Here is a 46,707-nt window from a genome sequence, read left to right as displayed (position 1 = left end):
CACGGACCGTTGCCTTTCTCGAAGCGGGAATGCCGGGCGACAAGAAGTCCGTGCCGGGTCAGCGTGGTTTTGATGCCTCGCCGAAGGCGAATGCGAGGGCCTTTGTTGGGCGTTACAACGGCAAGGGAATGATTGTTTTTGTCGATGGCCATGTGGAATCTTACGCAGCTTCCGATCTGATCACAACTTCGGGAGATATTAAGGTTCCCCAGAACTCCGTGGTCTGGACGAACGACCCGGACGATAATCCGAATTGATTACTCCTCTGTCGGGCTCTGCTCGGGTCAGGCGAGAATGTCGGTGACGACCTTGGCTGGTTCGACACCGGTGAGACGTTGGTCAAGGCCTTGGAACTTGTAGCTGAGGCGCTCGTGACTCAGTCCGAGTTGGTGGAGGAGGGTTGCGTGGAGGTCACGGATATGCACCGGATTCTCGATGATGTTGTAGCCCATCTCGTCTGTTTCTCCATAGACTTGCCCGCCTTTGATGCCACCGCCGGCCATCCACATCGAGAAGCAGCGGGGATGGTGATCGCGACCGTAGTTTGACTCAGTGAGGGCGCCTTGGCTGTAGACTGTGCGGCCGAATTCACCTCCGAAGATGACAAGTGTGTCTTCGAGCATCCCGCGCTGCTTGAGATCCTGAATGAGCGCATAGCACCCTTGATCGACGTCCTTGCACTGGGAGGTGAGGTCTCGCGGAAGGTTGTTGTGCTGGTCCCAGCCGCGGTGGAAAATTTGAACGAAACGAGTGCCACGCTCAAGGAGTCGGCGGGCCATCACGGCGGAATTGGCAAAGGTGCCACGGTCCTTGCTGTCTTTGCCATAGAGTTCATGGATGTGCTCGGGTTCGTCCGACATATCGGCGAGTTCGGGCACGGAGGCCTGCATGCGGAATGCCATCTCATACTGCTGCATCCGGGTTTGGATCTCCGGGTCTCCGATGTTCTCGTAAGACTTGCGGTTAAGAGCGTTGAGCCCATCGAGCATGGAGCGGCGGAGTTCGCGTGAGACGCCAGCGGTGTCCTTCAGATAGAGGACCGGATCCCCTTTCGATCTAAAGGGAACGCCGGCGTATTTACCGGGGAGGAATCCGGCACCCCAGAGTCGCGCGGAGATCGCTTGAACATTTGCATAGGGAGAGGTGTGGGTGGCATGAAGGACGACGAAGGAAGGCAGATCTTCATTCATCGATCCGAGACCGTAGGACATCCAGGAACCCATCGAGGCTTTTCCCGATTGCATGGATCCGGTGTAGATGAGCTGGTTGGCGGGTTCGTGATTGATCGCTTCGGTGTGCATCGATTTCACAATGCAGAGGTCATCGACCATCTTGGCGGTGTGGGGCAGGAGTTCCGAGACCCAGGCACCGGATTGACCGTATTGGCTGAATTTGAATATTGAGGGGGCGAGTGGAAACTGCGCTTGCCCAGAGGTCATTCCGGTGAGGCGTTCGCCCTGCTTGGCGAGGTAGTCCTTGAGATCCTCCTTGTAGCGTTTTTGGAGTTCAGGTTTGTAGTCGAAGGTGTCAAGTTGCGAAGGTGCCCCGATGAGGGAGATGTAAATGGCACGCTTGGCCTTGGGTGCGAAGTGACTCACTGACTCGGGCAATGAACCTTCCGCTCCCAATCCGGATTTACCCAGTAGCGAGGAGAGGGCAGCAACACCGAGTCCAGTGCCGTTCTTGCGGAAGAACTGGCGGCGATTGACGGTGGCGTTGTAGTCGGGGATGGAAATCATGGCACTTACTTGGTCAGGGTTTCATCGAGGTTGAGGAGCTGGCTGGTGACCAAGGTCCATGCGGCCAATTCGGCAGGGTCGACCTCGGCGTCAGCTTTGGTTTCACCAGTGGCGATCATGGATTTGGCGGAAGCCGGATCTGCCGTGAAGGAAGATAGGGCCTCGTCAAGGGTCGCCTTGACGAAGACGATTTCGTCATCCTCGAGTGAGCGTCCAATCAAACGATTCGAGATGAAATCAATCCGGGAATCAGTCTCATCGACTTCTTTGATGGCGAGTTCGGCGAGGTGGCGGCAGGCTTCCACGAACTGTGGATCGTTGAGAGTGACGAATGCCTGAAGCGGGGTGTTGGTGCGTTCGCGAGCGACGCAGAATACTTCGCGGGTTGGTGCGTTGAGGATCTCCATGGCAGGGTGGGGGGCCGTGCGTTTCCAGAAGGTGTAGATCGAGCGGCGGTAGAGATCCTCGCCGCTTCCCTGAACGTAGTTCCGCGTATTCGACTGAGGCATCGCCACGGCCTCCCAGACGCCCTCCGGCTGATAGGGTTTGGCAGGCGGTCCGCCGAATTTAGTGGATAGAAGATCAGAGGAGGCGAGGGCGAGGTCGCGAATCTGTTCGGCATCGAGACGGTAGCGCGGTCCGCGGGAGATCAATCGATTCTTTGGATCCGCCTCGAGCTTCTCGGGAGAAATTTTCGCCGACTGTTGATAGGCGGCGGAGGTGACGATGGTCCGCACCATGTGACGGTGATCCCATCCGGAGTCCATGAATTCCGAAGCAAGCCAGTCGAGCAGCTGCGGATGGCTTGGCCGGGCACCCATGATGCCGAAGTCACCGGTTGTCTCGACGATGCCGGTGCCAAAGAACTGATACCAGAGGCGGTTCATGGTGACCCGTGCGGTGAGTGGATTGTCCAGCGAGACCAGCCACCGGGCGAGTCCAAGGCGGTTGCGCGGCGCATCGTCCGGCATGGGGGGGAGGGCTGAAGGGGTGTTGGCGATGACTTCCTCGCCCTTGTCGGAGTAGACGCCGCGGTTGAGAATATGGGCAATGGCGGGGCTGTCCTTCTTCTCCTGCATCACCAGGCTGGCTGATCCGCGTTTGCGCATTGTTTGCTGCTCGCCCTTGAGTTTGTCGAGGCGGGTCTGGATTTCCCGCGAAGGTGTATCGATACTAGAAATATAGTATTCGAAGGCTGTCTTGAGTTGGTTTTTGTTACGCTTGTCGGCCGGGGTGTTGAGGATTCCCTGAACCCGACCTTTTTCGGCGACGGCCTTGATTTCCTTCGGGCTGAGCACCCTGCGGTAGAATCGGAAGTCATGAAGGGCGACTTCGCCACCACTGAGTCTTGATCCGCTATTGTGGCGGGAACCCAGTGTCAGGGGGACCTTGGTCTCGATACTGCCTCCGACTGAGTTGGGATCGAGTTTGGTGGCTGCCCTTTCGCCGTCGATGAACAGCGTGCTGGCCTGATGTCCCGATTTGGAGCCGTTGAAGGTGAACATCACGTGGTGCCAGGTTCCGGGCTTGAGTGGCTTTCTGGCGACGAGTTTGTTGGCTGCCTTGTCCCAGCTATCGATGACGTGGGTGATTGGCGCTCCATCCTGAAGATAGATGTCCCAGCCGCGGAAACTGGCCCCCGGGTCCATGCGGGCGATCACCGCACCGGTTGGCTTGCCTTCGATGCGGATGTAGCCACCGTAGGTGACTTCATCGGAACGTGAGAACGAGGCGATATTGCCAAGTTCGACCGGGTGAGTGCTCACCACGGGTGCCATGCCGGCGGGGGCGGCGATGCGTGGCAGATCGCTCGGCCACTGCTGGGGTTCCCCATCGACCAAACCACGGATGGCGCCATCGTCTTCGTTGAGCGGAAGATGAACCGAGAGCGTTGAATCGATTTCAGGTTTCGTTTCAAGTGTAGCTGAAGCGAGCCAGCTTTTGAACTCGGGATCGGCTGCTTTTCTCCGAGCAGCGAGCTCCATTTCAAGGCCTTTGATTTCAGCCTCGAGAGAGGTCCAGCGGGCGCGGTCTTCGCGATGGGGAACGAAGACATTCGGAGGATGTTCTGCATTGTTGCCATCGAGCGCCGACATCGGCGTATTGCGGAAGAAGGCGTTGAACGAATAGGTGTCCTTCTGGCTGATCGGGTCGAACTTGTGATCATGGCAGGCGGCGCAGCCAACGGTCAGGCCAAGCCAAACGGCGGCGGTGGTATCAGTACGATCCTGGGCGTAGATGGCAAGATACTCTTCGGCGATCGCCCCGCCTTCCCCGGTGGTTGGAAGACAACGGTTGAATCCGGTCGCCACAATCTGATCGAGCGTGGCATCCGGCAGCATGTCGCCGGCGATTTGTTCGATGGTGAATTGATCCCAAGGCATGTTGGCTTTGAAGGCGTTGATCACCCAGTCGCGGTAAGGCCAGATCGCGCGGTAGTTGTCGATATGGATGCCGTGGGTGTCGGCGTAGCGGGCGGCATCCAGCCAATAGCGGGCAAAGTGTTCGGCGCTGGCGCTGGTGGCGAGCAGGCGGTCGACTTCGTCTTCGAGTTTGTCCCACGAGAAGGAGGCAATGTCTTCAGGGCTTGGGGGCAGTCCGGTGAGGTCGAGATGAAGTCGACGGTAGAAGCGGGCGAGTTCCTCCCGGGGATTGGGTTCCAAGTCGGCGGCGATGATCTTGGCATGAATGAAGGGATCGATGGGACTAGCCGCCCAGTTCTTTCCGGAATCAGGAAGCTGAGGTCTTACGACCGGGATCAGTGACCAGTGGTCTTGATACTCGGCACCCTGTGAGATCCATGCCTCCAACAGCGCTATCTGTTCCGGCTTAAGTTCCTTGTGCGACTCTGGCGGAGGCATGATCATGTGCGGATCGCTTGAGTTGATCAGTTTGACGAGCAGGGATGCTCCGGGATCGCCCTTGATGATCGCAGGTTTTCCATTCGCGCGTGGAGCGAGGGCGTCCTCCGCGATGTCGAGACGGTAGGGTTCGTCCTCGGGCAGTCGCGTATTCTCGTCGGGTCCGTGGCAGTGGTAGCAGTACTCCGAGAGGATGGGTTGGATGTGTTCGTTGAAGGTGATCTCTTCAGGGACGGATACGGGAACAAGGGTGTCTTCAGTTTCCAATGGGAGTTCAGCGGCGACGGGGGATTCGCCCGGAGTCTGGGCAGACTCAGGCTTCCGGCACTGAGTCAGACAAAGAGCCGCAAGAAGAAGTGGAAAAACGAGGTGAAGGTGCATGCTTGTGAAATCGTCCGGGAAACCTTGGGAGAGAACGTGTAACGATTGAGCAACGTTTCAGAAAACATCGATTTTGCACATAATTTGGGGCTCTTGTTGAGCAAGTTCCTCACTTTCAACGACTTGCAAGCCTACCGCTGGTTTGGCGCGATCGAAAGTGAATTTGCTTTTAAAGTAAATCTCCGCTTCCGATGGTGAGGAAGTGGATGAACGACTCAATAGCGGTCGGCAGTGGGAACGCGCGGCCTGCCCCTACTTGCCGATGGTTGATCGAGTTCTGAGCTACGAGTGGACTCGGGTTCATCGGGCAAACCGAGGCGCGGCCTTTTATCTGGCGACACTTGAGTATGCGCAGTCCCTGTGGCTTGTCGGGAAGCCGGCGCAGGCGATTCTCCAGCTCAATCTGGCTTGGGCGGTGGATCTGCAGGAGGAGGAAGGGATCCTTGTGCAATGGCCGCTACCCTATCGAGCGCTGCGATGGATCTTGGAACATCGGATGGAAGCGGGCTTTCTCGGGAATCCGGTGAGGCACTTTCAGCATCTCGCGACTCGGGTTGGGGGAGAGCGATTCGAGCTGCGCTCGTGGCGGGCGTGGGCATGTTTCCATGTTTCAAGTCTCGTTCTGCCGCCGAGCGAGTTTCCTCAGGATCTCCTTCAAATCGAGAAAGAAGACCTGCTGATCCCCGCTATAGACGAGGTCCTCAAGTCCCTTGATCGCTGGGGCATTGCTGACGAGGCAAGCTTGTTTGAAGGGGTGATGAGTGAGGCAATATGGTGAAAAGACTTTTTGTCTGACGGTTGACTGCGGTGATCATCCGTTCCGAATGGCTGTGCACATTCTCTTGATCTCTTGCTGGAGTTGATCGGATGGGAGTAGAGCAGGCGCGACCAATGAACGCATTCAAGTCGCTGATCTCCGGCAAGACCCTCTCTATCATTCTGGCTTTCGTCGGTTTTCTGATTCCCTTTTTCATCCAGATCGATGGACTATCAGAGGCCGGACATCGACTTCTCGGCATCTTCCTCTTCGCTGTGATTCTCTGGGTCAGCGAAGGGATTCCTCTCTTTGCGACATCGGCCTGCGTGATCCTGCTGCTGATTCTCTTTCTGAGTGATGTATCGGCTCAACTCGGTTGGGCATGGGGCTTGGCTGAGGGATTCACTGGAGCGAGTCCTCCTTCCTATGCCGACTATTTCAACACCCTTGCCAGCAACGTGCTGATTCTTTTCCTCGGGGGATTCTTTCTGGCATTCGGTGCGGCGAAGTACGGAGTCGATAAGAACCTTGCCGCGATCATGTTGAAGCCTTTCGGGAGCAAGCCATCACGGGTGCTGCTTGGGCTGATGCTCATTACCGGAGTGCTTTCCATGTGGATGAGCAATACTGCGACCACGGCGACCATCATGGCGGTGGTGATTCCGATCATCCATCGCCTGGAGGTCTCGGACAAATTCCGTATCGGACTTGCCCTTGGCATTCCGTTTGCCGCGAATATTGGTGGCATCGGAACGCCGATCGGAACGCCTCCGAATGCGATCGTTCTCGGAGCCTTGGGAAAGATCAATCCCGAGACCGGGGCTCCCATCGGGCAATGCTCTTTCCTTCAGTGGATGCTCTTTGCCGTTCCCATTGCGATGATCCTGCTGGTCCTCGCCTGGCTGCTGATCCTTCTGATGTTTCCGGCTTCCAAGAAATCGATCGAGATCGACATGAACGTCAAATGGGTGAAGTCATCCAAAGCGACGATCTACTATGCGACAGCGATTTTCACGATCCTGATGTGGATGACCGGATCCCTTCACGGCATCAACTCCTACGTCGTCGGCATGTTCCCGGTGGCCATCCTGCTGGCAACGGGGGTCGTGGGAGCCAAGGAATTCCGTTCACTGGATTGGGATGTGCTGTGGCTGGTGGCAGGGGGCATTGCTCTTGGGAAAGGGGTGTCCTCAACGGGCTTCGATTCGTGGATTGTCGGCTTGATTGACTGGAATGCGCTGAGTGCAGGGATCCTTGGCATTGCCATCTGTGCCACGGCCTTGTTGATGAGTACTTTCATCTCGAACAGTGCCGCGACCAACCTGCTGGCTCCGATTGCCGTCGCCGTGGCCGCAGCCACCGGAGGCGATGCCGTCGCCATCCTGATTTTCGTCGCCCTTGGCGCCTCGATGGCCATGGCGCTTCCCATCAGTACGCCGCCGAACGCCATTGCCTACAGTGCCGGGTCCTTCAACACCAAGCAAATGGTGCTTTCCGGCTCGATCATTGCGGTGATCGGCATGGGGCTGACCTATTTGTGCCTGCCGATCCTTTTGAAAATGGCGGGGCTGGGTTAGTCGGAGAGCAACCCTTCAGGATAGGATCCCATGCCCAGTCTCATACTATGTGCCCATCGCGATCCGACGGTTGCCACGCGTCTGCAGGAGGCCTTTGACGAGGCGGTACCGGGTGAGCTTGAGGTCGAAAGTTTCTTGAGCGGTGAGGATCTGGCCAATCGAGCAGGGGCCGTCATGGCCGAGAATGGCGACTTGCCGCTTATTTTCGCCGGCATCGATCTTGATGATCTCGATGGGATCGAGCTCCTGCGCCAGTTGCAGGATGCTCCTCCGCTTCGCAGCAGCCGGAAGGTGTTGTTGGCATTTGCCAATGAAACGGGTGAAGCTGACATGTTGCTTCAGCGCGGAGCTCTGCATGGGCGGCTCGATCCGAACTTCGACGAGGAGTCTCTCAAACGTCTGCTTCGCAACCTGCTGACGGATTTCGTCGTTCATAGCGCCCCTCATCTGATCGACAATCTTCATCCGCTGCTCGATCTCCGTGCGCTGGCCGGCGCCTTTTCCTCTGCTCGCGATAATCTGCAGCATTTGAACAAGCGACTCGGTGAAGTCGAACGTTCGGTCATCGCCGTCGATGGCATGAGTGATGACCGGATCGAAGCGGAGATGATCGACGAGTTCGACCGACTTCTCGATCATCCGGACCGCCGTCGTTACGCGCCGTCTGAGGTCATCGTTGAGGAAGGAGATGAGCCTGGCACGATTTGGATCATTCTCAGTGGCCGGGTGAAACTCTATCGAACGATTGAGGGAGACGATGTCACGTTCCACTCGGAAAGCGCCGGACGTATCGTCGGCCTGATGTCGCTTTCTCTCCAAAGTCCGGTCTTCTTCTCCTGCCGTGCGGTGACCGAAACGACGGCACTGGTACTGAGTCGGGCACAGGTTCAAGACGCGATTCATCGGAGTCCGGGTCTGTCGAATTATCTGATCACGGTCATCCTTCGTTCGATGGCCCGGCGGAACCGCCGCTCCTCGCAGCTTTTGGTGCAGGTGCGCAAGCTCAACCATCGTCTGGCGGATCAACGGGACGAACTCGAGGCGACGCTTGCAGAGCTTCGGGCCACTCAGGAACGCCTGGTCGACACGACGAAAATGGCAACCCTCGGAAATCTTGCCGCGGGCATGGCCCACGAGTTGAACAATCCGATCGGCGCCATCCTCAATGCTGCCGACCATCTCGAACAGGACATCAATGGGCTGGTGGCGACGACCCCTGACCTCAAAGTCGCCGTTGAAGCCATTCCCGCGGCCAAAAAGCTCCCGCCTCGTTCGACGAGGGAGGAGCGCCGACTGCGCAACCAACTCGCCCAAGAGCTCGGCATCGACTCCAATCAGGCGATGCGACTCGTTTCAGCCGGGGTGGAGAGCAAGAAGGACTTCAAGCACTATCAGAAGATCGGAAACAAGGTGTCCGATGAAATGCTCATTCGTCAGCTCGTTCATTCCGGTCAGATCGGCAGTTCGCTGCGCAACATTTCGAATTGTTCGAGTCGCGTGGCGACCTTGGTTCGCAGTCTGAAGGTCTACGCTCGTGCCGACCAACACGAGATGGTGCCGACGGATCTCAATGCGACCCTCGAAGATGTGCTGCTGATCCTTTCGAACCGTCTCAGGGACATCGATTTGGAGAAGCATTTTGCTGAACTACCCGCGATTGAGGCGAATCCATCGCAACTGCAGCAGGTGTGGACTAATCTCATTTCAAATGCTGTCCAGGCGGTGGGGGATCCGGGTCGAATCAAGATCACTTCAAGTTCACCGCGTCCGGGTTGGCAGCGAGTCGAAGTCGAAGACAACGGCGTGGGTGTTCCGGAAGAAGCCAAGCCGCACCTCTTTGAGGCGCGCTTCACAACCCGCAGTGGGCGTGTCGAATTCGGCCTCGGTCTCGGTCTACCCATATCCCGGAACATCATCCGCCAGCATGGAGGTGACATCTTTTTTGAGTCGAAATCCGGACGGACGGTCTTCACCGTTGATCTTCCTGAAAAACCACCAGAACCCGAACCCACCGCATTGCCATGAACCGCATCACCATTCTTTCCCTCGATGACGAACCCGAGGTTCGTCAGGCCATCAGCCGTGATCTTGAACCCTTTGCCGAACTCTTCAGAATCGAGGTCGCCGAAGATGTCGAAGACGCCCGTGAGGTGATCCAGTCGATCGAAGACGACGGGGACCTGCTCGGCGTGATTCTTTGCGACCATCGATTGCCGGGCACGAGCGGTGTCGATTTTCTCGTCCAGCTCGAGTCCGAGCAAAACCACCAAGGCATCCGCAAAGTCCTTGTGACGGGTCAGGCCGACCAACAGGATACGATCCTCGCGATCAATACTGGCGGGCTCGATCACTTCATCGCCAAGCCGTGGGAGACGGAAATGCTTCAGGAGATCGTCCGCAAGGAGCTGACGGAATACCTTTTGGAGCAAGACATCGATCCGCTGCCGTTTCTTTCGCTGCTTACGGATCCGCGGCTGCTTGATCGCATCGGCAAAGGGTCGAGAATTGACTGAAGTTTCCCTGGAGCTGGAGGGTGCCTGTCGGGACGATTTCTTCCCTCTGCTTGAAGTGGTTACTCGCTTTTCCGATCAATCTCCACGCTGCCGTGGGATTGGAGACAGAAAGGAGGGTCGACAGATATGTGAGCCATGGCTTACCGTTGGTAATGCGCAAAACAATCCTCTTGCACCTTATTTTCGGAGCGATGGTTCTTCGCGGCACCGCCACGGAGGAAGACGAGAAGAAAGTGCCGACCTTGGATGGCATTATTTTTGATGAGCAGATTTGGGAGAAGACCTTGGTAGACATCAAGGGACCGGAAGAGAGGGTGGAGGATCAAGCCGAGATCCCCGCAGAACTCAGGAAGAAACTCGAGAGTGAGGGATTCTCCCTGGGCCCGGGTCGGTCCGATGGATTCGAATGGCTTTCATCGAGGAAAGAAGGACTGTGCGCCCGGCCGGGGAGTTTCGAATTCCTCGGCAAGGAGGCGGGTGAAGTGGTGATTCGTGCGGACGACGGAACAATCTCTTCGATTTCGGTTTCCCTCTACAATCGTGGCGATAATGGCAACCTGCCGGTGTCGACCTTCAACACCCGGATTGAGGAATGGAAGCAGGGCTTGGACGACCACCTGAAGGTGGAATCGACGGAGCGGAACTCCAAGGGCGCAGTGGCCGTTGAGGGCTGGATGTGGCGCAAGGGGGATACGGCGGCGCTGCTTGAATCCAGCATCAACCGTTCCGAGAAACGTCCCGAGTTCATCCGTCTGAGATTGGCCTCGATTTCCGCCGCAAAGAACCAATCAACAGGAGTCGCAAAGCGAAGGAGTCTGGCTGACAACGTCGTGAACGACGACAAAGGCAATGTCATGATCGACGGTGTGCCGATGGTGGATCAGGGTGAAAAGGGGTATTGTGTGGTGGCATCGATCGAGCGCGTCGGACGCTACTACGGGCTTGAGATGGACCAGCATGAGATGGCACAGCTTGCCGACACCACCGAGAACGGCACGAACGCCGATGTGATGGAAAAGGCTTTTCAAAAAATCACCGGTCGGATTCATGTGCGGACCTTGAAGCTGATTGAGTACGACAACCGCCAGTTCGAGCGCGATCTGAAGAACTACAACCGCGAAGCAAAGAAGGCTGACAAATGGATTTACGACATCGATCTTGATGCGTTCTACGCCAATCCGGCCTATTTCTGGATGAAGGCGGATCCGGATACCTTTCGTAGCGTGAAGCAACGGCAGAACCGCTACGATCACTTTAATCGCAAGATAAAGGAGTATGTTGATCAGGGGATCCCGCTCTGCTGGACGCTTTTTCTGGGCATGTTCAAGGAGGGCGACCTGCCGCAGAGTTTCGGCGGACACATGCGCCTGATCATTGGTTATAATTTCTCGGATCCCGATGCCCCGATGATCATTTATACTGATTCATGGGGCGAGGGTCACGGCCGCAAGGAGATGCGTGCCGATGCGGCTTACTGCATGACCACCGGGCTCTACGCGATGGTTCCCAACAAATAGTGTCCTAGGGATTTCCGGGAAAGGGGTTCGCGCTGAGTCGTGTCTGGACCTCCAAGGCGGGAACTGCGGACGGGGCTGGTTCGGCGCGTTTGATCACGGCCATGATGACGGCTGTGATCATGACGATGCTGATCATCGCGGCGGAGATTGCTGGCGAGATCGTTCCGACGGGATTCATCAAACGAGTCACGCGGCGGGCGAGTGAGGAACGCTCTGACATCGCGACGGCTGGCAGTGGAGAGGGCTGGGATGAGGCGAGGTCACAGAGAAGTGTGGCGTATGAGCGTGCCTTGACACCATTTCGGATCACCATCGCATCGCAGGCGAACTCCGCCTGAGTGGCATGATGGCGCACCAGCCACCAGACCAGTGGATTGAACCAATGGAGGGCGCAGGCGAGGGCACCGAGCGAACGCCACAAGGGGTCGAAGCGGCGGTGATGGGCGAGTTCGTGAGCCAGGACCATTTCGCGGACCTCGGCTCGCCATGAGTTCCAGTCTTCCGGTACGAATACCACCGGCCGCAACACGCCAGCTGCCACAGGACTGTGAAGGGTGGAAAGCGATCGAATTTCGACCTGACGACGACCGAGAGGAACTTGCTCAATCGGCTCAGATTGGCTTCTCCAGCGTTCCAAGCCAAGAGTGGCGACAAGGACGCGGATCGAGAGGAGAATAGCTCCTGCAAGCCAGATCCATTGGAGAAAGGCAGCACTATCAACAGTGGCATCCGAGGTAGAGCGGGCCGCCGGAAGAAGCGAGAGCTTCGGCAGCAGAGTGAGCAGGGGGTAGGCGAGCAAGAGACTGATCACAACAGCGGTCAACCGGTGCGCCCGCGTCGTATCATGCCGTCCGCCAAGCCACACCAGAAGTGAGGCAATCAGTGTGAAGATCAGGGCGGTAATCGGCATGGCAATGGGGCGAATTACTTTTCGGACTCATCGATCAACTGCCGGATGCGATCGATCTCGTCCTTTTCCAGTTTCTGATCACCGGGATCGAGCAATGAGGCGACCAGATTCTCAGGTCGGCCATCGAAGAAGGTGGTGATCAGTTGTTTCAAGGCGGAGCGCTTGGCTTTGGTTTCAGAAATCGCCGGACGATAAAGATAGCGTCGCGAAAGCTTCCGATGGTTGAGAAGTTTCTTCTCGATCATTGTCGCGAGGAGGGCGCGCACAGCCGAGTAGCTGGGAGGGTCGGGCATCGCCTCAAGGATCTGCTGAGCCGAGGCTTCCCCCAAACGGTAGAGGATGTCCATGACCTGGCGCTCACGGCGGGCAAGGGCGCTGGCGGGCTTTTCACTCATGCCGAGAGATTAGCGAGTGCTGGAAAAGCTGCAATTAAAATGCTGAAAAAACAGCATAAAGGAGTTGACGGGATGCAGGCTTAGTGCTGGATTTCCAGCAGTATGAAGCATGGAGATGAGAAAAACAGGTCTTGGAGTGTCACAGGGATTCTATTGGGTCTGGCCTCGGTGCTTTGGCTGAGTGGATGCGCGGGGCCTGGCGGGACGGGTCCTTTTGATTCAAGTGGAAACTACGTCGAAGCCCGGAGTGATACTCCGATACCACTGAGTGGAGCGTCGGCACCGGTAGAATCGCTTCGTGAACCCAAGCCCGCCGAAGAGCGTCCGGGTTTGGCGACGGGATTTGGCAAGCAAGTGAGGGAAGAGTGGCACAAGCAGTCGTTTGTTAGAGATTCATCGAAGCCGAAGGGAACGGATAGGATCTACTACAATGACCGTGAGGGGGTGAACGCCATGACCGGCTACAAGTCCAAGGTCGAGGGGCTTCAGACGGCTGCGGGAGGTCTGGTGGAGTGGGGGATCAAGGGTGGCTTTGGTTACCTGCCTGCATACAAATCGAGAGAGAAGCGCTTCGTTGTCGGATCTGGAGGTTCAGCGTATTCGCTGGTGTTGAAGAACCGATGCCGCAGTCGCGTGGAGGTGGTGCTGAGTGTTGACGGTCTTGATGTGATCGATGGCAAGTCAGCATCGTTCTCGAAGCGTGGTTATGTCATTGCTCCGGGCGATACCCTTGAGGTGAAAGGCTGGAGAACGGGTTGGGATTCGGTGGCCCAGTTCGAGTTTTCGGATGTGGGAGGATCCTATGCGAACCAGCGCCATGGAAATGCTCGCAACGTCGGGGTCATTGGTCTCGCGGTGTTCGGTGAGAAGGGAGTGGATCCGTGGAAGTGGATGCCGCGCGAGCTTGATACGAGAAGCACTGCGAATCCTTTTGCTCAGGCTCCGTGAGGACTCTCGATCATAGGTTGGAGGGGCGGTCTGTATTGGCGAGCCGCCTTTGCTGCCGTGAGCTAGGCTTTAGAAGCCAATGAAATGCCGGCTCTCTTGGTTCAATTGTACATTGACATCTCCATTTTGTAGATACAAAACGTATCTATGAAAACGGCGAAGATCTTTCAGCATGGAGGAAGTCAGGCGGTCCGCCTTCCGAAGGCCTTTCGCTTCGATGGTACGGAAGTGCTTATTGAAAAGCATGGGGATGAGGTGGTTCTAAAACCCGTGCCGGTTCCGAAGTTCCGCAGCTTCACTGAGATCGCCGCCCACCTTGCGGGAAAGTTTCCGGATGAGGAGGACTTTCCCGCACCACCGCCCCGGCCGAGCGAGCATGAGCGGCCGATCCCAGAACTCTAATCGGCTCGCCCCGTGAAGCCGAAATTTCTTCTGGATTCCAGCGCCTGTATTCCGGTTCTGCGCAACAAGTCGGGCCTTGAGAAGCTACCCGATCCGGCTCTTACGGGCATTCCCGTCATCGTCGCGGCGGAACTCTGGACCGGGGTGAAGAAGAATCTCAAAACTCACCCCCAACATGCCGCGCGACTGGAGGCGTTCCTTCGTCTCTTCCATCTCGCAGACTTCGATCTCGCTGCTGCCCTTCACTACGCCGAGATTCGTGCTGCGCTTGAAGCAAGGGGTAAGTCGATCGGCCCGCTCGATCTTCTTATCGCTGCGCAATCCAGGAGCCTCGATGCCACGCTCGTCACAGCGAATACCGGCGAGTTCAAGCGGGTCAATGGACTCAGGCTTCTTGTTTGGAAGGGCGGCTGAAAGTCGCCTTGGGGTGCGATGGAGCTCCTTTACTGAACCTTGTAGCCTGTTAGATCGGTGGTGAATCGATCGGCGGGAATCGTGGGATTGATCCGGGAATTTGAGAAAATGGTGCGGATGCTGGACTTGTCATCGAGACGGATTTCCATGGCGCGGAGGAGATCGGTCTTTGGGTCGATATCGAGGAAGACCCACTGGACATTGCCGCGCAGCTTGCGTTCGCGGGGGCGGGCGGTGAGCTGATAGATGCCGTTGGTGACCCGGGATTCGATGAGTTCGAAGGTCTTCTTGAAATCTTCGAGATTGCCATTGAGGGCGCCGTCGGCGAGCAGGGTGAAAGGCTTCGCTCGATCGGAGTCGGAAGGAATCTGACGGGCACGCTTTTTGTCGACATCGACGAGGGTCATGGTGGTGCCATCGGAGACGGCGAGTGTTTTGACCGGCTCGCCGAGTTCCCAGCGCATCTTGCCCGGGCGCTGCATGGAAAAGCTGCCGGGGGTGGTGACCGGATTCCTCAGAGCGGGAAGGGTACGCTCTTGAACGAAGTCGGCTTCGAGGGATTGGACGTTACCCTGCTTGGCCAACCAGGCCTCGAGCGGGGCCGTATCGAGCTCGGCGGCAGAGACCGGATTGAGGGCGATGAGCAGGCAGGCGAGGAGGCGCATGGACCAAGTCCGCGTGGAATCGGAGATTTGCCAAGCAGAATGTGAGATTTGAGATTGGGAATCGTGGGAGCCTGGCGGCAGGATTGCGGCATGCGGAAGTGGTGGAAGCAGGCAGTTCTCCTGTTGATGGTGGCAGTGGCCGGATTGGGTCTTGGGCGAATCCGCTTCAATACGAACATTCTCGAGATCCTTCCGGGCGAGATGCCCGAGGTGGTGGGGCTCAAGTCCTACTACGAGGTGTTCTCGCTGGACGAGGAGCTGGTGGTGTTGATCGAGGCGGATGGCGAGTCATCGGAGCCACTGGGTGAGGCGGCCGAGGAATTGGCGGGCTTGTTGAAGGAGGCGGGCGTGGCGAAGGGCGCGCGCTGGAAGCCGAGATGGATGGATCGGCCGGAGGGGATGGCGGAGCTTTTGGCTTGGCTCTGGCTGAACGGAGAATCGAAGGATGCGGTAGCGTTGGTGGATTCGCTCTCCGAAGTGGAGGTGGAGGCGACGATGCTTGAGGCGATGGAGCGGGTGGCGACTTCGTTGGACGGGGGAGAGATGATGATCTCTGCTCATGATCCGCTGGGTTTCCTTTCGCATCCCTCGATGGCAGCCATGTTTGAATCGGCTGAGGAAGGGGGAGAGGGATTTGAAAGTGCTGGTGGGACGGCGCATCTGTTCTTCGTCGATGCACCCGAGCCCCTGCCGGGTTACAAGGAAGCTGAGGCTTGGATCGGGAAAGTCCGGGCGGTGGCCGACCCCTGGGCCGAGGAGAAGGGACTGAAACTCGGCTGGACGGGTGAGCCGGCCTTTCAGGCGGAAATCGGATCGGCGATGGAACGCGACATGACCAAGACCGTCGGGGTGACCTCGACGATGATTGCGCTGATGTTCCTGCTGATGCAGCGTCGGCTTGGTCTGCTGTTGGGAATGGCTGGGGTGATCGGAATGGTTTTCCTGACGGCGCTGGGGCTGGCCGGGTGGTACTACGAGGAGCTTAGTATCATGTCGGCCGGGTTTGCCGCGATCCTGATCGGTCTGGCAGTGGACTATGGGGTGCTGATTTGTCAGGAGGCCAAGCTGGCGGGTCACGATGAAAGAGCAATCCGCCGCGCGACGACCCGTTCGATCGGCTGGGCGGCGGCGACGACGGCGGCGGTGTTTTTCGCACTGAATCTGAGTGGTCTACCCGGGATTGCCCAATTGGGAACGATTGTGGCCTTTGGGGTGATTGCGGGGGCGGTGCTGATGCTGAATTTTTATGTGCCGTGGGTGGCGTGGCGAGGGGCTGGACGGCCTTCGAATTCCCACAAGGCTTCGTGGGTGCCCGGTCGGAATGGAGCGCTTGGCTTGACGGTGGGCTTCGCGCTGCTGGTGGCGGGCGTGCTTGGATTCAAGGGGCTGCCGGGTGTGGAGTTTGACCGGGGCTTGTTGAGGCCACGGGATAGCACGGCGATGGCAGCCTTTGAAGCGATCCAGAAACACTTTCCGGCGTGGCAAACTCCCTCGCTGAAGCTGGTGATTGAGGGTGGCAGTGATGAAGAAGTGGCGGCGCGGGTGATCGAGGCCGGGAAGCGGCTGGAAGTGTTGCAAGCCGAACGGCCGGATCTTGTCCAACGGATCGACTTGCCGTCGGGATGGTGGCCGTCTCCGGAACGGGTGGCGATGAATCGGAATTCGCTCGAAGTGCTGGCGAAGAGCCGCGACCGTATTCTCGCTGTGGCAGAAGAGGTCGGCTTTTCCGAAGAGGGCGTGGCTTTGGGGAAATCGGTGATCGAGGCTCTACCCCGCGTGCTGGCGATGGATCCATCCACGGTGCCCGCCGATGAGGCAGCGGCTGAAGTCCTCCGAGGCTTTGTGTCGAAGAACGAAGAGGGAGGGACCCTGCTCGGAAGTGTGGAACTTTCTCAACCCGAGGATCTTTCTGCGGAAGACTTTGCCAGCCTGAGGAGGTTCAGTTCGGAGGGCATCCATCTCGCAGGCTGGACGCTGCTGAAGCCGGCGGTGTTGCCGCTGGTCAAAAAAGACCTCACCGATGTGTTTCTGCCGATGGCCGGGCTGATGGTGGTGATGCTGTCACTGGTTTTCAGGAATGTTAAAGATGTGTCGCTCGCGTTGGGTGCGATGCTTCTCAGTGGCGGCCTGCTGCTCGCTTCGATGCGTCTGACAGGCATCGAATGGAACTTTCTCAACATCGCCGCGACCCCCTTGTTGTTAGGTACGGGTCTCGATTACACGATTCACATCCTGTTGGCCGTGCGGCGGACGGGCGGAGACCTCAAGGTGGTTTGGAACGGGACCGGCAAGGCGGTGCTGTTTTGTGGAACGTCCACCGCGATCGGCTTCGGATCACTGGCCTTCGCTTCGAATGATGCCCTCGCCAGCCTGGGTAAGGTGGCCGTTTTGGGCATTCTGATTTCGATGGTCGTTTCGATCCTGCTGTTGCCGGGTATTCGGGGCAAAGGCCGATGAGAGGATACAAAAAAACCGGAGCGAGTGGCCTCGCTCCGGTTGGAAAATTTTCTTCGGCCGAGCCTCAGTTCACGGAGCAGGGACGGAGTTGTCCTGGAAGTTGGTTCTCGTGGAGGGAGGAGGATTAACGATTGGAGGGATCGGAGGAATCGTGATGATCGGAATGTCCAGCGGATCGGGAGGGGTGGCCGCCGGTTTGACCTCGAGGCCTTTCGCGTCCTTCGCACTCTTTGCGCTCTTCGCACTTCGACCTTCTCCAGCGCCCGGATCCAGACGGCCCATGACTTCCTGCACGCGGACGATCGAGTCAGGAGCGGTGGCGATGGCACACTGGGCGATCATTCTCATGTTTTCCGGTGAGGCCCGAACCGCAGTTTCGACGATGTAGCCGACGATCGCGTCGTCGCAGCCGGTGCCGATGATGGCGGCTTTGACAATTTCACAGGCGCAGCCGGGGCTGGCGGAAACTTCGCGATCAATGAGGTTGAGCAGTTCGACCGGGTCTACTGAAGCGCGTTCGGCCGTCGCCAGGGTGCGAGCGGCAATTTGGGTGCAGTCGACGATGCCCCTTTCGGTGGCATGAGCACCGGTGAGCGTGATGGCAGCTGTCAGGAAAAGGGCGGGTTTGATTCTCATGGCGAGTCGTGGGGTGAAGCAGAGAAAAACAGCCGAAGGACGGGCATTTCTTTCCGTGCGCCAATGAATATCAAAAAAATTACTTTAGGACAATTGATTATTTAGCCACCCCAATTACGGCCTCGGATTCCTCCAAAGTGGCCACGGAGCCCTTGCTGGGCATGGATTTGCCGTCGACCGGGGTCTTCCCTGTCCGAGGTGCCGGGTCGGCGAAATTCGGGGACGGGCGGGTGAAGGCATTCTGGATTTCCAGTTTGAGCCAGGTTCGGGCACCACGAATCAGGTGGCCCAAGGCCAGCGGACTGCCCTCGAAGGACTTCCTGATGAAGTAGGGGTGATCGAGATTGTGTCTGCCGTAGGTTCCGTTGGCCAGGCGCTTGCGGGCGATGACCTCGAGCCGCTTGTTGTAAAAGGCCATGAACTTGGCGAAGCCTCCACCGATGGGCCCGAAGTAGGGCATCTGGGAAAACTCCTTGTCGGTGTATTTGTAAACGAGTTGAACGGGTCCGACGAAGTAAGTCGAGAGGTCGAGGAGGAAGGCGGCCCGCATCAGCTCGGAATCTCCGAGGTACTGATATTTGTTCAGGTAAAGCGATTTGAACCAGCGCATGTAGGACTGCCGGTACTGTTTGTCGTGGGCGACGACGCGTTCCTTGACGCAGTTGCCATTGAGCGAACTAAGAATGATCCGGTGGGCGGCGTAAGTACCATGAGCGCAGTAGTCGAGTCCCTGCGAGTAGAGTGGATCCATGAATCCCGCCGCGTCACCCATGCTGATCCAGCCGTCGCCACAAACCTCAGAGGAGTAGTAGGGGAGGTTCTTGTAGATGCGTGCGTCGTTTTCAATCGGTTCGGCGTCCTCGAACATCAGCTTGCCGATCGGATGGCTGAGCAGATGCTCCTTGAGCCGGTGGCCGACCGAGCCATCGGAGGGCGGCGTGAAAAGGCGTTCGTCCCAGGTGACTCCGGCGGAGAAATCGCCATTTGAGAGCGGGATGATCCAGCTCCACCAGCCGTGACCCATCAGGTGGTTGGTGGCGCTTCCGCGGGCGACAAAGGGTCCGCCTTGGAGTCCCTTTGCCATGGTTCTGGCCTCGTGTGAGTCGAGACAGCGGGCATTGCGAAAGCGCACCCACATCGAATGAACCGGGTGGTCTCCGAGTGGGTGAAGGGTCTTGCGTTGGCGTGCCACCAAAGCGGCCTTGCCCGAGCAGTCCGCAACCCATTCGGCAGTAACCGTACGCGTTTCGCCATCCTGTTTGTAAGTGACGCGGTTCTTGCCGACGCCATCGAGTTCGAAGGACTTGACCGTGGCTGGTCGGGCGAGCTCACAGCCCTCCTTGGTGCTCTGATCGAGCATGTGCTGATCGAGGATCTCGCGGTCGAGTTGAAAGGTGGGGAAGCGTGCCTGGGAGAAGGGACCGATTTCCGAGCAGCGGCTCGGACATTCGTTGCCGGGTTCATTGAACCACAGTCGCAGTCCGTGCTTCTGAAAATGGCGGCCGGCGAGGTGACTGCCGAGCCCGAGCACCCGGGTCAGGAAGCAACCGGCGACTTCCGAAGTCGACTCGCCGACCTTGCGGTCGAAGGCGGTCGATTTTTCGATGATCAAAATGCGGAGGTCCGGACGCTCTCTCTTCAACAGCAGTGACAATGCGCTGCCGGAGAAGGCCCCTCCCAGAACCACCACGTCGTAGTGATCATTGGCAGGGGTATCGATCGGTCGAACCATGGCCGTGATTGTAGGGACGAAACGGGATTGCGCAAGTAGCGGAATCCCGACTCGTCCGGTCGCTGCCAAGTTCGAGAGCTGGCCGCTGTGGTGGCTCGACAGGGCGGGACCGCCCTTACTCCCCTTCGGGTCTTGGCGGGATGGCCACCGGGGGCGTGACCGCCTGAACCCGCGGGCGGGCCTGTCCGGGATTGAATCCCGGTGGCATGCCCATCTGGCCCTGAGGACCGGCGGCCGGCGGCGCGGCATTCGGATCCTTGATGAAGTCGGCGCGCTTCTTGGTCAGTGAATCGACGGTGTAGCTGGTGACCTTGTAAGTCCGGCCCTCGAGTTTCTTTTCTGCCGCAAGTTTCTTTTCGAGGGTCTTCTTATTGGCGGCAAAGGCTTCGTCAGCGGTCTTGGCGGCCTCCTCTGTTTCGTCTTCGGCCTTGGTGCGCTCGGTGGCGAGCTTGGCATCGACCTGGATGCTCATCAGGTAGCTTTCGGAATCGTCCTTCGCTGGCGCAAACTTGATCGTGTAGGTGAAGCCGTCGAAGGTTTCGATCACTGCGGTCTGCTCCTGATCGGCCTGCCAGGTGGCTTCGATCTCGGCGGTCGGAATGACGTCCTCGAAGCGGGCATACGACAGGAGGTTCTTATAAGGGCCAAGCGCCGTGTTGTCGATTTCCTCGCTGTCCTTTTTGTCTTCGAGAACGAAGTCGTTGGTGTCGTCATCGCGGGTCAGCTTCCAGGCGATGTTGTCGAACTCGCCGGCTTCGCTAACGCTGATCGATTTGATCCTCGCGATCTTGACGAATTCTTCGTCGAGCCACGAGCTGGCGTTGGCGTCGAGCGTTGGGAAGAGTTCACTGGTGATGTAAACGCCTGAGTCGTCGGCATGATTGAGGACAAAGCGTCCCGTCGAACCGCCGCCGCCACCGAAGGGGCTCATCGGGTTGGCTTCTCCTTCGAGATTTTTTCCAAAGGTCAGGTGAACGAGTTCCGTGCCGGCGTCGTTCATCAGCGTGACTCCAGTGCCCTTGTCGCTGTCTTCGGTGGCTTTGGGATCCATGCCGAAGCGCGGGGCGAAAGAGGGGTCGGCTTCGATGCCCTGGGTGACCTTCACCTCGTCAAGGGTTCGTAGTAGTTCATTGATCGCCGCGGCGTCGGCAGGGTAGTCGTCGCGGTTGGCGATGACCCAGTTGCCATCCTTCTTGGTGGCGACGGTGCGGGTATCGCCGCTGGTGATCTCAAGCTTGGCAACTTCGGCCGGTTCGAGGTCGGCGATCAGGGTGTCTCCGCGCGAGCGCTCGGTGGCGCTTCGGAAGCCATCATTTTTCGAGGATTTGACGGCGATCAGGGAGACGACGAGAAGAAGGGCGATGGCCCAGAGGACGATGACTTGTCGTTTGCTCATGGTCGGATGTGTTGGGAATTTTGGGAATCAGCGGGCGCGGGTCTTGACGCGGCGGGCGGTGAACAGGCCGAGGCCCACGAGGATGACGATCGCCGGCACGCCGACGATGTTGTAGAGGATGATCTTGCCGGCAATGGCGTCCTTGTCGCGTCGCAGCTCCTTCTGGAGTTCGCGGATCTGCTTGCGGGCATCGACCTGCTGCTGACGCAGATTGCGGATTTCTGCTTCCTGCTCGGGGCTGAGATAAAGTTCGCTGCCCTGGGCTTTCTGCGACTGCAGTTCCTGAAGGCGTTGCTGGGCCTTCTGGGCCTCGTCTTCATACTCGAGGATCTTGGCGCCGACTTCCTGATTGGCGGCGGCTTCGAGTTCCTGGAAGACGGTGAAGGGGCGGCTGGTCGCGGCGCGGCTGCGCGAGCCGATCAGATGGGTCGACGAGGCGGCCTGATCGATCAGGTTGAAGAGCAGGCTCGAGTTGCCGTTGATCGGGTTGACGATCTGCATGTTGCCAAGGCGCTGGGCTGAGTAGGCGAAGTTGTCGAAAAAGGCATCGACGTCTGAAATAATGAACACGTTGCCCGGAGCGCTGGCTTCGGTGAGGTGATCACTTTTCGGTGTTTCTTCTTTCTCAGTGCCATTCTCCTGTTCTTCAGAGGTCTCCTCTTCGGCGCTTTCCTCGCCTGGTTTCCCGTCGGGGAAGGCGGTCTTGAAGGATCCGTGAAGATGAAGCGCGAGGTCATACTTCTTTCCTTCCGGGCGGAAGCTGGTGACAAGCGAGGGGTCGAGGCGGGAGGCGGGGCCGTTGTCGATCAGCGCCGCTTTGCCGGACGACTGGATCAGGGGGTCGATCGCCACGCCGGCACCACCGTCCTTGGTCATGCCTCCGGGAAGGAAGAGGGTGACGCTGGTGAGGTCCTTGGTGACCACGCTGTCCTTCTGCGGCATGCCTTCCTGGGGAATGGTCAGCACGGCGAGCGCGGCGCGACCACCCTGCATGGTGGTCTGGTATTTGGCGTCACCAACCGTTTGGTTGGTTGGCATCGTCACGCCCCACGATTTCATCAGGGTCGGCAGATCGGAAGAGGTTGGAGCGCCCTGCTGGCCCATCATCGGATTGCCGGGATTGCTCATCTGGGCGGCGACCGAGAAGGGATCGACGCAGGCAATGACGGTGCCTCCCTTGAGAATGTACTGATCGAGTGCAAACTCCGCCTCAGGCGTGATGCCGGCGGGATGAAGTAGCAGCACGACATTGTACTTTTCCGAGTCGATTGCCTCGGGGGTCATGGTCAGATCTTCAAGTTCGTAGGACTGCTTGAGCTGGTTGTAGATGATCCACGGCTGAGCACCGGGCTGACCGGGCATGGTGGCCGGGCCACCGGCGACCGGCAGGGCGGACATGAAGCCAATGGTTGGCTTGCGGGTCGCGCTGACTTCGGCGATGGCTCGGGAAATCTGATACTCGAGCATCGTCTCATCGTTCGGGTTGAGGAAGGGGATCTTCGCAGTGCGGTCAAGGCATGAGATGGCGAGGCCGAAGTAGAGGTTCTCGTTGTTGATGCTTTGGCCGGCAATGCCGTCGAGATTGGCGGCATCTTCCTCATCGGTGTCGGGCTCGGGGTCGAGGTTCTCGATCTGGAGCTTGCCGTCCGAGAGGCTCTCGTATTCGGCGAGAAGGTCGTCGACACGGCGCATGTGGAGTTTCAGATCCTCGGGCATGTAGTCGGTGCTACGAGTCGCATAGTAGCGAATCACCACCGGGGCGGCGAGTTCCCCGAGGATCGATTCGGTGCCTGGTGACAGCGAGTGGATTTTGTCTTCGGTGAGGTCGATGGCCTTGTGGCCGACACCGAGGCTGGAAACGAGCATGTTGCCGGCAACGACGATGATGATCAGGGCGACGATGGCGAGCACCGCGCGGGTGACGGGGTGGATGGATTTTCCTTCCTTACTCATGGTCTAAATGAACTATGGTTATTGAGATTTTGAAACGCCAAGACGCCAAGTTCGCAAAGGTTTGAAATGATCTGTGAGGGTTAGGCGCGTTTGGCCGAGAGGATGGCGCTGGTGCCGAGGAGGGAGGCGATGATGATCGAGGCGAACCAGATCATGTCCTGAACCCGAAAAGCGCCGCGGGCGAGTGACAGGAAGTGATCCCAGACGCCGAGCGATGTGATGGCGTCCTTGACTTCCGGCGAGAAGATCTTCGCATACTGGCGGACGAAAGGCTCGAAGGTGGCGAGCACCATGGCGATGCAGATGGCCGAGGAAACGATCAGGCAGACCACTTGATCGCGGGTGAAGGCGGAGACCAGCAAGGTGATCGCGAGGAAGGTGCAGGCCAGCAGGAAGGCTCCGATGTAGCCGGAAAAGATGGCCAGATTGTCGGGCGAGCCGAGCCAGTTGACGGTCAACCAGATCGGGAAAGTCAGGGCGATGGCAAGCAGCCAGACGGTGGCGGCAGCGAGGAACTTGCCGGCGATCACCGACCACAGCGAGATCGGGTAGGTGCCGACCAGTTCGATGGTGCCGCTGCGGAGTTCTTCCGACCAAAGGCGCATGCCGACGGCGGGAACAAGCACCATCAGCACGAAGGGCAGGTAGGTGAAGAAGGAGTAACTGAGCGAGGCGTCGCCGACTTCAATGAAGCTGCCGAGGGTGAAGGTGAGCACCATCGAGAGCAGCAGGAAGATGACGATGATGGCGTAGGCGATCGGCTGACTGAAGTAGCTGCTCAGCTCGCGTTTGTAGATGGTCCAGACGTGGTTCATGGGAAATGGGATCTAAAGGTCTGAAAGTCGAAGGTCGGAAAGTCAGGATCAGGCGGCGGCTTCGGCGTCGCCGGTGGTGAGGTCGCGGAACAGGTCGGTTAGAGAACCGGTGCCGGATTTGGCGAGTAGCTCGGCCGGAGTGCCGTCGACCACGATCCGGCCCTGATCGACAATCACCGCGCGGGTGCAGGCGGCTTCGACCTCCTCGAGGATGTGGGTCGAGAAGAGGATCGCCTTGGTTTCACCGAGACGGCTGATCAGTTGCCGCACTTCGTGCTTCTGGTTCGGATCGAGGCCGTCGGTCGGTTCGTCGAGGATCAGCACCTCGGGGTCGTGCAGCAGCGACTGGGCGAGGCAGGTGCGATGGCGGTAGCCTTTGGAAAGGGTGTCGATTGACTGATGGGCGACGCTTTGCAGGAAGCAGGTTTCGATGGCTTTCTCGACGGCTTCCTTTCGGGCGGAACCGGACAGGCCGCGGATTTCGGCGCCGAATTTGAGGAAGCCGGTGACGGTCATGTCGTTGTAGAGCGGGGCCGATTCCGGCAGGTAGCCGATGTGCTGTTTGGCTTCCTTGGGATTGTCGGTGACGGAGATGCCGCAGATGCGGATTTCACCGTGAGTCGGAGGCAGGAATCCGGTGACCATTCGCATCGTCGTCGACTTGCCGGCGCCGTTTGGCCCGAGGAATCCGAGGACTTCGCCCTTTTTGACGGAAAAGGTGAGGTGATCGACGGCAGTTTTGCTGCCGAACTTCTTGGTCAGGTTTTCGACTTCGATCATGATAGGGTAGAACTAGGTTTTCGGACGAAATAGCGACAACAAAACGTCCGCGCGTTTGAAAAAATACACCGAGGGGTGATGGCAAGCGAAAACATGGATTTTCGAGCTGTCACCGGGCCGGTCCGGCGTTTAGACCCGCTTTGTGAGTGCCGATGAAATCGAGCTGAAACTCGAGTATGAGACCGCGCCCTTCCTGCAATCGCTGTTTGCGAATGACACGCGGGAGTTGGGCTACCTTGAAGAGCGCCTGGAGGTTCGGACGGTCACTCGGGATGGCTGGATTTTGATCGTCGGGGCGAAGGAGGCGGTGGAGGCCGCTCAGCGGGTGTTTGCGGATCTTGAAAGTGCCAAGCGCGGGGGCGCGGAGATCGCGGCGCGGGATTTCCGGCTGGCGGTCGATGTGGCGGCCAAGGGCGGCGAAACCGGGGTGGCCGAGCTTTCCGAAGTCCGGCTGCTCGGATTTCGCGGGCGGCGGCCGGTGGTGCCCAAGACGCCACGGCAGTTGGAATACCTTCAGCAGATCGAGAAGAATGATGTCTGCTTCGGGCTCGGTCCGGCGGGCACCGGAAAAACCTACCTGGCGATGGCGATGGGGCTGGCGATGCTCAAGGCCAAGCAGATCCATCGGGTGGTGCTGACCCGGCCGGCTGTCGAAGCGGGCGAGGCACTCGGGTTTTTGCCAGGGGACCTGCGCGAGAAGGTCGCGCCCTACCTGCGTCCGCTCTACGACGCGATTCACGACATGATCGGTGCGGAAGAAGGGGAGCGCTATCTGGAGGATGGCACCATCGAGATCGCCCCGCTGGCCTTCATGCGCGGACGCACCTTGGCACGCTCGTTCGTGATCCTCGATGAAGCGCAGAACACGACGCGCGAACAGATGTTCATGGCGCTGACGCGGCTCGGCGAGGACTCACGGATGGTGGTGACGGGGGATGCTTCCCAGGTCGATTTGAAAGCCAATGTGCGCTCGGGTCTAACAGAGGCTGAACGAGCTTTGGATGGTGTCGATGGCATTGGCTTTGTTCGTTTCAGTGGTGAGGATGTGGTCAGGCATCCGGTGGTCGGCCGGATTATCGAAGCCTATCAGCGACATCGCGGGGAGCAGCTCGAAGGGGTTTCGAATTAACGGCCGCCCTACGGAGCAGTCAGTGCCTTCCCGTTGTCGCTGGTCGAGAGTCCGAGTAGAAAATGGGCGGCGGTCTTCGCCCATTCGGTCGCATCCCGGTAAGCCGAGGCCTCTTCCCCGAAGGCACTGCGCAGCATGTCCGTATCGATTACTCCTGGATTCACGGCAACGGCGGCAAGACCCTCCGGCAACTCCTGTGCCAGCGCCTGGGTCAGCCCCTCGATGCCCCACTTACTCGCGCAGTAGGGTGCCACTTCTGGTGAAGTCGAGCGACCCCAGCCGGAGGAGAGATTGACGACGATGCCTTTCCCGGACTCGATCATCATGGGAATCACTCGTCGGATCACGTTGGCGACCCCGCTCAGATTGACCGCCATCAAGCGATCAAAGTCCTCGGCCTCGATCTCCCACAGCGGTGCGGGCGGGTTGATGATCGCCGCGTTGTTGATCACCAGATCCGGAGCGCCGAATTTTTCGAAGGCCGCGCTGCAGAACTTCTGAACCTCTTGTTCCGAAGAGACATCGCAGCCGATAAAGAGATGCTCCGGTCCAAAGCGTTTGCTCAACTCATCCATTTTCGCCTTCCGCCGTGCACACCCGGCCACGCTGTGACCTGCTTCCACAAAACGCTCCACCAAAGCCCGCCCCAGTCCCGCCGAACATCCCGTGATCCATATCGTCATGCCCCTAGGTTAGCACATGTCGATTCGAAGTGCCTCATTCCTCTTCAGCGTAGGGATGCCAAGTTGCCCATCCGCCGCGAACTCCCCGAATGCAGCAAGGGTCACACCCTCCTCCGGCTTCCACCGGCATTTTCGACGATCAGGGGTCGAAGGCGGCAACTCTGAAAAAACTTCGATGGCCGCTGAAGTTTCGCTCGAGCGTGATGGCTTGCCAGGGTTGATTGAAAGCGAGGCCGAGGGGGCTTGAATTCCAAGGATTGACGAGTTTGGTGTTCTGCTGGAGCTCGTAGTCAAATCCGTGAAGGGCGGTGAACTGGAGCTGGAAACCTGTGTCGCCGGGGAGCTGGTTGAGTGCGAGCTTGGGAGGGAAGAGTTCGAGGGCGAGTGTGTTGGGATCACGGGCCGGAGGCAGCGCGAATTGCAGGAAGGCGGGCATCTGTCGCGACCAGGCGGGTTCGTTGTGTTGGCCGCCGCAGACCCACTCGAACTGCAGTTCGCCATGGAGGGCGTAGCCATCGGTATTGAAGGCGTTGTAGGCCTCGACCGCGTCCCCCCAGAAAACGTTGCTGGAGGCTTCCCCGCCGGAAGACTCGGACGTGCCCATGTAGAGAAAGAGGCGCTGCGCCTGCTTGCCGAGCGCGTTGCGCCGTGCGACATAGTTCTCGGCCGCCCAGTAGGATGGTGAAAAGATTCCGAGGGTGCCGAACACGGGCGTGCTGCCATCACTCTGGAAAAGGATTTCCTGTCCGAGGTAGTTCGAAATCAGACCGCCGAGCGAGGAGCCCACGATGACGGAATCCCGGGAGCGCGGTTCTCCTGCTCCGTTGACGAGGAGCCGGTAGCGGGACAGCAGCTCAGGAATCAAATCATCCTCGATCAAGTCCCCGTAGTCGGCTCCGATCCCGTTGACCCCGATGACCGAATCCCCACTCGGCACGTATTCGCCGATCCGGTTGGCCGAGTTGTCCAGGCTCACGATGATGGTCTCGCGCATCCGCCCCTGTGCCGTCTCGTAGCTGGCGATGCGATCAGCATCCCAGGTGCCGAAGGAACCACCGGGAAAAAAACAGTTTTGGCCGTCGTGCATGAGCAGCCAGGGAAAGGCTTTCGTACTATGTTCGTCGTAGCCGCGCGGCAAGTAGACGCGGACGGTGCGGCTCGGAATCGAGCTGACGGTCGAAGTCAGGGTGAAGGTCTCGATCCGCCCTGGACTGACGCTTGCGGCTGGTCGATAGGTGTAGAGCTGACCACTTTGGACGAGAAAGACGTCGAGCGAGGTCCGATAATTGTATGGTGCGGAAAGCGTCTGATACGGGACCGGCACGGCAGGTGCCGCGCCCACTCCACTGCCGTTGTTCGGCGGCGGGAAGGCATTGTCGTATTCCTCGGCGTCAGCATTTTTGAAGACAAACTCGAACTCGTGACCCGGTGGGATCGGCAGGGTGATGCGATGTTCGGAGAGACCTTCGGCAGGGCCCGGGCCCGCTCGGACCATTGCGGTTTGGAACCAGCTGTTCGGGTCGCCGTCTTCGAGATCGTTGGCCAACACGACGACGTTTTCCCAATCGGAATAATAGAGAATTGTTTTGCCGGGCCATGGAAGTTCAGGCACCGCCGGGACCGTCAGGCGGGTCGGGCTCGTCAGCTCCACCACGCTCGCGGGATCGCACCAAGCGCTGACGGATATCGGGCGCCGGACGAAGCGGTAGGTCATCGCCGCTCCCTGCGGCAAAGCCACATCGAGGAACCATTGATTCCCCGGCGACCAGGACAACTTTGGCGCCATGAGTGGATCGCCGTTCCCGAGGTCGGGGTGATCTCCCGCCACGCAGACTTCATTGCCAAAGCCAACGTCCTCAGTGTGGACGAAACGCACCACCTCGCGATAGGGCTCTGCGCCGAGCCGACCGACGAGAAAGACCATCAGCACGAAGGCGGAGCAGATCGAGGCACGGGCAGTCATTGTCTTCAAGTAACCACGCGATCCAGAGCGGCCGCAACCCTTCCCCCATGGAAAGACCTGCTGGAACGTCGAAGAAAAGTTGAGGGGCGCGGGCCGCGATGGGCCCGTTTGCGTGTCGCTGGATGCACTCCCTTTCCGCCGCCCTTGCGGCGGTGGGCTCACGGGGCTGCGGTGTGGTCGGGAGTCAATCGCACCTTGCGTGGGGGCATGGAACGTGGTTAGGGTGACCTGTTATGAGTGATCACATTTACAAGAAAATCGAATTGGTGGGGACCTCGCCCGAGAGCATCGAGCAGGCGGTGAACAACGCCGTGGCGAAAGCGGGGAAGACCGTGCACAACATGCGTTGGCTCGAGGTCGTGGAAACCCGCGGTCACCTCGAGGACGGCAAGGTGGCCCACTGGCAGGTGACGGTGAAGATCGGGTTCACACTCGATGAGTGAAACGTGGGTCAGACTGCCTGCAGGTCATGAACCGAGAATCGCGGCAGTGAACGGACCAAAGCAGGCGGTTCAGTGGTGGAGATCGGGCATTTGTCTCGATTGAAATGCCAATCGGCATCAATCCTCGTGCGTGCTGCGTAGGGAGAGCGAGCAGGCGCTGCCGGCGAGGCAAAGGAGGGAAAAACCGGCCAAGGCGGCGAGGACGTCAAGAGATTGGAGAGCTGAGCCCAAGACTCCCATGATCAGGATCATGATCGCGATCAGGGTGTTGCTGGTGGAGACGTAGTCCGTTCGCTGGTCGCCCTCGCTGGCATCGACAACATAGGTTTTCCGCCCGATTCGCACGCCCGCATAGCCGAGGTTCAAGAGGAAGAAGAGGGTCGGCCACGTCCATACGCTGCTGGCGATTGCCGGCATCCAGATCCCGATCGCCACCCCGAGCAGGCCGACGATCCCGGCGATACCGCCGCCCAACGCCATCGCTTGCCGGCTCAACCGGTCGCTCAATTTCCCCCACAGGAGTGAGCTGAGTGCGGAAGCCAGCCCGCCCGCGAGGACAAAGGCGGCGAGCGAGCGAAGTTCAAAGCCCTGTTGCTGGGAGAGGATCACCAGGTACGGCGACGCCAATGCGGACCCGAGCAGCAGTGTACGGGCGACGATGAACTTCCGCAGGACGGGATCCGCGACTGCCATCCGCGCGCGCTCCTTGAAGTCGGTCAACAGATCCTTCTCAGTCTCTTCCGAGGGTTCTTCTTTGACGAATCCGAGCGCTGTTGCGGTGACCAGGTAGAGCGCTGAGCCGCCGAGAATCATCCACCCGTAGGTCTCCTGTGAGGCACTGCGATCCATTGCCAGCAGAACGAACACGGCGGCCCCGAGGCTGAGGAAGCCTGAAATCGATGCGGCGCTTCCCGTGATTCTTCCGCGCGTTCCTTTCGGCAAGGTCTTTCCCAGCACATCCTTGGATGAGATCGAGCAAAGGCAGCGTGCCAGCGAGTAGATAGCGAGGGCGAGGATCACGGCGATTCCTGCCGCGGTTCCCTTCAGAAAGAGCGCTGCGAGCCCCATCCCGATCAGACAAAGCGTCTGGCCCACAGCTCCCGCTGCGTAGACCCATTTCCTCCGTCGGACCCGCTTCACGAAGCCGGAGACGAATGCCTGCGGCAGCATCGATCCGGACTCGCGAATGGGCACCAGCAGGGCGGTCAATGCAGGAGGTGCTCCGATCACTCCCATGAGCCAGGTTAGAACCGTTTTTGCATTGCAGATGACATCCCCGAGCTTGCTGCTGGTCTGCCCCAAGACAATGAGCAACGCGTTGCGACGCTCATGAGGCTTTAAACTTGAGAGCGCGGAGAGCTTCGACATGGGAATCTATTCGTGAAGCCAATACTCCTTGGTAAATCTAACAAGACGAATCAATGTTGGCAGGTTTCGAGGAACCGGGGCTTTGAGGGAGTGTCGAGTGAAGAACAGGAGGGATGGGTCGGGGGCCCGGTCTCATGTGCGGAGATCAAGCGCCTCCTCGTGCTTTGCGCTTCGTGGACTCCGCCCCCCCGGCTCCATCAAAACCGCGCGGGTGAATCCCAGCTCGAGGGCTCTTGGAAACCGCCGGCCGTTAGGGCATCGTGTTGATCATTCTATGCCAACTCCTCCTCTATGAACTCAATCACGAGGTCGACGAGTTCGTCCAAGCCGGTGGGGATTTCCTCTTCAATGGTGGCGAGGTAGTCCGCTTCGGTTCCGCTGTAGTCGTTGCGGTCCTCACTCTTGGTTTGGCACCAACGGCTGGCGTTGAGTGGATCGACAAGGGTGGCGGCACCGACGAGATCGAAAGAGTTGATGACGCGTTGGTGGTCGACCCCGCTCTGCCAGAAATCATGCAGGCAGTCCTCACTTTCAAGAACCGGCACGGTCTCGTAGACATCCATGAGCGCGCGTTCCTCGCGGCTGAGGGCGCGCTCTGCAGACTCGTTTTCAAGGCGATCGACGAGAACTTCAACTTCGTCCGGCCATTCAATCGGTTCCTGGGAAAGCATCTCGTGGGGATTTAGAATGGAGGAGCGGTCTCTTGCCAAGGGAAATGCGGAGTGAGCTGTGAGCGGTGAGCTTTGGATGGTGCGTACGCGAGAAACAGCTCGACCTTGAGAAGCTGGGTGGATTGTTTCAAGGCATGGGACCTGAAATTCTTTTAGTCTTCGGAGTGATGGCCGCGGGTGTTGCGATCTACTGGATCATTCTCAAATATTCTGCGGAGAAGATTGCCACCCAGCACCAACTCCTTGCGGAACGATTCGGGCTGGAGCTCGACCTGCCGCCAGCCAGGATGAGGGGCTTTGTCCGTCCGGAACCAACCGTTTACGGCAAATATCGTGGGCGCGAGGTCTCATTCTCGGTGCCGGGGAAGGGGTTCAAGAACACGCGCCAGATTGAGAGCCTCCTCAAGATGGAACTCAGGGACAGATCTCTGACGGCACAGCTTGTGACGACAGGGCTGCTTGGTGGCCTGCGTCAACGTGATAGCGGAGGGCAGGCTCGCTGGAAGAGTGGAGACGAGGCCTTTGATAAGGCCGTCGATGTGCGTAGCAATCAAGGCGCGACGCTCACCGATGTGCTGACCGCCGAACGTCGTGCCTGGCTGGCAAGCACGCTGAAGCATTCGAAGGCCATGATCTACATTGGCGGCGGGACCATCGCTTACGCAAAACTCGGACTGATCGCCGATGACGCGACGCGGGAAAATTTTGAAGCAGTCGTCGAGTTTCTGTGTGATTTGGCAGAAGCCATTGAGGTTTAAGCAAGTCGAATTGGCGAGTGGATCCAGCTGCTTTCATAGCTGAGGAAGGGGGGATTCCCATGGTGTAATTGCATAAAATTCCACTAAAATCGGGATAATTCTCGACCTTGTTAAACGGGTGACTACTTTGCCCCGCAATTCATTTCGCTTCACTTCTTTGATCGTCCTACCTGACGGCAAGTCCAACTTAGATCAACCTCTCGCGTCATGCCTGCAAAACGTATAGCCCGTCCTCTGCATCGCCGCCTTGCCTTGTGGCTTGTCGCCCCCTTGCTCGTTTCCCTCATCACCGGAATCCTGTATCGTGTGGGTCGCTCTTGGTTCGGTATGGAAAAACCCACCGGCCAAAAAATCCTCGATTTCCATACCGGGATGGTGCTCGGCGAATCCGCCTCGATGATTTACACGGCCTTCACCGGACTCGGCCTGCTGGTGCTGGCGCTCAGCGGCGCGCGGCTGCTGCTCCGCTCTCGCGCTTCCCGAGGGGCGCGTGGTCGCCACCGCCTCGCTGCGTGGGCGCTACTGATTCCTTTGATCGCGACGTCAGTGACAGGGCTTGGCTACCACTTCGGTGGGCACTGGTTCGGCTGGGATGAGAGCACGCTGAAACTTCTAATGAACATTCACCAGGGAAGCTGGCTCGGCCCGGTATTGCGCCCATTTTACATCCTGTTTGTTGGTGGCGGTCTGCTGATGCTGATTGTCACTGGCGTGGCCATGCTTCGTTCAAAAACGAGTTCGACGAAATCCGAGGCTTAGGGTTTGCGAGGTCGGTTGCGTCTTTCGGGCAGAGGGCCATTCCTTCATGCAAGGATGGGCAATCGTTCGCCTTTTTTCGTGGTGCGGGATCCGGTTGCTTGAGGAAAGGCAGCAACGAATGCAGCCCGAACATTCCAGCGAAGATCACGGGCCTCGATGGGGATACGGAAATTCGAAAGAGGAAGTCTGCGGATCCGAGGTGTTTTGGCTTGCCCTCGCTGCGACGATCAAGTGGGAAGCTAGTGCAGCGTTCGGGAAGTTAGAGTGCATTCGGCGCGAGGAATTTTTCCTGAGTTCAAGGCGCGAGGAGTGGAGTTGGTCGAGACCAACGACCGACGAGCAACGCAGAAATCAGGAAAAAGGCCCGCGTCTTCCTTTTCCCCGATCGAAGATCGCATGCCATCTTCCTCTCCATAACCTTTTCCGAGTGCACTCTAACTTTGCAAACGATGCACTAGCGACGAACATGTATATGGAACGGACCGGGACGACGCCGAGTTGCTACGTGTTGACGGCTCCTTCTTCTGGTCAGGTGCGGAGATTCAGTGTGGGGGAAGTGGTCGCGGATACATTGCCGGTCGGGGCTTTTGAAATCGTCCACGGCATCCTCGCGCCGGCCGAAAGTTTGTGGCATGAGGAAACGGTGTTCATGGGCTTTTTGTTTGAGGCGGGAACGGGGGGATCAATCTCTATGTAAAGGGCCTATGTAAAGGGCCAGACATTCAAATCGGGTGCGAACCACCCCCGGATAGGCCGGTCCAACCGGAATTGGACGGCATGCAGACATGCTGAGAGCAGTAAGATGGATCACCGCTCCGAAAAACGCCCGCTGCCGACCCCTGAACCGCCTCAAATCAGAAGCCGACCCCATGACTTACCGCTGTTTTGGACAGCAGTGCTGGACCCCCTTTTCCCTGAAACCGTTCTTGAGGGCGTGGACGAGCCGTTCTGATGGGTTTGTAGTTCCGCCTTTAGGCGGTCTCCGAAATACCCCGAGGCTCTGCATCCGCCTGAAGGCGGAACTACGAACGACTGGGGGTGGGATTGTTGGGTCCTGACTCCCGCAGAGAGGGGAGGGTCTTCCTGCATCATGGTGGACTCTCTTTTCATTCCATGCGACTTCATCAACGGCTCAAGGGATTCTCCAAGCCGGACAAGGGACTCCATTTTTACGAAAAGGGACGCCTCTTTTGGGAAAGTGGAGTCCTCATGGAAAGCCGCGGCGTCCCTTGAAAGGGAAGGGGAATCCTCCAGCCGTTTGGGGGAGTCCCAAAAAGAAGTCAGGGACTCCCGATTGAAGACGGGGTTTCGGCTTTGAGAAACGAGCGAGAAGAGGTAAAGAAAAGACCCGTCCCCCCGAAAGGGAGGACGGGCCTGCGTAACGCAGCGGAGGCTGCCTGATGCTCAGTCTTGCCGGATCGACATCAGGTAGCTTCACCCTCTGCGGGCGGATCTTCCGATCCCGTACCTGCGCCCCGCTTCAGTCCGCTGCGGCGCTCGCTTTTTGGCACGTAGCCAAATGCCCGGTAGAGCTGGCTGTCCTCGCCGTAGGCTGGGTCTCCCCGTACGGCGTTGACTACCAGGCTCATGGTCGACCGAGCAGCGGCATCGACCTGCTGGCGCTCGGTGAGCGCCGCAGCTTGCTGGGCCACGAGAGACTCGATGCGCGAGGCATTCGTCTCCACGGGCTCCACTTCTGCCTCGAACTCCGCCAGGGTCATCCCGGCGAAGGTGGCATCTGGCACGATCTCACGCCATGCGGCGCGAAAGATCGCGATTCGTTCCGTCGTCGACGGATACTTTCTCTTACTCATACGTGTCTGTATTTGTAGTTGTCATGTGGCGACCACTCCCGCCACTGGAGTTGCAGGACTCAGTGGTGTCTGCGGGGACTATTTCGGACTTGTTAAGTGGATACGTCAATGGTGGCGGGCTGTGAACTTATGTGAATAACTTGTCGTGGAAAAAAGTAGCGTCTTCGGGTGTTTGCTCCCAGGCTTTGATAGGAAAAGCTGAAATCGAGGCCGGCCCCCTCCAATTCCGGGGCGTTCCAGCGGGTGAGCGAGTGAACAGCGTGTGAATAGTTTTCTCCACATCCCTCGAAGTTGAGCGGGCGCAGGAAAGGTGGGGCCCGGATTGAAAGCTCTGAACCCGGTGCGTTCTGCGGCAGGAGTCTTGCGAAGGCGCTGCAAGATTATGCAGGCGTGGCAAAAGCCACTTTTCGTTAGATAAAGGCGGCGCGTCTCCTGCGGCGCGCCTCTTGATTGAAGAAATCCAAGGCATTTCAAGCTCTGCGGGCACTTGATCTTGCCTTGGGTGCTTCAGGAATCCTAAATGCCTTTGTCGAAAAGTTAACTCATTCCCTGCCCCCACGCTTATCCCAGCCCCTCAGCGGGGCTGTCTTTTTTCGTCTCCCTGCATGACCACCCCGGAAGCCGCCGCCCGACAACTCATCGACGCTCAACTGAGCGCCGCGGGCTGGAGCGTCCAGTCAATGGACGAACTCAATCTCTCCGCCTCCAGCGGCGTCGCCGTCCGCGAAATGCGCTCCGAAGGCGGCCCCGCCGACTACATCCTCTTCGTCGATGGCAAGGCCCTTGGTGTCGTCGAAGCCAAGAAAGAAGGCACCACGCTTTCTGGCGTTGCGGATCAATCCGAGCGCTACACTCACGCCAAAAAGTGGATTCCCCAGCGCTGGGCCGATCCCTTGCCCTTCACCTACGAAACCACCGGCGTCGAAACCAACTTCCGCGACCAGCGCGACCCCGACTCCCGCTCGCGCTCCGTCTTCGGCTTTCACACTCCCGGCCACCTGCTCGAACTCGTCCAGCAGCCCGATACCCTCCGCGCCCGCCTCCGCCAGTTCCCCGCGCTCGGCACCGCTCCGCTCCGGGAATGCCAGATCGACGCCGTCTCGAAGCTCGAAAAATCCCTCGCCGCCAACCGCCCGCGCGCCCTCATCCAGATGGCCACCGGCTCCGGCAAGACCTTCACCGCCGTCACCCAGGCCTACCGCCTCATCAAGCACGCCGGGGCCAGGCGCATCCTCTTCCTCGTCGACCGCGGCAACCTCGGCCGCCAGACCGTCAACGAATTCCAGCAATTCACCACCCCCGACGACGGCCGCAAATTCACCGACCTCTACAACGTCCAGATGCTCGGCCCCGGCGGCATCGATCCCGTCTGCAAAGTCACCGTCTCCACCATCCAGCGCCTCTACTCCCAGCTCTCCGGAAACGCCACCTACGACGACGAGGCCGACGAGCACTCCGGCTACGAAGTCAGCAAAGTGGCTGAGGCGTCCCGCCTCAGTTCTTCAGAAGATCAGAGCCGGGACGGATCTGCCACTCTCCCCGTCACCTACAACCCGAAGATCCCCATCGAGTCCTTCGACTTCGTCATCGTCGACGAATGCCACCGCTCCATCTACAACCTCTGGCGGCAGGTCCTCGATTACTTCGACGCCTTCCTCATCGGCCTCACCGCCACTCCCAGCAAGGCCACCCTCGGATTCTTCGACCGGAACCTCGTCACCGAATACCCCTACGTCCAGGCCGTCGCCGATGGCGTCAACGTCGGCTACGACATCTACCGGATCAAAACCGAAGTCTCCGAGAAAGGCGTCACCGTCAAGGCCGGTCACGACTACCAGAAGCGCGACCGCCTCACCCGCGCCAAGCGCTGGGAAATCCAGGAGGCCGAGGAAACCTACCAGAAAACCCAGCTCGACCGCTCCGTCGTCGTCCCCGATCAGATCCGCACCGTCATCCGCACCTTCCGGGAAAAACTCTTCACCGAGATCTTCACCGACCGTCCCGCCCGCGCCGCAGCCATGGGGCTCGACGAACCCTGGGTGCCCAAGACCCTCATCTTCGCCAAGGACGACAGCCACGCCGAGGACATCGTCGACATCGTCCGCAAGGAGTTCGGCAAAGGAAACGACTTCTGCAAAAAGGTCACCTACCGGGCCAGCGGCAAATCCGAAGACATCATCAAGGCCTTCCGCACCGCCCCGGAGTTCCGCATCGCCGTCACCGTCGACATGATCGCCACCGGCACCGACATCAAGCCGCTCGAGTGCCTGCTCTTCCTGCGCGATGTCCGCTCCCAGCTCTACTTCGAGCAGATGAAAGGCCGCGGCACCCGCACCATCGATCCCGACGCCCTCGCCAGCGTCACGCCGGATGCCGGCGGAAAAACCCGCTTCGTCCTCGTCGATGCCGTCGGCGTCACCGAGTCCGACAAGACCGACTCCCGCCCGATGGAGAGCAAGCCCACCGTCGCCTTCGATAAGCTCCTGCTCGGCATCGCCATGGGCGCCCGCGACGAGGCCACCCTCACCACCGTCGCCAGCCGCCTCGCACGCCTCGACCGCATGCTCAGCAATGCCGACCGCGAGGAAATCGCCAAAGTCTCCGGCGGCCCGTCTGTCAAACAGATCGCCGCCGACCTCATCAAGGCCACCGACCCCGACGAGATCCGACGCGCGGCAACTCCGGCGAATGCCCCGGACAACTACGAACCAAGCAACGAAGAACTAAGAACAGCGGCGGAAGAGCTTGCGAATTCCGCCTGCCAACCCATCGCCTCCAATCCCGCCCTCCGCGATCTGCTCGAAGCCAAACGCCGCAAAACCGACGTCACCATCGATCACCTCACCGGCGACACCGTCCTCAGCGCCGGCTACGACGAGGAAAAAGCCCGCCAGCTCGTCACCTCTTGGAAGCAATTTCTCGAAGACAACCAGGACGAAATCACCGCCCTCCAGATCCTCTACAACCGCCCCCATGCGAAACGGCACTTGGTTTACGAAGAACTCAAGACCCTCGCCGAAGCCGTCGCCCGGCCGCCCTACCACATCGCCCCCGCCGAAGTCTGGAAAGCCTACGAACACCTCGAAAAGCGCCCCCTCACCGCTGATCCCGTCAAAACCCTGACCAACTTGATCACCCTCGTCCGCCACACCGTCGATCCCGAGGCCACCCCGCTCGCGCCCTTCCCCGAACTCGTCGAAACCCGCTTTCAAACCTGGCTCGAACAACAACAGGGGAGCGTGGGCGTCCCGCCCGCATCCCAAACCAACCCGCCGCAGGCGCAAACTTCTCCCAGATTCACTGAACCACAAATCCACTGGCTCGAAGTCATCAAGAACTACGTCGCCCTTAACGGCGCCTTCGACACCGACGATGCCACCGCCTACCTCGAAGCATGGCAAAGCGTCGATTCCGATGAAGGCGTCCCGCTCGCGGTAGCCCGCCGAGTCTTTGGCGGTGACCCCAAAGCCCTTATCGAAGAGCTCAACGAGGCACTAATCGCCTAAGTCACAAGAATCGGAATTTCACATATAAGTGAAAAACAAGATTGAAATCATTCTCCGCACGGTCCACCTTGGCGAAGCCCGCCGGGTGGTTACTTTGGATTTCGGCAAAGGGTCATCTGCCGATCATTTCATTGCCCGGCTAAAGCGCTCGAACCCCGCCGGGTTCGCGGCGCTCCATGCACGAATTCGCAGTATTGCCGCCCGCAAGAACTACCACAATCCACTCACTTTCAAATCCCTCGGAGACGGCCTCTTCGAGTTCAAGACCCGCAAGACAGGCCTCCGCCTCTATGCCTTTTACGACGAAATTCCAGGAATCGAGCCTCAGTTGATCATCGCTACCTCCGGCGGTGACAAGGGGAGCCAGCGAGCCGACATCCGAAAAGCCCGCGAGCTCCGCCAGCGTTATCTCGACGCCAAGCTCCTGTCAGATACCGACATCGAAATCCGCAATCAAGAGCCATGAAAATTCGCATCACCAAAGGAGATAATCCTATCGGCAAGCTCTTCGCCGAGACTCCATCGATCGAGTCTGAAGCCGAGTATCAGAAACTCATGATCGTCGAGGAATTGCTCGGCATGATGAAGGAACAAGGCATCACCCGTTCGGAACTCGCCAAACGCATGGGCGTCCAGCCCTCCCGCATCACATCGATGATGACCGGCTCCAACAACTTCACGATCGAGACCCTCGTCCGCGCCGGTCGCGCCGTGGGTGCCGATATCGAGCTGCACTTCGTCCCGATGAAGCAGCCCGCCAAGGGAGCCAAAGCCAATAAGTTAACTCACCGCGTGGCCGAGGCTGAGAAGCCCTATCGAGCCAAACGGAAATCCGCAAAACGAAAATAATGGTGAACAGGTTTTTAAACGTGCGGACTCACCCAGTCTCCGATGACCTGTCCGCCGTAGCCTCTTGTCAGTCGAAGCCTTGGCGAAGATTCATGGCGAAGGAGGGAGGCGTCCCGCTCGCCGTCGCCCGCAAGGCCTTCGGCGGCGATCCCAAGGACATCATTGAAGAACTCAACGAAATCCTCGTAGCTTAGCCACCGATGAATATCCGCGAAGTCATCCAGACCCTGGACCAGATGCAGTCCGACGGCATCGTGGGTCGCTGCGCGATTGGTGGCGCGGTAGCCGCGACGTTTTATCTGGAACCCTTCGCCACTCTCGATGTCGATATCTTCGTCTCCATGAAGCCCGAGCCCGGGAGCTTGCTCCTGAGCCTGGAGCCGATCTTCGCTTATCTCGAAGGGCGCGGATGCACCATCGAGGGCGAATATGTCATTATCGGCGGCTGGCCGGTCCAGTTCCTGCCGCCCACCGGCGCCTTGGTGGAGGAAGCTCTAGCGGATTCCGTGGAGATGAATGTGGAAGGCTTGTCCGTCCGGGTGTTCACCGCAGAGCACCTCGCCGCCATCGCACTTGAGACAGGACGGGCAAAGGACAAGTCGCGGTTGCTTCAGTTTGTCGAATCCGGCAGGATCGATGGCAACGAGTTCGGCAATATCCTCAGCCGTCATGGTCTGGTGGAAAAATGGGAGCGCTTTTCACAACAGTTCCTTTCCGATTCCTGATTCCGCATGAGTTTCGACTTCCAGAAAATCTTCGATGGCAAGGACGCCCACCGGCGGAAACTTGCCGATCTGCCTATTGGTGAAAAACTCACCTTGCTGGATGCCATGCGCGCGCGCGCCATCGCCATCCGCAACGCCACACCCGCATCCGGTTCCAGCGTTCTCCGTGAAGATCCGGCTCCTTACCTCCCGGACACCGACAAAATCATGCCCGTCAAACCCCTCGACGATCCCGATTTCATCGGTGCGGAGGCTGCCCTCAAACGCGCCTCCGCCAAAGCGATCGCGAAAGCCCGTGCCGCCGGCTTGGAACCCGTCGTCAGCAATCCCGAGGATCTTCCGAAGCAATCCTGATGCCCCGCGCCAGTTCCATATTCTCTCCAGCTCAAAATGAGCCGAAGATCCAATCCCTGAACCTCGCCACCTTCCGGGAAAAACTCTTCACCGAGATCTTCACCGACCGCCCTGCACGGGCCAAAGCCATGGGCCTCGACGAACCCTGGGTGCCCAAGACCCTCATCTTCGCCAAGGACGACAGCCACGCCGAGGACATCGTCGACATCGTCCGCAAGGAGTTCGGCAAGGGAAACGACTTCTGCAAAAAGGTCACCTACCGGGCCAGCGGGAAATCCGAGGACATCATCAAGGCCTTCCGCACCGCCCCCGAGTTCCGCACCGCCGTCACCGTGGACATGATTGCCACCGGCACCGACATCAAGCCCCTCGAATGCCTGCTCTTCCTGCGCGATGTCCGCTCCCAGATCTACTTCGAGCAGATGAAAGGGCGCGGCACCCGCACCATCGATCCCGACGCCCTCGCCAGCGTTACGCCCGATATGATAATTTCTTACCGTCGCTGCGTAACAACCCGCGGAGCCAATATCTTACCCCGCACAATTCCCGCCTGCCATGTCGGAAACTAAGGACACACAATCAATACTTGCGCCGTCTTGAATAAGTCCGGCGATCCTCATACGATCCTACAGCGATGACGATTGGGAGGTGTTCATTCAGGAATGGACGAAAGGTTTTGAGAAAAAATATAAATTTGTGGAACGTCTTGGAGGCGCAGGGGATAAAGGCAGGGATGTTGTCGCCTATATTACCGATCCGAATGCACCAGCGCCAGAGTGGGACAACTACCAGTGCAAGCATTATAAGACTCCTGTCCAACCATCGCACATGTGGAGCGACTTCGGGAAGCTCTGCTATTATTGCTGGAAAAAGGACTATTCACCGCCAAAAATCTACAGAATAGTCGCTCCTTTAGAAGTTTCGCCAAGCTTCAAAGAATTGCTCAAGGATCCAGCGGCGATACGTGAAGGTTTGAAACTCAACTGGGGATCGCATTGCGAGCGAGGCGGCATTACAACCAAGGCTGATGTGCCGCTTGATGGCGACTTGGCATCTTACGTCGAATCGTTCGATTTCAGTATCATCGGATACGTGCCGATAGTGGATATTCTTGAGCAGCATGCCAAAACTCCATTTTGGGACATTCGTTTCAAGGAGCTTCCTCCACAACGTCCACCTGTCACATTGCCGCCGCAACTTCCGAGTTCGCTGGAAACACGCTACTTACAGCAGTTATTGGAGGCATACTCAGACCACGAAAAGACTGCGCTAAATACCGTTGAAGAGATTAAAGTATTCCAGAATCATTTTCGCCACTACGAGCGTAGTCGTGAAGATTTCTATAAAGCTGAGTCGCTTTATCGATTTACTAAGGACTTTGTGGCGCTAGGGTCGTTTGAAGAATTCAAGAAGCAGATTCTGGATGGGGTGATAGACATCTGTGATGGTGACTTTGATTCAGCTTTGGACAGACTAAAAGCCACAACACAAGAAGCAGCCAGGCTGCCACCCTGCCCCGGTCACCTTGGGAACCTTGCTACAATTGGCGACAAGAAGGGCTCCTGCCACCACCTCGCCAACGAGGATAAACTTATATGGAAAAAATGAATCCATCCTGGATACCCGATAATCGTGCTTGGGAGAGTCCATTTAACACGCCGCTTGAGTGCGGATTGCGATGCGCTCTTCTGCTGGTAGAAGCATTTCCTGCGTCTTGTGATCTGCAACGATTAATCCATTATGATTACTTGTTGGTTCACTCTGGGGATGTTGAGAACGGCCCCCCGAGCATTCATCCCGCGACGCCTCATCGCACTGGAGAACTTCATGTTCGACGACGAATGATTGAGCGGGGCCTGCATATGATGATGAGCAAATCTGTAATTGAATGCTGCCACAGTGAGGCTGGAATCACCTATAAGGCCGGGACTTGGGCTCTCACCTTTATTGGCGCACTCCGAGCCTCATACACTCAATCTTTGAGGGATTCATCTTCTTGGGTGATTTCCAGTTTTGGGGGGATGTCGAACGAGGATCTGAAGAATTATATAGCCGAACGATGGGAACGATGGGGCCCTGAATTCACACAATCCACTCTTTCATTAATATCGGAATGACATCTCTACCAAAGTTTCATCTGAAGTTTTTAACCGTCGATGGGGGCGGAAAGCGCCCTGCCGCGCTCCAATTTAACGTTGGCCTTAACGCCATCATCGGTGCATCGGACACAGGAAAAAGCTTCACCTTCCAAGTCATTGAATATCTTCTCGGTGCTGATCGCATTCCTAGAGACAACCCGCACGGAAGAGGTTGTAATCAAGGCTCACTAGAGCTTGCAACCAGCGATGAATCGTCTTTTGTGATAGAGAGGACGTTTGGCGACAACTCTGTTCGTTGGAGATGCGGTTCCCTAGGCGACGCCAGTAATCCGACCGACGGTCAGATAATTGCGGCTGGCCACAAAAAGGGAGATCATACAACGTTGTCTACAGAACTACTTAAGCTCTTTGGTTTTGAAGGGCATCAAATATTGCGGAGTGAAAAGAGCGGCGAGAAGAACGAAGTATCGTTCCGCAATGTCGCGCACCTAACGATGGTGGATGAGATTCGAATCATTAGAGATGGTTCTCCTGCTCTATCAGGTCAGCGCCTTTTTGTTACGCCGGAGCAGCGACTTTGGAACCTCTTCTTGACTGGTTCTGACGACGCTGGGCTTACTTCCAAGCCTCCCTCCAAAAAAGAACGGAATCTATTGCTCGACGCGAAGATCGACTGGATCACTAAGTATATTTCCGAACAGGAGAAATTTTTTGCGCGATTCAAAGCGAGCGAGGAGGAAATCAGTCAGCGTTCTAGCCAAGTCGATGATGAAATCTTCAGGACGACGGAGACGATGAGCTCTAAAAGAGATTTAATTGTTGAACTGGAAACACGCAGGGAGGAACTTTGGAACGAACTTGTCGTGGTAAAGGATAGACTGATTGTAGTGCAAGAGCACCTAGATCGCTTTGATCTCCTGCAAAGATACTATGAGACAGACAAGATGAGACTGTCCGCAGCAATCGAAGCTGGAGCATCATTTGAAAATCTTCCAGGTGGGCAATGTGCGACTTGCGGCGCTGCGCCAGAATATTCCAGTTCCGACACATTGATCGAGAACTTCTCGGCGGCGGCCAAAATTGAGCTGAATAAGGTGAATGCACTCGCACAAGATCTTGCGAAAACTATTGCATCACTGAGCACTGAGAAAGGCCAATTGCTCACGGTCGAATCTAGGTTATCAGATCAGCGTAGCGAAACCCAAGATCAGATTGATCGGGAGTTAAGGCCAGCTACTTCAATTGCCGCTGCGGCGCTACGTGAACTTGTTCAGAAGAAATCTGAATTGGAACGTGCACAGGCTACCGTTGATGAGTTGAAGAGACTACATCAAGACCTTGATGTTTTGGAAGCTGAGAAGAGAGTTAAAGTTCCACAGGTTGCAAAACTGGAGAAGACGTCGACGCGCACGGCATCCGAGTTTTGTAGGGTGGTAGAGAATACCCTGCGCGCCTGGAGATACCCCCTTAATGGGCACGTCGCATTCGATCCCAAGAAGTTTGATATCGTCATTGGGGATCAAGATCGTGGGAGTATGGGTAAAGGTCATCGCGCCTTAACCCATGCAGCAGTCACGATCAGTTTGATGCGATTCTGTAGAGAGCAAAACTTGCCACATCCTGGATTTGTGATGCTTGACTCTCCTCTCAATCCATACCGTGGGAAGTCTCTGCGGACTGGTGCCGATGCGCCTGTAAGTGCCGAAGTGAAAGATGCATTTTATGAAGATCTGGCGAAAGATAGTAGTGGTGACCAGTTCATTATATTCGAAAACGACCCGCCACCTGTGGGGCTGGTTGATGTCATTAACTATATCGAGTTTACGGGAGACGCGAACCTCGGACGAGCTGGGTTCTTCCCAATGGCGTAAGTGAAAATATTTTACCTTTAGTTCTCGGCCGAACATTTAGTAGCCAATTCTGGCCTCATGAAAACTTCGATTCCATTATCCAAGCCTCGTTTTGAGGCGCTGCTGTATCGGCGATCACCATTCACATGGTTCTTGTTTCGCGAATTGGAGTGGTGGGCGAACGAAGACGAGAGTCTGATCGCCACAATCACGCTCGACGCAATGGATGACGACTACGCCTACATGGTGCTCGGACGCGATGAGACCGGCGTGTTCCGGGGCATTGCAAACATGGTTTCATTCGAGACAAAGAATGCCGCCCGCGAGGCTATGTTGGCCAAGATGGCGGAGCTCTCTGCCAGTGGTGACAAAGAGTTTCCGCAAGGAGACAACAATAGGAAAAAGCACGAGATTCTGGTTCCATGCGTTCCCGAAGAAAAATTGAATCCCAACTTTCAGATTCTAGCGACCAGCGTCGCATACTCACCCGCGCAGGGGATTGTGAAAGAGCTCTCATTCGCCTTCACGGATCTTGATGGAAATTATCGGAAAGATTTTCAAACCACCGGCTTCGATGGCCGTCTTTGGGAACTCTACCTCTACGCCGCCTTCTACGAACAGCGTTTCCACATCGACGATCAGCACTCCGTTCCGGATTTCATCATCGCGAAAGGAGAATTGAAAATCGCAGTCGAGGCCGTCACGGTGAATCCGACGTCTGATTCGACACCGCCTGCGCCGAAGACCCCGGCAGAGGAGCTTGAACTCTGCGAAGACTACATGCCAATCAAGTGGGGCAGCCCATTGTTTAGCAAGTTGCAGAAGCGCTATTGGGAGAAAGAGCAGGTGAAAGGCATTCCGTTGGTTTTCGCGATCCACGACTTCCACGGCCCCGGAAGCATGGTTTGGTCTCTACCTGCATTGAGCGACTGTGTCTTTGGAATCCGCTGCGGTGAGGACGGAAAGGACTATCCCGTGGACTTCTGCAACTACGGTGAGAAGAAAAATATTCCCGCCGGATTCTTTCGCCAACCTGATGCCGAAAACATCTCGGCTGTGATCGCCTCGAACGAAGCGACCCTGACCAAATTCAACCGGATGGGCAAGATCGCCGGTTTCGGCAATCCCGACGTATTCATTGCCCGCGCTGGCGCAGCACTCGACCTCGAAACGAACGAATGCGGTGAGTATCGCTCGATCACTGAAATCGGAAAAGTAACTGAGATCTGGTCGGCAGGTTTATGGGTATTCCACAATCCAAACGCGAAGATTCCGCTGGCTCCGGAAGCTTTTCCAAATGCGATCAATGTGTTTCTCGATGAAAGCGGTCAACGGAACTACAGAAGCGCCCAACGATTTCACGTCCTCAGATCGGTTTCTCAAGTGATCGCACCGTCCGATTCAAAATGATCACCCCTTGCCCGCTCATCTGCGCCATCGTCGATGTCATGGCCCCCAAGCCCGGGCAGGTGATCGGCGATCCCGCCTGCGGCACCGGCGGCTTCCTGCTCGCCGCCCACGACTACATCTCCCAGCACAACATGCTCAGCAAGCCGGAGATGAAGCACCTCCGCACCCAGGCCCTGCGCGGCACCGACATCGTCCCCGGCGTCGTCCGCCTCTGCGCCATGAACCTCTACCTCCACGGCATCGGCTCCACCGCCGACGCCAACGACCCGCCCGTGGACCGCGCCGACGCCCTCGCCCAGCCCAGCGGCAGGAAGTTCGACATGATCCTCGCCAACCCGCCCTTCGGCAAAAAAGGCGGCTACACCATCGTCGGCGACGACGGCAAGATCAGTACCGAGAAGCAGGAATACGAGCGCGACGAATTTTGGGCCACCACCGCCAACAAACAGCTCAACTTCCTCCAGCACATCGTCAGCGAGCTCAAAGTCGGCGGCACCGCCGCCGTCGTCCTCCCCGACAACGTCCTCTTCGAAGGTGGGGCAGGGGAGACGATCCGTCGCGAGCTCCTCAAGCGCTGCAAGGTCCACACCCTGCTGCGCCTCCCCACCGGCATCTTCTACGCCCAAGGCGTTAAGGCCAACGTCCTCTTCTTCGAGCGCAAGGAAGCCCACGAAAAGCCCTGGACCAAAGACCTCTGGATCTACGACCTCCGCACCAACCAGCACTTCACGCTGAAGACGAATCCGTTGAAGGAGGCGGATCTGGAGGACTTCGTGAAGTGTTACCAAAGTAGAAGCGGCGTCCCGCCGCTTGCCCAGAAACCCAAGCGGCAAGATGCCGCTTCTACTCTCGAAACCGAGCGCTTCAAGAAATTCACCTACGCCGAGATCGTCGCCCGAGACAAAGCCAACCTCGACATCCTCTGGCTCAAGGACGACAGCCTGGAAGACAGCGAGAACCTGCCCCCTCCGGCCGAGCTAGCCGCCGAGATCGTGGTTAGTTTAGAAGCCGCGCTGGAAGAGTTCCGGGCGGTGGAGGAGGCTTTGGCGGTTGGCGAAGCCGGAGATTGATTGAAGCTCAGGCGCTTGATGTGGGCGGCACTGGGCGCACAGCGCGAAAGTCAGGGGTTCGGGGGAGGTTCCCATGTTCCGAGAGTTCCCATCAGGATGGACCCATTGGCCTCTTGGTGGATGTGGACAGGCTTTCCGAAGGCAAAGAGTGATTCAATCTGGGCAAGGCTGGTCTCGTGGAAATGAAGATCGACTCGATCTTCGCCGGGATTGACCTGCCGTTTGATCGTCGAAGCTGGCAATGGACTCTTTTCCTGACCCCATAAGGTGATAAACCCGAGTTTCACGGAGTTCTCTTCGCCATACAAGACCATCGATCCTTGGACGAAATTCGGGGCTGCAAGTGGATAGATTATCTTCCAGTAGCTGGTGACCAATACTGCAGCACTCGCCTCACACGAACTCTTG

General features: G+C 58.0%; 42 protein-coding genes. 25 read left to right on the top strand and 17 right to left on the bottom strand.

Annotation, left to right across the window (positions count from 1 at the left end; all coding sequences use genetic code 11):
• Positions 1 to 257 (top strand): hypothetical protein (locus tag WBG04_RS00825; protein WP_424312435.1); only part of this gene is annotated, 257 nt, incomplete at its 5' end.
• A gap of 27 nt (positions 258 to 284) precedes the next feature.
• Here WBG04_RS00825 and WBG04_RS00820 read toward each other — a convergent pair.
• The gene (locus WBG04_RS00820) at positions 285 to 1,739 is read right to left on the bottom strand and encodes a DUF1501 domain-containing protein (protein ID WP_424312434.1); all 1,455 of its coding nucleotides are present in this window, start codon (positions 1,737 to 1,739) and stop codon (positions 285 to 287) included.
• A 5-nt stretch (positions 1,740 to 1,744) separates the two neighbouring features.
• On the bottom strand, positions 1,745 to 4,981 hold the full coding sequence (locus tag WBG04_RS00815) for a DUF1553 domain-containing protein (protein ID WP_424312433.1): 3,237 nt from the start codon (positions 4,979 to 4,981) through the stop codon (positions 1,745 to 1,747).
• A gap of 202 nt (positions 4,982 to 5,183) precedes the next feature.
• Here WBG04_RS00815 and WBG04_RS00810 point away from each other — a divergent pair, with 202 nt between their 5' ends.
• The 5 genes from WBG04_RS00810 to WBG04_RS00790 all read left to right on the top strand — a co-directional run bounded on the left by WBG04_RS00810 (position 5,184) and on the right by WBG04_RS00790 (position 11,345).
• The gene (locus WBG04_RS00810; protein WP_424312432.1) at positions 5,184 to 5,759 is read left to right on the top strand and encodes a hypothetical protein; all 576 of its coding nucleotides are present in this window, start codon (positions 5,184 to 5,186) and stop codon (positions 5,757 to 5,759) included.
• A 113-nt stretch (positions 5,760 to 5,872) separates the two neighbouring features.
• Positions 5,873 to 7,315 carry an SLC13 family permease gene (locus WBG04_RS00805; protein ID WP_424312431.1) on the top strand — a complete coding sequence of 481 codons (1,443 nt, stop codon included), beginning with the start codon at positions 5,873 to 5,875 and terminating at the stop codon, positions 7,313 to 7,315.
• Between the two features lie 30 nt (positions 7,316 to 7,345).
• On the top strand, positions 7,346 to 9,340 hold the full coding sequence (locus tag WBG04_RS00800) for an ATP-binding protein (RefSeq protein WP_424312430.1): 1,995 nt from the start codon (positions 7,346 to 7,348) through the stop codon (positions 9,338 to 9,340).
• Positions 9,337 to 9,828, top strand: coding sequence for a response regulator (locus WBG04_RS00795; RefSeq protein ID WP_424312429.1), 492 nt, complete (start codon positions 9,337 to 9,339; stop codon positions 9,826 to 9,828). The genes WBG04_RS00800 and WBG04_RS00795 overlap by 4 nt, the downstream gene beginning before the upstream one ends.
• Before the next feature lie 170 nt (positions 9,829 to 9,998).
• Positions 9,999 to 11,345, top strand: coding sequence for a cysteine peptidase family C39 domain-containing protein (locus WBG04_RS00790; protein WP_424312427.1), 1,347 nt, complete (start codon positions 9,999 to 10,001; stop codon positions 11,343 to 11,345).
• Between the two features lie 4 nt (positions 11,346 to 11,349).
• Here the strand turns inward: WBG04_RS00790 and WBG04_RS00785 are convergent, their stop codons facing one another.
• Positions 11,350 to 12,255 carry a M56 family metallopeptidase gene (locus WBG04_RS00785; RefSeq protein WP_424312426.1) on the bottom strand — a complete coding sequence of 302 codons (906 nt, stop codon included), beginning with the start codon at positions 12,253 to 12,255 and terminating at the stop codon, positions 11,350 to 11,352.
• A 14-nt stretch (positions 12,256 to 12,269) separates the two neighbouring features.
• Complete coding sequence (locus tag WBG04_RS00780) at positions 12,270 to 12,650, bottom strand: BlaI/MecI/CopY family transcriptional regulator (protein WP_424312425.1); 381 nt, start codon at positions 12,648 to 12,650, stop codon at positions 12,270 to 12,272.
• Between the two features lie 102 nt (positions 12,651 to 12,752).
• On the opposite strand from WBG04_RS00780, the gene WBG04_RS00775 reads away from it, so the two are divergent.
• From WBG04_RS00775 to WBG04_RS00765, 3 genes are all read left to right on the top strand, one after another.
• Positions 12,753 to 13,598: a hypothetical protein gene (locus tag WBG04_RS00775; RefSeq protein ID WP_424312424.1), complete on the top strand. Its 846-nt coding sequence runs from the start codon at positions 12,753 to 12,755 to the stop codon at positions 13,596 to 13,598.
• A 147-nt stretch (positions 13,599 to 13,745) separates the two neighbouring features.
• Positions 13,746 to 14,000, top strand: coding sequence for an antitoxin (locus tag WBG04_RS00770; protein ID WP_424312422.1), 255 nt, complete (start codon positions 13,746 to 13,748; stop codon positions 13,998 to 14,000).
• Positions 14,001 to 14,012: 12 nt separating this feature from the next.
• Positions 14,013 to 14,414 carry a PIN domain-containing protein gene (locus WBG04_RS00765; protein ID WP_424312421.1) on the top strand — a complete coding sequence of 134 codons (402 nt, stop codon included), beginning with the start codon at positions 14,013 to 14,015 and terminating at the stop codon, positions 14,412 to 14,414.
• 29 nt (positions 14,415 to 14,443) lie between these two features.
• Here the strand turns inward: WBG04_RS00765 and WBG04_RS00760 are convergent, their stop codons facing one another.
• A complete protein-coding gene (locus WBG04_RS00760) occupies positions 14,444 to 15,079 on the bottom strand; it encodes a LolA family protein (RefSeq protein ID WP_424312420.1) in 636 nt (211 codons plus the stop codon).
• A gap of 90 nt (positions 15,080 to 15,169) precedes the next feature.
• On the opposite strand from WBG04_RS00760, the gene WBG04_RS00755 reads away from it, so the two are divergent.
• Positions 15,170 to 17,536, top strand: coding sequence for an MMPL family transporter (locus WBG04_RS00755; protein WP_424312419.1), 2,367 nt, complete (start codon positions 15,170 to 15,172; stop codon positions 17,534 to 17,536).
• Between the two features lie 69 nt (positions 17,537 to 17,605).
• Here WBG04_RS00755 and WBG04_RS00750 read toward each other — a convergent pair whose 3' ends face one another.
• The 6 genes from WBG04_RS00750 to WBG04_RS00725 form a co-directional block, all read right to left on the bottom strand.
• A complete protein-coding gene (locus WBG04_RS00750; RefSeq protein WP_424312418.1) occupies positions 17,606 to 18,172 on the bottom strand; it encodes a hypothetical protein in 567 nt (188 codons plus the stop codon).
• A 97-nt stretch (positions 18,173 to 18,269) separates the two neighbouring features.
• A complete protein-coding gene (locus WBG04_RS00745; protein WP_424312417.1) occupies positions 18,270 to 19,904 on the bottom strand; it encodes an NAD(P)/FAD-dependent oxidoreductase in 1,635 nt (544 codons plus the stop codon).
• Between the two features lie 115 nt (positions 19,905 to 20,019).
• Positions 20,020 to 21,300 (bottom strand): DUF4340 domain-containing protein, encoded by a 1,281-nt coding sequence (locus tag WBG04_RS00740; protein ID WP_424312416.1) that lies wholly within the window; start codon positions 21,298 to 21,300, stop codon positions 20,020 to 20,022.
• A 27-nt stretch (positions 21,301 to 21,327) separates the two neighbouring features.
• Entirely contained in the window at positions 21,328 to 23,253 is a 1,926-nt protein-coding gene (locus WBG04_RS00735) for a Gldg family protein (RefSeq protein WP_424312415.1), read from the bottom strand.
• Positions 23,254 to 23,333: 80 nt separating this feature from the next.
• Positions 23,334 to 24,068: an ABC transporter permease gene (locus WBG04_RS00730; RefSeq protein ID WP_424312414.1), complete on the bottom strand. Its 735-nt coding sequence runs from the start codon at positions 24,066 to 24,068 to the stop codon at positions 23,334 to 23,336.
• A gap of 48 nt (positions 24,069 to 24,116) precedes the next feature.
• On the bottom strand, positions 24,117 to 24,848 hold the full coding sequence (locus WBG04_RS00725; RefSeq protein WP_424312413.1) for an ABC transporter ATP-binding protein: 732 nt from the start codon (positions 24,846 to 24,848) through the stop codon (positions 24,117 to 24,119).
• Between the two features lie 142 nt (positions 24,849 to 24,990).
• Here WBG04_RS00725 and WBG04_RS00720 point away from each other — a divergent pair, with 142 nt between their 5' ends.
• The gene (locus WBG04_RS00720; RefSeq protein ID WP_424312412.1) at positions 24,991 to 25,977 is read left to right on the top strand and encodes a PhoH family protein; all 987 of its coding nucleotides are present in this window, start codon (positions 24,991 to 24,993) and stop codon (positions 25,975 to 25,977) included.
• Between the two features lie 8 nt (positions 25,978 to 25,985).
• Here WBG04_RS00720 and WBG04_RS00715 read toward each other — a convergent pair whose 3' ends face one another.
• Both WBG04_RS00715 and WBG04_RS00710 read right to left on the bottom strand, forming a co-directional pair.
• Positions 25,986 to 26,660, bottom strand: a complete 675-nt coding sequence (locus tag WBG04_RS00715; protein WP_424312411.1) for an SDR family oxidoreductase — start codon at positions 26,658 to 26,660, stop codon at positions 25,986 to 25,988.
• A 139-nt stretch (positions 26,661 to 26,799) separates the two neighbouring features.
• Positions 26,800 to 28,623: an alpha/beta hydrolase-fold protein gene (locus tag WBG04_RS00710; RefSeq protein WP_424312410.1), complete on the bottom strand. Its 1,824-nt coding sequence runs from the start codon at positions 28,621 to 28,623 to the stop codon at positions 26,800 to 26,802.
• Positions 28,624 to 28,856: 233 nt separating this feature from the next.
• On the opposite strand from WBG04_RS00710, the gene WBG04_RS00705 reads away from it, so the two are divergent.
• Positions 28,857 to 29,066, top strand: a complete 210-nt coding sequence (locus WBG04_RS00705; RefSeq protein ID WP_424312409.1) for a dodecin — start codon at positions 28,857 to 28,859, stop codon at positions 29,064 to 29,066.
• A gap of 117 nt (positions 29,067 to 29,183) precedes the next feature.
• Here WBG04_RS00705 and WBG04_RS00700 read toward each other — a convergent pair whose 3' ends face one another.
• Together WBG04_RS00700 and WBG04_RS00695 are read right to left on the bottom strand one after the other, a co-directional pair.
• Positions 29,184 to 30,434 carry an MFS transporter gene (locus WBG04_RS00700; protein WP_424312408.1) on the bottom strand — a complete coding sequence of 417 codons (1,251 nt, stop codon included), beginning with the start codon at positions 30,432 to 30,434 and terminating at the stop codon, positions 29,184 to 29,186.
• A gap of 272 nt (positions 30,435 to 30,706) precedes the next feature.
• Complete coding sequence (locus tag WBG04_RS00695; protein WP_424312407.1) at positions 30,707 to 31,105, bottom strand: hypothetical protein; 399 nt, start codon at positions 31,103 to 31,105, stop codon at positions 30,707 to 30,709.
• A 65-nt stretch (positions 31,106 to 31,170) separates the two neighbouring features.
• Here WBG04_RS00695 and WBG04_RS00690 point away from each other — a divergent pair, with 65 nt between their 5' ends.
• Complete coding sequence (locus tag WBG04_RS00690) at positions 31,171 to 31,863, top strand: hypothetical protein (protein WP_424312405.1); 693 nt, start codon at positions 31,171 to 31,173, stop codon at positions 31,861 to 31,863.
• 207 nt (positions 31,864 to 32,070) lie between these two features.
• Complete coding sequence (locus WBG04_RS00685; protein WP_424312404.1) at positions 32,071 to 32,622, top strand: PepSY domain-containing protein; 552 nt, start codon at positions 32,071 to 32,073, stop codon at positions 32,620 to 32,622.
• A gap of 1,424 nt (positions 32,623 to 34,046) precedes the next feature.
• Here WBG04_RS00685 and WBG04_RS00680 read toward each other — a convergent pair.
• Positions 34,047 to 34,436, bottom strand: a complete 390-nt coding sequence (locus tag WBG04_RS00680; protein WP_424312403.1) for a hypothetical protein — start codon at positions 34,434 to 34,436, stop codon at positions 34,047 to 34,049.
• A gap of 605 nt (positions 34,437 to 35,041) precedes the next feature.
• On the opposite strand from WBG04_RS00680, the gene WBG04_RS00675 reads away from it, so the two are divergent.
• From WBG04_RS00675 to WBG04_RS00625, 11 genes are all read left to right on the top strand, one after another.
• A complete protein-coding gene (locus WBG04_RS00675; protein ID WP_424312402.1) occupies positions 35,042 to 37,942 on the top strand; it encodes a DEAD/DEAH box helicase family protein in 2,901 nt (966 codons plus the stop codon).
• Between the two features lie 28 nt (positions 37,943 to 37,970).
• Positions 37,971 to 38,408 carry a hypothetical protein gene (locus WBG04_RS00670; RefSeq protein WP_424312401.1) on the top strand — a complete coding sequence of 146 codons (438 nt, stop codon included), beginning with the start codon at positions 37,971 to 37,973 and terminating at the stop codon, positions 38,406 to 38,408.
• A complete protein-coding gene (locus WBG04_RS00665; protein ID WP_424312400.1) occupies positions 38,405 to 38,791 on the top strand; it encodes a helix-turn-helix transcriptional regulator in 387 nt (128 codons plus the stop codon). Before WBG04_RS00670 ends, WBG04_RS00665 begins: the two co-directional genes overlap by 4 nt.
• A 200-nt stretch (positions 38,792 to 38,991) precedes the next feature.
• The gene (locus WBG04_RS00660; RefSeq protein WP_424312399.1) at positions 38,992 to 39,516 is read left to right on the top strand and encodes a hypothetical protein; all 525 of its coding nucleotides are present in this window, start codon (positions 38,992 to 38,994) and stop codon (positions 39,514 to 39,516) included.
• Positions 39,517 to 39,522: 6 nt separating this feature from the next.
• Entirely contained in the window at positions 39,523 to 39,870 is a 348-nt protein-coding gene (locus WBG04_RS00655; protein WP_424312398.1) for a hypothetical protein, read from the top strand.
• Complete coding sequence (locus WBG04_RS00650) at positions 39,870 to 40,439, top strand: hypothetical protein (protein WP_424312397.1); 570 nt, start codon at positions 39,870 to 39,872, stop codon at positions 40,437 to 40,439. Before WBG04_RS00655 ends, WBG04_RS00650 begins: the two co-directional genes overlap by 1 nt.
• 79 nt (positions 40,440 to 40,518) lie before the next feature.
• On the top strand, positions 40,519 to 41,478 hold the full coding sequence (locus tag WBG04_RS00645; RefSeq protein ID WP_424312396.1) for an ABC-three component system protein: 960 nt from the start codon (positions 40,519 to 40,521) through the stop codon (positions 41,476 to 41,478).
• Positions 41,466 to 41,987: an ABC-three component system middle component 2 gene (locus WBG04_RS00640; RefSeq protein WP_424312395.1), complete on the top strand. Its 522-nt coding sequence runs from the start codon at positions 41,466 to 41,468 to the stop codon at positions 41,985 to 41,987. Before WBG04_RS00645 ends, WBG04_RS00640 begins: the two co-directional genes overlap by 13 nt.
• Positions 41,984 to 43,840, top strand: coding sequence for an AAA family ATPase (locus WBG04_RS00635; RefSeq protein WP_424312394.1), 1,857 nt, complete (start codon positions 41,984 to 41,986; stop codon positions 43,838 to 43,840). Before WBG04_RS00640 ends, WBG04_RS00635 begins: the two co-directional genes overlap by 4 nt.
• Positions 43,841 to 43,897: 57 nt before the next feature.
• On the top strand, positions 43,898 to 45,229 hold the full coding sequence (locus WBG04_RS00630) for a hypothetical protein (protein ID WP_424312393.1): 1,332 nt from the start codon (positions 43,898 to 43,900) through the stop codon (positions 45,227 to 45,229).
• Entirely contained in the window at positions 45,226 to 46,299 is a 1,074-nt protein-coding gene (locus tag WBG04_RS00625; RefSeq protein WP_424312392.1) for an HsdM family class I SAM-dependent methyltransferase, read from the top strand. Before WBG04_RS00630 ends, WBG04_RS00625 begins: the two co-directional genes overlap by 4 nt.
• A gap of 50 nt (positions 46,300 to 46,349) precedes the next feature.
• Here the strand turns inward: WBG04_RS00625 and WBG04_RS00620 are convergent.
• A partial coding sequence (locus WBG04_RS00620; RefSeq protein WP_424312391.1) for a hypothetical protein occupies positions 46,350 to 46,707 on the bottom strand: 358 nt, incomplete at its 5' end.

The organism is Haloferula sp. (genome assembly GCF_049672945.1).
Classification (GTDB): domain Bacteria; phylum Verrucomicrobiota; class Verrucomicrobiia; order Verrucomicrobiales; family Akkermansiaceae; genus Haloferula.
The sequence above is the reverse complement of the archived record's forward strand: the minus strand, read 5'-3'. Positions and strand labels throughout refer to the sequence as shown.

Bases quoted from the DNA above. Each gene is read 5' to 3' on its own strand.
- WBG04_RS00820 (WP_424312434.1), bottom strand. From the start codon at position 1,739: ATGATTTCCATCCCCGACTACAACGCCACCGTCAATCGCCGCCAGTTC.
- WBG04_RS00815 (WP_424312433.1), bottom strand. From the start codon at position 4,981: ATGCACCTTCACCTCGTTTTTCCACTTCTTCTTGCGGCTCTTTGTCTG.
- WBG04_RS00805 (WP_424312431.1), top strand. From the start codon at position 5,873: ATGAACGCATTCAAGTCGCTGATCTCCGGCAAGACCCTCTCTATCATT.
- WBG04_RS00800 (WP_424312430.1), top strand. From the start codon at position 7,346: ATGCCCAGTCTCATACTATGTGCCCATCGCGATCCGACGGTTGCCACG.
- WBG04_RS00795 (WP_424312429.1), top strand. From the start codon at position 9,337: ATGAACCGCATCACCATTCTTTCCCTCGATGACGAACCCGAGGTTCGT.
- WBG04_RS00785 (WP_424312426.1), bottom strand. From the start codon at position 12,255: ATGCCGATTACCGCCCTGATCTTCACACTGATTGCCTCACTTCTGGTG.
- WBG04_RS00780 (WP_424312425.1), bottom strand. From the start codon at position 12,650: ATGAGTGAAAAGCCCGCCAGCGCCCTTGCCCGCCGTGAGCGCCAGGTC.
- WBG04_RS00775 (WP_424312424.1), top strand. From the start codon at position 12,753: ATGAAGCATGGAGATGAGAAAAACAGGTCTTGGAGTGTCACAGGGATT.
- WBG04_RS00770 (WP_424312422.1), top strand. From the start codon at position 13,746: ATGAAAACGGCGAAGATCTTTCAGCATGGAGGAAGTCAGGCGGTCCGC.
- WBG04_RS00760 (WP_424312420.1), bottom strand. From the start codon at position 15,079: ATGCGCCTCCTCGCCTGCCTGCTCATCGCCCTCAATCCGGTCTCTGCC.
- WBG04_RS00755 (WP_424312419.1), top strand. From the start codon at position 15,170: ATGCGGAAGTGGTGGAAGCAGGCAGTTCTCCTGTTGATGGTGGCAGTG.
- WBG04_RS00750 (WP_424312418.1), bottom strand. From the start codon at position 18,172: ATGAGAATCAAACCCGCCCTTTTCCTGACAGCTGCCATCACGCTCACC.
- WBG04_RS00745 (WP_424312417.1), bottom strand. From the start codon at position 19,904: ATGGTTCGACCGATCGATACCCCTGCCAATGATCACTACGACGTGGTG.
- WBG04_RS00740 (WP_424312416.1), bottom strand. From the start codon at position 21,300: ATGAGCAAACGACAAGTCATCGTCCTCTGGGCCATCGCCCTTCTTCTC.
- WBG04_RS00735 (WP_424312415.1), bottom strand. From the start codon at position 23,253: ATGAGTAAGGAAGGAAAATCCATCCACCCCGTCACCCGCGCGGTGCTC.
- WBG04_RS00730 (WP_424312414.1), bottom strand. From the start codon at position 24,068: ATGAACCACGTCTGGACCATCTACAAACGCGAGCTGAGCAGCTACTTC.
- WBG04_RS00725 (WP_424312413.1), bottom strand. From the start codon at position 24,848: ATGATCGAAGTCGAAAACCTGACCAAGAAGTTCGGCAGCAAAACTGCC.
- WBG04_RS00715 (WP_424312411.1), bottom strand. From the start codon at position 26,660: ATGACGATATGGATCACGGGATGTTCGGCGGGACTGGGGCGGGCTTTG.
- WBG04_RS00710 (WP_424312410.1), bottom strand. From the start codon at position 28,623: ATGACTGCCCGTGCCTCGATCTGCTCCGCCTTCGTGCTGATGGTCTTT.
- WBG04_RS00705 (WP_424312409.1), top strand. From the start codon at position 28,857: ATGAGTGATCACATTTACAAGAAAATCGAATTGGTGGGGACCTCGCCC.
- WBG04_RS00700 (WP_424312408.1), bottom strand. From the start codon at position 30,434: ATGTCGAAGCTCTCCGCGCTCTCAAGTTTAAAGCCTCATGAGCGTCGC.
- WBG04_RS00695 (WP_424312407.1), bottom strand. From the start codon at position 31,105: ATGCTTTCCCAGGAACCGATTGAATGGCCGGACGAAGTTGAAGTTCTC.
- WBG04_RS00685 (WP_424312404.1), top strand. From the start codon at position 32,071: ATGCCTGCAAAACGTATAGCCCGTCCTCTGCATCGCCGCCTTGCCTTG.
- WBG04_RS00680 (WP_424312403.1), bottom strand. From the start codon at position 34,436: ATGAGTAAGAGAAAGTATCCGTCGACGACGGAACGAATCGCGATCTTT.
- WBG04_RS00675 (WP_424312402.1), top strand. From the start codon at position 35,042: ATGACCACCCCGGAAGCCGCCGCCCGACAACTCATCGACGCTCAACTG.
- WBG04_RS00665 (WP_424312400.1), top strand. From the start codon at position 38,405: ATGAAAATTCGCATCACCAAAGGAGATAATCCTATCGGCAAGCTCTTC.
- WBG04_RS00660 (WP_424312399.1), top strand. From the start codon at position 38,992: ATGAATATCCGCGAAGTCATCCAGACCCTGGACCAGATGCAGTCCGAC.
- WBG04_RS00655 (WP_424312398.1), top strand. From the start codon at position 39,523: ATGAGTTTCGACTTCCAGAAAATCTTCGATGGCAAGGACGCCCACCGG.
- WBG04_RS00650 (WP_424312397.1), top strand. From the start codon at position 39,870: ATGCCCCGCGCCAGTTCCATATTCTCTCCAGCTCAAAATGAGCCGAAG.
- WBG04_RS00640 (WP_424312395.1), top strand. From the start codon at position 41,466: ATGGAAAAAATGAATCCATCCTGGATACCCGATAATCGTGCTTGGGAG.
- WBG04_RS00635 (WP_424312394.1), top strand. From the start codon at position 41,984: ATGACATCTCTACCAAAGTTTCATCTGAAGTTTTTAACCGTCGATGGG.
- WBG04_RS00630 (WP_424312393.1), top strand. From the start codon at position 43,898: ATGAAAACTTCGATTCCATTATCCAAGCCTCGTTTTGAGGCGCTGCTG.
- WBG04_RS00625 (WP_424312392.1), top strand. From the start codon at position 45,226: ATGATCACCCCTTGCCCGCTCATCTGCGCCATCGTCGATGTCATGGCC.